At 67.8% G+C, this 55613-nt stretch carries 61 protein-coding genes and 1 pseudogene (1 of these 62 running past the window's edge); 28 read left to right on the forward strand and 34 right to left on the reverse strand.

Features of this window, described 5'->3' with window-relative positions; genetic code table 11:
- The 3 genes from F1721_RS32780 to F1721_RS32790 all read right to left on the reverse strand — a co-directional run.
- A partial coding sequence (locus tag F1721_RS32780) for a tyrosine-type recombinase/integrase (RefSeq protein ID WP_246155472.1) occupies window positions 1-547 on the reverse strand: 547 nt, incomplete at its 3' end.
- Between the two features lie 152 nt (window positions 548-699).
- Window positions 700-978, reverse strand: a complete 279-nt coding sequence (locus F1721_RS32785; protein ID WP_150070735.1) for a helix-turn-helix domain-containing protein — start codon at window positions 976-978, stop codon at window positions 700-702.
- An 81-nt stretch (window positions 979-1059) separates the two neighbouring features.
- On the reverse strand, window positions 1060-2064 hold the full coding sequence (locus F1721_RS32790) for a TRM11 family SAM-dependent methyltransferase (protein WP_150070736.1): 1005 nt from the start codon (window positions 2062-2064) through the stop codon (window positions 1060-1062).
- A 44-nt stretch (window positions 2065-2108) separates the two neighbouring features.
- Between F1721_RS32790 and F1721_RS34675 the strand changes: the two genes are divergently transcribed.
- The 13 genes from F1721_RS34675 to F1721_RS35470 all read left to right on the forward strand — a co-directional run bounded on the left by F1721_RS34675 (window position 2109) and on the right by F1721_RS35470 (window position 16846).
- Window positions 2109-2630 carry a hypothetical protein gene (locus F1721_RS34675; protein WP_170301688.1) on the forward strand — a complete coding sequence of 174 codons (522 nt, stop codon included), beginning with the start codon at window positions 2109-2111 and terminating at the stop codon, window positions 2628-2630.
- 762 nt (window positions 2631-3392) lie between these two features.
- Window positions 3393-4367: a hypothetical protein gene (locus F1721_RS32805; RefSeq protein WP_170301689.1), complete on the forward strand. Its 975-nt coding sequence runs from the start codon at window positions 3393-3395 to the stop codon at window positions 4365-4367.
- The gene (locus F1721_RS32810) at window positions 4358-4795 is read left to right on the forward strand and encodes a pilin (RefSeq protein WP_484336730.1); all 438 of its coding nucleotides are present in this window, start codon (window positions 4358-4360) and stop codon (window positions 4793-4795) included. Before F1721_RS32805 ends, F1721_RS32810 begins: the two co-directional genes overlap by 10 nt.
- A gap of 258 nt (window positions 4796-5053) precedes the next feature.
- On the forward strand, window positions 5054-5824 hold the full coding sequence (locus F1721_RS32815) for a TrbL/VirB6 family protein (protein ID WP_246155474.1): 771 nt from the start codon (window positions 5054-5056) through the stop codon (window positions 5822-5824).
- Window positions 5825-5845: 21 nt separating this feature from the next.
- Window positions 5846-6892 carry a hypothetical protein gene (locus F1721_RS32820; protein WP_150070740.1) on the forward strand — a complete coding sequence of 349 codons (1047 nt, stop codon included), beginning with the start codon at window positions 5846-5848 and terminating at the stop codon, window positions 6890-6892.
- The gene (locus F1721_RS32825) at window positions 6889-7938 is read left to right on the forward strand and encodes a PrgI family protein (protein ID WP_150070741.1); all 1050 of its coding nucleotides are present in this window, start codon (window positions 6889-6891) and stop codon (window positions 7936-7938) included. Before F1721_RS32820 ends, F1721_RS32825 begins: the two co-directional genes overlap by 4 nt.
- A complete protein-coding gene (locus tag F1721_RS32830; protein WP_150070742.1) occupies window positions 7935-9839 on the forward strand; it encodes a VirB4 family type IV secretion system protein in 1905 nt (634 codons plus the stop codon). Before F1721_RS32825 ends, F1721_RS32830 begins: the two co-directional genes overlap by 4 nt.
- Before the next feature lie 41 nt (window positions 9840-9880).
- Complete coding sequence (locus F1721_RS32835) at window positions 9881-12433, forward strand: DUF8128 domain-containing protein (protein ID WP_150070743.1); 2553 nt, start codon at window positions 9881-9883, stop codon at window positions 12431-12433.
- Between the two features lie 67 nt (window positions 12434-12500).
- Window positions 12501-13466 (forward strand): hypothetical protein, encoded by a 966-nt coding sequence (locus tag F1721_RS32840; protein ID WP_150070744.1) that lies wholly within the window; start codon window positions 12501-12503, stop codon window positions 13464-13466.
- A 252-nt stretch (window positions 13467-13718) separates the two neighbouring features.
- Window positions 13719-14768: a replication-relaxation family protein gene (locus tag F1721_RS32845; protein ID WP_150070745.1), complete on the forward strand. Its 1050-nt coding sequence runs from the start codon at window positions 13719-13721 to the stop codon at window positions 14766-14768.
- Window positions 14765-15721: a peptidoglycan DD-metalloendopeptidase family protein gene (locus tag F1721_RS32850; RefSeq protein ID WP_150070746.1), complete on the forward strand. Its 957-nt coding sequence runs from the start codon at window positions 14765-14767 to the stop codon at window positions 15719-15721. Before F1721_RS32845 ends, F1721_RS32850 begins: the two co-directional genes overlap by 4 nt.
- A gap of 200 nt (window positions 15722-15921) precedes the next feature.
- On the forward strand, window positions 15922-16632 hold the full coding sequence (locus F1721_RS32855; protein ID WP_150070747.1) for a helix-turn-helix domain-containing protein: 711 nt from the start codon (window positions 15922-15924) through the stop codon (window positions 16630-16632).
- Between the two features lie 79 nt (window positions 16633-16711).
- Entirely contained in the window at window positions 16712-16846 is a 135-nt protein-coding gene (locus tag F1721_RS35470; protein ID WP_281288837.1) for a hypothetical protein, read from the forward strand.
- A gap of 177 nt (window positions 16847-17023) precedes the next feature.
- Here the strand turns inward: F1721_RS35470 and F1721_RS32860 are convergent, their stop codons facing one another.
- The 21 genes from F1721_RS32860 to F1721_RS32955 all read right to left on the reverse strand — a co-directional run bounded on the left by F1721_RS32860 (window position 17024) and on the right by F1721_RS32955 (window position 35848).
- On the reverse strand, window positions 17024-17209 hold the full coding sequence (locus tag F1721_RS32860) for a hypothetical protein (RefSeq protein WP_150070748.1): 186 nt from the start codon (window positions 17207-17209) through the stop codon (window positions 17024-17026).
- Between the two features lie 950 nt (window positions 17210-18159).
- Window positions 18160-18498 carry a hypothetical protein gene (locus F1721_RS32865; RefSeq protein ID WP_150070749.1) on the reverse strand — a complete coding sequence of 113 codons (339 nt, stop codon included), beginning with the start codon at window positions 18496-18498 and terminating at the stop codon, window positions 18160-18162.
- 197 nt (window positions 18499-18695) lie between these two features.
- Complete coding sequence (locus F1721_RS32870) at window positions 18696-18968, reverse strand: hypothetical protein (RefSeq protein WP_150070750.1); 273 nt, start codon at window positions 18966-18968, stop codon at window positions 18696-18698.
- Window positions 18969-19061: 93 nt separating this feature from the next.
- Window positions 19062-19415 (reverse strand): hypothetical protein, encoded by a 354-nt coding sequence (locus tag F1721_RS32875; protein WP_150070751.1) that lies wholly within the window; start codon window positions 19413-19415, stop codon window positions 19062-19064.
- 91 nt (window positions 19416-19506) lie between these two features.
- Window positions 19507-21252, reverse strand: coding sequence for a VWA domain-containing protein (locus F1721_RS32880; RefSeq protein WP_150070752.1), 1746 nt, complete (start codon window positions 21250-21252; stop codon window positions 19507-19509).
- Window positions 21253-21284: 32 nt separating this feature from the next.
- Window positions 21285-22487: an AAA family ATPase gene (locus F1721_RS32885; protein WP_150070753.1), complete on the reverse strand. Its 1203-nt coding sequence runs from the start codon at window positions 22485-22487 to the stop codon at window positions 21285-21287.
- A 96-nt stretch (window positions 22488-22583) separates the two neighbouring features.
- On the reverse strand, window positions 22584-22748 hold the full coding sequence (locus F1721_RS34680) for a hypothetical protein (protein WP_170301687.1): 165 nt from the start codon (window positions 22746-22748) through the stop codon (window positions 22584-22586).
- A gap of 1381 nt (window positions 22749-24129) precedes the next feature.
- Window positions 24130-27012: an AfsR/SARP family transcriptional regulator gene (locus F1721_RS32890; RefSeq protein WP_150070754.1), complete on the reverse strand. Its 2883-nt coding sequence runs from the start codon at window positions 27010-27012 to the stop codon at window positions 24130-24132.
- On the reverse strand, window positions 27012-27413 hold the full coding sequence (locus tag F1721_RS32895) for a hypothetical protein (protein ID WP_150070755.1): 402 nt from the start codon (window positions 27411-27413) through the stop codon (window positions 27012-27014). Before F1721_RS32895 ends, F1721_RS32890 begins: the two co-directional genes overlap by 1 nt.
- Window positions 27410-27838: a TadE/TadG family type IV pilus assembly protein gene (locus F1721_RS32900; protein WP_150070756.1), complete on the reverse strand. Its 429-nt coding sequence runs from the start codon at window positions 27836-27838 to the stop codon at window positions 27410-27412. Before F1721_RS32900 ends, F1721_RS32895 begins: the two co-directional genes overlap by 4 nt.
- Window positions 27835-28197 (reverse strand): TadE/TadG family type IV pilus assembly protein, encoded by a 363-nt coding sequence (locus F1721_RS32905; protein WP_170301691.1) that lies wholly within the window; start codon window positions 28195-28197, stop codon window positions 27835-27837. The genes F1721_RS32900 and F1721_RS32905 overlap by 4 nt, the downstream gene beginning before the upstream one ends.
- Window positions 28198-28276: 79 nt before the next feature.
- Window positions 28277-28513 (reverse strand): hypothetical protein, encoded by a 237-nt coding sequence (locus F1721_RS32910; protein ID WP_150070821.1) that lies wholly within the window; start codon window positions 28511-28513, stop codon window positions 28277-28279.
- A gap of 30 nt (window positions 28514-28543) precedes the next feature.
- Window positions 28544-29437 carry a pilus assembly protein TadB gene (locus F1721_RS32915; protein ID WP_150070758.1) on the reverse strand — a complete coding sequence of 298 codons (894 nt, stop codon included), beginning with the start codon at window positions 29435-29437 and terminating at the stop codon, window positions 28544-28546.
- The gene (locus F1721_RS32920; protein WP_150070759.1) at window positions 29434-30288 is read right to left on the reverse strand and encodes a type II secretion system F family protein; all 855 of its coding nucleotides are present in this window, start codon (window positions 30286-30288) and stop codon (window positions 29434-29436) included. The genes F1721_RS32915 and F1721_RS32920 overlap by 4 nt, the downstream gene beginning before the upstream one ends.
- Window positions 30285-31655, reverse strand: coding sequence for a TadA family conjugal transfer-associated ATPase (locus tag F1721_RS32925; protein ID WP_150070760.1), 1371 nt, complete (start codon window positions 31653-31655; stop codon window positions 30285-30287). The genes F1721_RS32920 and F1721_RS32925 overlap by 4 nt, the downstream gene beginning before the upstream one ends.
- The gene (locus F1721_RS32930) at window positions 31652-32449 is read right to left on the reverse strand and encodes a CpaE/TadZ family protein (RefSeq protein WP_150070761.1); all 798 of its coding nucleotides are present in this window, start codon (window positions 32447-32449) and stop codon (window positions 31652-31654) included. The genes F1721_RS32925 and F1721_RS32930 overlap by 4 nt, the downstream gene beginning before the upstream one ends.
- Before the next feature lie 46 nt (window positions 32450-32495).
- Window positions 32496-33173, reverse strand: coding sequence for a CpaB family protein (locus tag F1721_RS32935; protein WP_150070762.1), 678 nt, complete (start codon window positions 33171-33173; stop codon window positions 32496-32498).
- A gap of 60 nt (window positions 33174-33233) precedes the next feature.
- Window positions 33234-33710 carry a hypothetical protein gene (locus F1721_RS32940; RefSeq protein ID WP_246155477.1) on the reverse strand — a complete coding sequence of 159 codons (477 nt, stop codon included), beginning with the start codon at window positions 33708-33710 and terminating at the stop codon, window positions 33234-33236.
- A gap of 446 nt (window positions 33711-34156) precedes the next feature.
- On the reverse strand, window positions 34157-34684 hold the full coding sequence (locus F1721_RS32945) for a hypothetical protein (RefSeq protein WP_150070763.1): 528 nt from the start codon (window positions 34682-34684) through the stop codon (window positions 34157-34159).
- 10 nt (window positions 34685-34694) lie between these two features.
- Window positions 34695-35324, reverse strand: coding sequence for a prepilin peptidase (locus F1721_RS32950; protein ID WP_170301692.1), 630 nt, complete (start codon window positions 35322-35324; stop codon window positions 34695-34697).
- Window positions 35325-35350: 26 nt separating this feature from the next.
- Window positions 35351-35848 (reverse strand): WhiB family transcriptional regulator, encoded by a 498-nt coding sequence (locus tag F1721_RS32955; RefSeq protein ID WP_246155480.1) that lies wholly within the window; start codon window positions 35846-35848, stop codon window positions 35351-35353.
- Between the two features lie 414 nt (window positions 35849-36262).
- Here F1721_RS32955 and F1721_RS32960 point away from each other — a divergent pair, with 414 nt between their 5' ends.
- The 3 genes from F1721_RS32960 (at window position 36263) to F1721_RS32970 (ending at window position 38208) form a co-directional block, all read left to right on the forward strand.
- Window positions 36263-36484 carry a hypothetical protein gene (locus tag F1721_RS32960; RefSeq protein ID WP_150070765.1) on the forward strand — a complete coding sequence of 74 codons (222 nt, stop codon included), beginning with the start codon at window positions 36263-36265 and terminating at the stop codon, window positions 36482-36484.
- Between the two features lie 7 nt (window positions 36485-36491).
- Window positions 36492-37499: a ketoacyl-ACP synthase III family protein gene (locus F1721_RS32965; protein WP_150070766.1), complete on the forward strand. Its 1008-nt coding sequence runs from the start codon at window positions 36492-36494 to the stop codon at window positions 37497-37499.
- Window positions 37500-37881: 382 nt separating this feature from the next.
- A complete protein-coding gene (locus F1721_RS32970; protein WP_150070767.1) occupies window positions 37882-38208 on the forward strand; it encodes a hypothetical protein in 327 nt (108 codons plus the stop codon).
- 111 nt (window positions 38209-38319) lie between these two features.
- On the opposite strand, the gene F1721_RS32975 is transcribed toward F1721_RS32970, so the two are convergent.
- The 4 genes from F1721_RS32975 to F1721_RS32990 form a co-directional block, all read right to left on the reverse strand.
- Entirely contained in the window at window positions 38320-39540 is a 1221-nt protein-coding gene (locus F1721_RS32975) for an amidohydrolase family protein (RefSeq protein WP_150070768.1), read from the reverse strand.
- Window positions 39541-39556: 16 nt separating this feature from the next.
- On the reverse strand, window positions 39557-40687 hold the full coding sequence (locus F1721_RS32980; protein WP_150070769.1) for an MAB_1171c family putative transporter: 1131 nt from the start codon (window positions 40685-40687) through the stop codon (window positions 39557-39559).
- Window positions 40684-41196 carry a M48 family metalloprotease gene (locus F1721_RS32985; RefSeq protein WP_150070770.1) on the reverse strand — a complete coding sequence of 171 codons (513 nt, stop codon included), beginning with the start codon at window positions 41194-41196 and terminating at the stop codon, window positions 40684-40686. Before F1721_RS32985 ends, F1721_RS32980 begins: the two co-directional genes overlap by 4 nt.
- A 278-nt stretch (window positions 41197-41474) precedes the next feature.
- Window positions 41475-41870: a helix-turn-helix domain-containing protein gene (locus F1721_RS32990; RefSeq protein WP_150070771.1), complete on the reverse strand. Its 396-nt coding sequence runs from the start codon at window positions 41868-41870 to the stop codon at window positions 41475-41477.
- Window positions 41871-42158: 288 nt separating this feature from the next.
- On the opposite strand from F1721_RS32990, the gene F1721_RS32995 reads away from it, so the two are divergent.
- A complete protein-coding gene (locus F1721_RS32995; RefSeq protein WP_150070772.1) occupies window positions 42159-42515 on the forward strand; it encodes a WhiB family transcriptional regulator in 357 nt (118 codons plus the stop codon).
- A 138-nt stretch (window positions 42516-42653) separates the two neighbouring features.
- Here F1721_RS32995 and F1721_RS33000 read toward each other — a convergent pair whose 3' ends face one another.
- Window positions 42654-43142 (reverse strand): hypothetical protein, encoded by a 489-nt coding sequence (locus tag F1721_RS33000; protein ID WP_150070773.1) that lies wholly within the window; start codon window positions 43140-43142, stop codon window positions 42654-42656.
- A gap of 1590 nt (window positions 43143-44732) precedes the next feature.
- Between F1721_RS33000 and F1721_RS33015 the strand changes: the two genes are divergently transcribed.
- Window positions 44733-45626, forward strand: a complete 894-nt coding sequence (locus tag F1721_RS33015) for a helix-turn-helix domain-containing protein (protein ID WP_150070776.1) — start codon at window positions 44733-44735, stop codon at window positions 45624-45626.
- Between the two features lie 5 nt (window positions 45627-45631).
- Window positions 45632-45853: a DUF397 domain-containing protein gene (locus tag F1721_RS33020; RefSeq protein ID WP_150070777.1), complete on the forward strand. Its 222-nt coding sequence runs from the start codon at window positions 45632-45634 to the stop codon at window positions 45851-45853.
- A 115-nt stretch (window positions 45854-45968) separates the two neighbouring features.
- Here F1721_RS33020 and F1721_RS33025 read toward each other — a convergent pair whose 3' ends face one another.
- Both F1721_RS33025 and F1721_RS33030 read right to left on the reverse strand, forming a co-directional pair.
- Window positions 45969-46343, reverse strand: a complete 375-nt coding sequence (locus F1721_RS33025) for a hypothetical protein (RefSeq protein ID WP_150070778.1) — start codon at window positions 46341-46343, stop codon at window positions 45969-45971.
- 11 nt (window positions 46344-46354) lie between these two features.
- Entirely contained in the window at window positions 46355-47734 is a 1380-nt protein-coding gene (locus F1721_RS33030) for a helix-turn-helix domain-containing protein (RefSeq protein ID WP_150070779.1), read from the reverse strand.
- A gap of 162 nt (window positions 47735-47896) precedes the next feature.
- Here F1721_RS33030 and F1721_RS33035 point away from each other — a divergent pair, with 162 nt between their 5' ends.
- Window positions 47897-48109, forward strand: a complete 213-nt coding sequence (locus F1721_RS33035; RefSeq protein ID WP_150070780.1) for a hypothetical protein — start codon at window positions 47897-47899, stop codon at window positions 48107-48109.
- Window positions 48090-48527, forward strand: a complete 438-nt coding sequence (locus F1721_RS33040; RefSeq protein WP_150070781.1) for a hypothetical protein — start codon at window positions 48090-48092, stop codon at window positions 48525-48527. Before F1721_RS33035 ends, F1721_RS33040 begins: the two co-directional genes overlap by 20 nt.
- Before the next feature lie 638 nt (window positions 48528-49165).
- Here F1721_RS33040 and F1721_RS35475 read toward each other — a convergent pair.
- Window positions 49166-50080, reverse strand: a complete 915-nt coding sequence (locus F1721_RS35475; RefSeq protein WP_281288839.1) for a hypothetical protein — start codon at window positions 50078-50080, stop codon at window positions 49166-49168.
- A 377-nt stretch (window positions 50081-50457) separates the two neighbouring features.
- On the opposite strand from F1721_RS35475, the pseudogene F1721_RS35725 reads away from it, so the two are divergent.
- The 4 genes and pseudogenes from F1721_RS35725 to F1721_RS33065 form a co-directional block, all read left to right on the forward strand.
- Window positions 50458-50811, forward strand: a pseudogene (locus F1721_RS35725) (V-type ATP synthase subunit B); the annotation flags it as partial.
- 106 nt (window positions 50812-50917) lie between these two features.
- The gene (locus F1721_RS35250; protein WP_246155483.1) at window positions 50918-51184 is read left to right on the forward strand and encodes an ATP synthase beta subunit C-terminal domain-containing protein; all 267 of its coding nucleotides are present in this window, start codon (window positions 50918-50920) and stop codon (window positions 51182-51184) included.
- A 5-nt stretch (window positions 51185-51189) separates the two neighbouring features.
- Window positions 51190-51468: a V-type ATP synthase subunit D gene (locus F1721_RS35730; protein WP_170301693.1), complete on the forward strand. Its 279-nt coding sequence runs from the start codon at window positions 51190-51192 to the stop codon at window positions 51466-51468.
- Window positions 51462-51803, forward strand: a complete 342-nt coding sequence (locus F1721_RS33065) for a V-type ATP synthase subunit D (protein WP_150070783.1) — start codon at window positions 51462-51464, stop codon at window positions 51801-51803. The genes F1721_RS35730 and F1721_RS33065 overlap by 7 nt, the downstream gene beginning before the upstream one ends.
- 89 nt (window positions 51804-51892) lie before the next feature.
- On the opposite strand, the gene F1721_RS33070 is transcribed toward F1721_RS33065, so the two are convergent.
- The gene (locus F1721_RS33070; RefSeq protein ID WP_150070784.1) at window positions 51893-52888 is read right to left on the reverse strand and encodes an Acg family FMN-binding oxidoreductase; all 996 of its coding nucleotides are present in this window, start codon (window positions 52886-52888) and stop codon (window positions 51893-51895) included.
- Window positions 52889-53048: 160 nt separating this feature from the next.
- On the opposite strand from F1721_RS33070, the gene F1721_RS33075 reads away from it, so the two are divergent.
- The 3 genes from F1721_RS33075 (at window position 53049) to F1721_RS33085 (ending at window position 54827) form a co-directional block, all read left to right on the forward strand.
- Window positions 53049-53936, forward strand: coding sequence for a universal stress protein (locus F1721_RS33075; protein WP_150070785.1), 888 nt, complete (start codon window positions 53049-53051; stop codon window positions 53934-53936).
- A 343-nt stretch (window positions 53937-54279) separates the two neighbouring features.
- Window positions 54280-54543, forward strand: coding sequence for a DUF3040 domain-containing protein (locus F1721_RS33080; RefSeq protein ID WP_170301694.1), 264 nt, complete (start codon window positions 54280-54282; stop codon window positions 54541-54543).
- Window positions 54544-54557: 14 nt separating this feature from the next.
- Window positions 54558-54827, forward strand: a complete 270-nt coding sequence (locus F1721_RS33085) for a DUF1876 domain-containing protein (protein WP_150070787.1) — start codon at window positions 54558-54560, stop codon at window positions 54825-54827.
- Window positions 54828-54846: 19 nt separating this feature from the next.
- On the opposite strand, the gene F1721_RS33090 is transcribed toward F1721_RS33085, so the two are convergent.
- On the reverse strand, window positions 54847-55613 hold the final stretch of the coding sequence (locus tag F1721_RS33090) for a glycoside hydrolase family 65 protein (RefSeq protein WP_150070788.1). Its footprint extends 1657 nt past the window's final position; only the last 767 of its 2424 coding nucleotides appear in the window; its start codon lies off the right edge, out of view — the gene reads right to left on this strand; the stop codon is at window positions 54847-54849.

Below are 55613 nucleotides of genomic sequence, written 5' to 3' on the forward strand. Positions count from 1 at the left end.
TCAGCCCGGCATCCGGAGGCATGCGCCCGGCGATGGCATCGACTTCGTCGGTGGTGGCGTGGGGGCGTTCGCGCGGGCCCTCGAAGTTGATGCGCAGCTTGAGGCACGGATTCTTCGCGATCAGTCCCTCGTCCGCGGCTTCACCGAGGATCATGGAGAACAGTACGAGGATGTCGCGCGCGCTCTTGTCGGCCATGTTCGGGCGTAGCTTCTTGTTCACCCACCCTTTGGCCGCGATACGTGTGATGTCGCCCAGTGCGGTGCCGGACCAGCGAGGCAGGATGTGGTTGCGGAGGTGTGACTGGTAGGTCGCCCAGGTGACGTCGGAGACGCTTTGAGCGTCCGACCAGGCGCGGATCCACTCGTCGATTGTGGTCTGTGCGAGCCGAGGGTCGGTGAATTGACGGCGTCGCTGGTCGGATTCCACATCGGCTGCGCGGTCCTCGGCTTGTTTCCGGGTTGTGAATCCGTTCTCGGTGAAAACGGATCCGTCGCTCAGTCGATACCGAACGCGGAATCCGTCATTGCGTTGCTCTACCCATGCCATCGATGGAGATCCTTTGTGAAGAGGGGATATGGCTGTGCCGGGATTCCGGCACAGCCATATCCACGCTCCGTATGGGCAAAAAAGCAAGCCAACTGTGGTCAGGGTGTGATGGGTGGGTGTTTACCGAGTCCTGGGAGTGGTTCGTTCATGTTCTAACGGCGATGAGTGGGGCCGGATGCGGGAATCCGGCTTTGGCGGATGATCTCGTGGAGGTCAGCATCGGAGAAGCGGAGGTGCTTGCCGAGGAAGGTGCAAGGAATGTCGCGTCGGCTGGCCTTTCGCCGAAGCCAGGACTCTTTGACAGCAAGCTGTCTCGCGGCTTCGGCGGGTGTGTGCAGCTGAACGATAAGAGAAGAAGATGTGGTGTCGCCATGATGGGTTTCCGCGTGTTTTTCGGAAGCTGGATTACGCGTCTTTTCTTGGTGAGACATCGGTTTCTCCTCGGATAGGAACCGACAGCACGGTGGTGTTGGTCCGGGAATCGCTCGCTAGCGCGTGGCTCGGACGCGTCGTCACGCCGCCACGCCCTCCAGGTCGTGCTTCGTGACCACCGGTCTCGCGTTGCCACCGAGACCGTTCACCGCGTGTGGCTGAGCGGCGCGGAGCCTTTGGCTCGTCAGCGGCACGGGTTTGGTGAGGATGAGGACGTCTTCGTGGGCGATGAGGTGCAGGGGTAGGCCGGCGTCGCGTTGTTTGCGGATGAAGTCGCGTTGGAAGAAGCTGCCGCGGGCGACGAGGTCGTGGTCGGCGATGCGGGCGAGGAGTGCGACGCAGCGTTCGGTGGGGGTGAGTCCGGCGCGGCGGCCGCAGTCGGCGATTTGGGTGGGCAGGTCGATGAGTTCGGAGTGTTCGCGCCAGGGGCGAAGGGTGATCACCACGTGGCCGCCGGGTTTGAGGTAGGTGGTGCAGGTGGTGAGGATGCGGGTGAAGCCGGACAGGAGCCGGTGGTGGCCGATGTTGGCGAGGTTGCCGCGGTCGAGGGTGTTGCCGTAGCGGTGGTGGTATTTGTGCACGCCGGTTGTGCCGGTGGTGACGCGGCCGTGGGTGGAGGGCCCGTAGGGCGGGCTGGTGACCACGAGCGCGACCTGGCCGCGGAGCGCGTCGGGCAGCAGGGTGGTGAGCTGGCGGGCGTCGCCGTGCACGACCTCGCCGCCGGTGTTGTGGGTGTGGTGGTGGGCGAGGGTGAGGTTGGTGCGGGCGATGTCGACCCAGTGGGATTCGTATTCGATGCCGAGGGCGCGGCGGTTGAGGTGGAGGGCTTCGACGAGGGTGGTGCCGATGCCGCACATGGGGTCGAGGACGAGGTCGCCGGGCTGGGTGTAGTGGGCGATGGCGTGGGCGGCGACGGCGGGCAGCATCTTGGCGGGGTGCGCGGAGGAGTCGGGGCTGTAGCGGCCCTTGCGCTGTGCGGCGGGGCTGGTTTGCGCCGTCGCCCACACCGACACAGCCGGTGAGCCAGGGGCGGCACTGCTGCAGGTCCGGTGGTCCGCGTGTTCGGCGGTGTGGTGGTGGTGCATGAGGGCGTCCTCCCCGGGGCGTGGCTGGTGGGTGTGGTGGGTCATTGGGCATCGCCGGCTGCGGGGGTGTGGTGGTTGTGGGGTTGGGCGAAGACGAGGAGATCGGCGTGCACACGCCGGTGCCGGAACCAGGCAGGCGAACGATCACCAACCGCGGCCGGATCGGCGGGGAGGGGCGTGAGGCCTCCGTCGCGGATGGGGGCGAGCAGGCACACGATGTGCTGGAGGTAGAGCAGGTCGGCGTTTTGCGCTGCGGCGACGATGTCTCCGGTGGGGTCGCGCAGCTCGCCGTGGGCGCTGTCGGTGTGGGTGAGGACCGCGAGGATCCCGCCGGTGCGCAACAGCCGCGCCGCGTGGTGGGCGAGCAGATCCACCGGCTCGTGGTCGCCGGGGGTGTGGCTGGCCACGAGAAGGTCGACCGGATCACCGCCGTCAAGCTGCTGCCGAGAGATCTGGTCCAGCGAGGTGTGGGAGGCGGCGCGATCGAGGTCGCGGACCGTGTTCAGTGCTGCGGTGAGGTCGTCGTCGCTAGTCGTCGTGCGGTTGCCGGTGAGGGTGGTGAGTAGGACTCGGTCGCCGGGGGTGCTGAAGGCGGTGACGACAGCACTCAGGATGGGCAGTGGCCACCGCGCGCCGGGGTCGACAGGGTGCGGTCCGCAGGCCCATACGGTCGCCGGCGTCGCCGACTTCGACCTGGTGCGTGCCGTGGTTCGGGACTGTCGGGGCGTGCGGCGTGGTGTGGGCAGGGGCCGTGTAGGGGCGCCGGGAAACGCCTCGCGCTGTGCCGCGCCGGGGCGAGGCGTGTTGTGGTGTGGGCTGGGTTCGGGAGATGCCGGTGGGCACATGAAATTCCCCAAGGTGCGTGTTTCGAGGTGGGGCAATTGCTGGCATCCCTGAACTCCCCAAACACCCCTGGCAGGGGACACGAGACAGCAGAAAAGCCCTGATCCGCTGCGACTCCGGGAAATACCGGATTCAGCCGCAGCGGAGAACAAATGCGTTTCCGGCGAGTGGTCGGTTCTTCTTGCCGTTCCCCGGTCGCCGAGCGAGGAGACACGGCGCCGGGTGGCGTCGCGATCGCTACTACCGCACTGCTACGAACCGCATATCTTCGCAGGTCAGCAGCTACTACCGCGGTGTGTGTCGGGCGGATGGGTAGGCGGCGTGCCGCGTTCGGGTGCACCGGGGCGGAGATCAACCCTGGGGTGTGCGTGGTGATGGTGTATTGGTTTTTGGTAGTAGGGCGGTAGGTGTGTGGTGGCGTTTCGGTAAGAGTGGTTCTGGCGTTCTTGCGGGGTCGTTGTTGACCCGTTGCAAGGAGGCCTGTGATGGCTGGGAAAACGACTGTTTCCGAGTCGGGTGGATCCTGGGATTCGATGCCGTTGGATACGGCCAGGACCGCGTTCGAGCTGCTGGCGGCGCCGCCGCATCCGTTGGCGGTGGACGGGCGGGGCTTGCGGGGGATGCCGGACCGGTGGGTGCCGCTGGATGCGCTGCGGGACCGGCTGCTGCGCCGCCACTGCCCACGGCACGTCCGCGATGAGGTGTGGGCGTATCTGGTGGAGCGCTCCCGGCAGGAGGGCGGTAGCTGGACGGTCGGCTGTGTCGGTGTCGCGCTTCCGGCGTTGACCCGGATCGCCTCAGAGCTTTCGCGGCGCTTCGCCGGCGACCCCAGTGACATCCACGCCGCGGTCCTGACCGGGTTCCTCACCGAGCTCGCCCACATCGATCTGCGGCGGCCGGGGATCATGACGCGGCTGCGGTGGGCCGCCTACCGCGCGGGACACACAGCGCTGCGGGAGTCCCTGGACGCCCCGGTGCCATCAGGCAGCGGGTTCCGCTCGACTGAGCCCGCCCCGCCGTGGGGGCACCCGGACTTCGTCCTAGCGAGAGCGGTGGCCGAGGGGGTGATCACCGCAGCAGAGGCGGAGCTGATCGGCGCCACGCGCTTGGAGGGGCTGCCACTGCAGACGGCGGCCGAGCAGCGCGGCGTGAGCTATGAGGCGATCAAGAAGACGCGCCGTCGCGCCGAGCTCCGGCTGGCCGCCTACCTCCGCACCGAGCTGGCCACCGATGCCAGCGAGGGGGATCTCGCGGGCCAGGCCGCCGACAGCATCACCCTCACCACCGCGCGTCCACGGCGGGTGAGGGGTGTGCGGGGTGAGGGGGCGAATGCGCGGGGTGGGGTGTCCCCGGGGACTGGTGATGGCGGAGTTCAGGGGTGCGGGGGAGGCGCAGCCCGTGCTCCCCAGCGCTCAGCCGATGAGCCCACCGCGGCCCCGGAGGTTCCCCGATGCGCCTGACCACCCCACCCCACACCAGCCAGCAGACATCTCCACTCGCCTCGGCCGGTCTTCGTCGCCCGCGGTCCAGTCGCCGGGCCACACCCGCGTCGAGGTCGTGGCGGCGCCCCGGGCTGCTGGCCGCGGAGATCGCGCTACTCGCCTTGTTGCTGACCGCGTCGAGTGCGCATGCGGAGACCACCGTGGTGCTGGCGCTGGTTCGCACCCTGGATGACGTTCTGAACAACATCCGGGGCTGGATCATGGGAATCCTGGCGTTGGTGGCCACGGTGTTCCTCACCGTCGGCGGCCTGCGCTACCTGGTGGCCGACGGCCCGGGCGAGGTGGAGAAGGCCAAGCAGTCGTTCAAGAGCGCCGGCATCGGCTACGGCCTCGCGGCGCTGGCCCCGATCGTGGTGGACATCCTCCGCGGGTTCGTCGGGGCGTGATCCCCCGTGCTGCCCACCGCAGGCCGTCACACCGTGCACGCCACCGCCGTGACGGCCAGCCTCCTCACCCACACCGCGCTCGGCAGGGGCGCCGGACGGGCGCATGCCCAGACCACCGAGCCCGCACCAGCACCCCTTGCGTCGACCGAACCGCCGCTCCCGGTGCCGTCGCCAGAGCCTGGTGTTCCACCACCGCCTCCGCCGCCGGTACCGCCGGTGGATCAGGCTCCGTGTACGGGGCCGAATTGCATTCCGGTGGTGCCCACGGCTCCGAATACCCCGGAGACCGCGGGAGGGGAGGATCACGGGAGCTGGCTGGGGCATCTGCTCACCGATTGGTTCTGGGATTTCTTTGCCGACCTGGCGACCTCAGCTCTCACCAGGGTCCTGGATTGGTTCGCGACCTCGCTGTTGGCGACGCCGCAATTGGACCAGGTGCCGGTGGTGGGTCAGGTGTGGGGCAGTTCGCAGCGGTTGGCGATTGCCTGTTCGGTACTGGTGGTGATGTGCGCGGGGTTGGTGGTGATGGCCTACCAGACCCTGCAGACCCGCTCGTCGGTGAAAGAGATTCTGCCGCGCCTGGTGGTGGGGTTCCTGGCGGCGAACTTGTCACTGTTTTTCGGCGGCAAGGCCATCGAGTTGGCCAACGCTCTGTCGCTGGCGATTCTTGGCGGTGACGAGGAAGGGACGAAACGTACCGCGCAGGCCTTTGTCGACACCCTGCGCGGAAACCTCCCAGGAGAGCAAGCCCAGTACAGCGAACTGTATGCGGTGTTCGCCGTTTTGGTGCTTGCGATGATGGGGATCGCGGTCATGCTCACCTATGTCGTCCGCGTCGCCTTGACCGTGCTTGTTCTCGTCGCCGCGCCGTTGGCGTTGTTGTGTCACGCGATGCCGCAAACCGAGCCGATCGCGTTGTGGTGGTGGAAGGCCTTCGCCGGGTTGCTGGCGGTGCAGGTGGGCCAGTCGCTGGTGTTCATCGCCACCATCAAAATCTTCTTCCTCCCCGGCGGCGTCACCCTTTTCTAACCCAATCATTGGGGACGTGCGATGACCACGATTCTGATCGCTCTGGCCATGTTCTACATCCTGATCAAACTCCCGTTCTGGGTGCTCGGTTCCATTCGCGGAGGAAAGCGTTCCTTCGTCGGATCCCTGGTGAAGGGCTTTCTCGCCTACAAGACCTACGGGCTGCTGCGCTCCGGTGTGTCGCCACGGCGTCCCGCGAAAGCCAAGCCCACGGCGGATCCGTATGCGAAAACGAGCATGGCCGCGGACGGCCAGTACATGCTGCCGCTGGCCGGACTGAAACGCGGCCGGATCCGCACACCCTCGCCGCCACTGGGGAAAACACCCCCCAAGCCGACGCCACCGAAAAGAAGGGTGGGGCGGCAAGGCGCGCTGTTCACCCCCGACGGCACACCGGCCTCCTCGGCGCTTCCTCCAGAGCTGGGGCCGGATGCGATGCGGGTGAACCCGAACCCGGGGGAGCAGCACATGCTGCCGATCTACGCCCGCCACGACCCCAGCGCCACACCACGCCCCCGCCTCCACGACGACACCACCCCGAGGCAGCCGAGACCGCAGCCGCGACAGCCGGGCTTGTTCACCCGCACCGGCCGAGCGGCCCCGCATGCCCGCCCACCGAAACCCGGCAACCCCGGAGCACTCCCGACTCACGTCGCTCCAGGGGAGCAGATGCGCCTGCCGCTGGTCGGCCCGTTCACCACCCAAGCCCGCCCCACCCCAGCCCCGCACCCCGTCAAGGCGGAGGCAGGTGAGGCGCCGCGCGTCACCGGGCAACGGCCCCTGCTACGCCCGAACGGGGAGATCAACCCGGCGGCACGCCCACCCCGCCCCCGCCGCAGCCCCGCTCGCCCGAGCGCCCCGGCCGCGTATAAGGGCATCCGGCCGGACCGGACGGGCCAGTACGCCCTGCCCCTGAACCTGCCCAAACCCTCCAGGCGACACAGGCCTTCAACCCCTACGCCCCCGAGCACCCCGGCACCGGCCCCGGTGCGTGACGGCAACCAGTTGGAACTCCCTTTGAACCTGCCTGGGGAGACCACGAGCAGCACAGGTGGTGATCGGTCGTGACGAATCCGGTGCGCATTCCTTCCGATGTGGACAGAGAGGACCGGTTGGTGGCCAACCTCACCGGCCGCCAGCTCGGGATCTTCACCGCGGCGGGGCTGCTGCTCTACGGCGTGTGGTCGCTGACCCACACCGTCCTGCCGATACCGGTGTTTGCTGTACTCGCGCTGCCGGTGGCAGCCGGTGCGGTGGTGCTGGCGCTCGGCCACCGCGACGGACTGTCCCTGGACAAGTTGCTGCTGGCCGCCCTGCGCCAACGCCTCACACCCCGACGCCAAACCGCGGCACTCCACCCCACCAAGGCCGTGCCGACGTGGCTGAGGGCCCACGCCACTGCCGACTCCACAGAAGAGATCGGTGGGCTGGAACTGCCGGTCGCCGGGGTGGAGCCCTCGGGGACCGCCGAGGCCGGGGTGGTGGATCTGGGGGAGGACGGACTTGCGGTCGTGGCGGTGGCCTCCACCGTCAACTTCGCCCTGCGCACCCCAGCGGAGCAGGAAAACCTCGTCACGGCCTTCGGCCGCTACCTGCATTCTCTGACCGCTTCGGCGCAGCTGCTGGTGCGCACCCAGCGCCTGGAGTTGTCCGGGCACATCGGTGAACTCCGCGACCACGCCCCACGCCTACCGCATCCCGCGCTGGAGCAGGCCGCGCTCGAACACGCCGACTACCTGACCCAACTCGGGCAGAGCACCGATCTCCTGCGCCGCCAGGTTCTGCTGGTCCTCCGCGAACCCTGGCACCCCGCGTCGCCGACGACATCTGTCCGCTGGTGGGCGCGACGGCGACCCACCCGCGCACCGGAGGCCACAGGGTCGGGGCGGCGGGCGGTGGAGTCCCGGCTGGTGCGCCGGCTCAGTGAGGCCGTGGAGCTGCTGGGGTCGGTGGGGATCACGCTGACCCCGCTGGATGCCGGTCAGGCCACCACGGTGCTGGCCACCGCCTGCAACCCGCACACCCCACCCCCGCCCGCCGACCTCGCCGGCCCGGACGAAGTCATCACCACACCAAGGAGTGGGGAGTTCGCCGAGGAAGGGAGCTGGGCATGAAACTCCGACACCACCACCGTCGTCAGCAGGAGCGCCGGAGCTGCGCGTCGTTCGCGCCGGAATCCCTGACCATCGGGGCCCGGCACGTCGACGTCGCCGGCGACTGGGTCGCGAGCCTGGCTATCACCGGCTATCCGCGCGAGGTGTTTCCGGGCTGGCTGCAGCCCTTGTTGACCTACCCGGGCCGGTTGGACGTGTCGCTGCACCTGGCCCCGATCGAGCCAGAGGCCGCGGCGAGTCGGCTGCGTAAACAGCTCGCCAAACTCGAATCCGACCGCATGCACACCGCCCAGCACGGGCGCCTAGCCGACCCAGCGGTGGACGCCGCGACCGAGGACGCCTACACGCTGTCGGACAACCTGGCCCGCGGTGAGGGGAAACTGTTCCGCCTCGGCCTGTATCTGACCGTCCACGCCACCAGCGAACACGCGCTCGCCGAAGAGGTCGCTGCCGTGCGGGCGTTGGCGTCCTCGCTGCTGCTGGACGCCAAACCCGCCACCTACCGCAGCCTGCAGGGGTGGGTGTCGACGTTGCCGCTGGGCCTGGACCTGCTGGAGATGCACCGCACCTTCGACACCCACGCCCTGGCCGCGGCGTTCCCGTTCACCAGCCCCGACCTGCCCGCCAGTGATCCGGCCGGGCTGACCTCACCGTCGGGGGTGCTCTACGGCGCCAACGTCCAGTCCCAGGGCCTGGTGCACTGGGACCGCTTCGGCCTGGACAACCACAACAGCGTCGTCCTCGGCAGATCCGGGTCCGGCAAGTCCTACCTGGTCAAACTAGAAGCGCTGCGCAGCCTCTACCGGGGCATCGAGATCTGCGTGATCGACCCGGAGGACGAGTACCGGCGGCTGTGCGAGGCGGTCGGCGGCACCTACGTCCACCTCGGCGCCCCCGGCGTGCGGCTCAACCCGTTCGACCTGCCGATCACGGTGGCACCGGATGGGCGGCGGACGGCGCCCAAGGACGCGGTCGCGCGCCGCAGCCTGTTCCTGCACACCGTCCTCGCCGTCCTGCTCGGCGGCGAACCCTCGGCGGCGGCGCGGGCGGTGCTGGATCGTGCGATCGCCGCCACCTACCACCAGGCCGGCATCACCACCGACCCGCGCACTTGGACGCGGCCCGCACCACTGCTGCGGGACCTTCGCGACACGCTTGCGTCCCTGCACCAGGGAGGGGATGTGGTGGCGGGGGAGTTGGCGGCCCAGCTGCATCCGTTCGTGGAGGGGGCGTTCCAGGAGTTCTTCAACGGCCCCACCACGACCCGCCCCGACGGGCACCTCGTGGTGTTCTCCCTGCGCGATCTGCCCGACGAGCTCAAGGCCCTGGGCACGTTGGTGACGCTGGATGCGGTGTGGCGGCGGGTGTCCAACCCTGCGGATCGGCGACCTCGGTTGGTCGTGGTCGACGAGGCCTGGCTGTTGATGCGCCAGCCTGCCGGGGCGGCGTACCTGTTCCGGATGGCCAAAGCCGCCCGCAAACACTGGGCTGGGCTGACCGTGGCCACCCAGGACACCGCCGACGTGCTCGGCAGCGAGCTGGGCAACGCCGTCATCGCCAACGCCGCCACCCAGATCCTGCTGCGCCAGGCTACCCAAGCCATCGACGAGATCACCCGCGCCTTCGACCTCTCCGCCGGCGAACGACAGTTTCTACTCGCCGCCGACCAAGGCCAAGGCCTGCTGGCAGCCGGCACCCAGCACGTCGCCTTCCACAGCCTCGCCTCACCCATCGAACACGCCCTGGTCACCAGCAACCCCGCCGAACTCACCCACACCACCACCGGGGAGAACACCCAACTGCTGCAGGACGAGTCCTTCCTCGATCTCACCACCAGCGTGGACGGCGACGAGTTCGGACCCCACGGCACGGCCGACGAGCCCTTCGACCTGGGCGCCTGACCGGTTCCCTCATCTACCGCGTATCGAGAGGTGCTTCAGCCATGCCAACACGCCTGCGAGCGCCCGTGCCAGCGCCGGTGATTCCGGACGTGGCATTGGAGCGGGACGGATGGCTCGGTGACCTGCTGCGTGACCCCGCCGCCGCGGTGCGGGATCTGCTGGCCAGCCTGGGCGAGCCGGAGCCCCGAACGTGGGGAGTCACGGTCGCCGCACTGGTGGCGGTGACCGGTGTGCTCGGGGCACGGGGGTGGTGTCGGCGACGCCGCCAGCGCTGGTGGCGGGAGGAGGCGAGGACGGTGACGATCGTGCCGCCTCCGCAGGTGGATCCGGCCGGTGGTGTCGCGTTGTGGTCCCACCTCATCGGCCTGCTGCGTCCGAAGTGGACCAGGTGGTGGTTCGGGCAGCCGCACCTGGCCTGCGAGTACGTCTTCACCAACACCGGCGTGAGCATCCAGGTGTGGGTTCCAGGCACGATCCCACCGGGGCTGGTGGAGCGCGCGGTGCAGTCGGCATGGCCCGGCGCCCACACCCGCACCCACCCCGCCCAACCCCCACTCCCCGAACCCGAGGAAGACCAGCGGCAGCTGGTGGCGGCGGGGCAGCTGCGTCTGGCCCGCCCCGATGGGCTCCCGCTGCGCACCGAGTTCACCGCCGACCCGGTGCGGGCGCTGCTCGGAGCCGCCGACGGACTCCGCCCCACCGAGCACGCCTGCGTCCAGATCCTTGCCCGCCCCCTGGCCAGCACCCCCCACGCCCACTCCACCACCCCTGCCGCGGCGGGCATCACCGGCGTGCTCCGGCAGGTGCTGGACCTGATCACCCCTAACACCACGAAACCAGCCCCTGGAGATCGTGCTGGCCGGGTGCGGGATCCGCGGGTCCGGCTGGAGAGCGCGGCCGCCGACCGCGCGAGCGTGGCCAAGCAGCGCGGCGCCGGGTACGAGACCCTCGTCCGCTACGCCGTCACCACCCACCTCCCCACTGACACCGACAAAGCCACGGTTCAGCAGGCCCGGGGGGCGGTGCGGGGCCGGGCGCACGCACTGGCGGCGACCTTCGCCTCCTACACCGAGCACAACCACTACACCCGCCGCCGGCTCCACCACCCCATCCGCGCCCTGGCGGAGCGGCGCCTGGGCCGCGGTGATGTGCTGTCGGTGCTCGAGCTGGCGGCACTGGCCCATCTACCGACCGATGACGCCGTCCCCGGGCTGCAGCGGGCCGGGGCGAAAGCCCTCGCCCCACCACCCGGCATCGCCGCCCCGGGCCCGCAGGTCAAACCCCTCGGCCTCACCGATGCCGGGCAGTCTCGTGCGGTGGGGTTGCGGGTGCCCGATGCCCGCCACCACCTGCACGTGCTCGGCGCGACCGGCTCAGGGAAGTCGACGCTGCTGGCCAGCATGATCCTCGCCGACGTCGACGCTCGCCGAGGGAACGTGGTCATTGACCCCAAAGGAGACCTCGTCACCGATATCCTCTCCCGCCTCCCCGAAGCCGTTGCGGACCGTGTCGTGCTGTTCGATGCAGACTCCACTGCCCGCCCACCGTGTCTGAACCCCCTGGATGGAGAGGACACCGATCGCACGGTCGACAACCTCGTCTCGGTGTTCCGCCGCGTCTACTCCGCCTCCTGGGGGCCGCGCACCGACGACGTCATGCGCGCCGCCTGCCTGACCCTCCGCGCCCAGCACGGCGTGGCGACCCTGGCCGACCTCCCGAAACTCCTCGCCGAACCCGCCTTCCGCGCCCGTGTGACCGCCGGTCTCAGCGATGGTGTGTTGCGGGGGTTCTGGGCGTGGTACGACGAACTCACCGACAGCTCCCGCAGCCAGGTCATCTCCCCGCTGATGAACAAACTCCGCGCGTTCCTGCTGCGGCCCTTCGTCCGCGACGCCATCGCCGCCGGCCCCTCCACCATCAACCTCTCGACCGTGCTTGACGGTGGCCTGTGTTTGGTGCGGATCCCGAAAGGCTCGCTGGGGGAGGAGACCACCCGGCTGATCGGGTCGCTGGTGGTGGCCCGCACCTGGCAGGCCACCACCGCCCGCGCCCGCATCCCCCAACGCCACCGCCGCGACGCCGCGCTGGTCATCGACGAATGCCACAACTTCCTCAACTTGCCGTACCCGATCGAGGACATGCTCGCCGAAGCACGCGGCTTCCGACTCTCGATGACCCTAGCCCACCAGCACCTCGGCCAACTCCCGCGTGAACTCCGCGAAGGCATCTCCACCAACGCCCGCAGCAAGATCTTCTTCAACGCCAGCCCCGAAGACGCCCGCGACCTCGCCCGCCACACCCACCCCCGCCTCACCGACCACGATCTGGCCCACCTCGGCGCCTACCACGCCGCCGCCCGACTCGTCGCCCACGGCGAACAAGCCGAACCCTTCACCCTGACCACCCAGCCCCTCCCGCCCGCCATCCCCGGCCGAGCCCGCCACATCCGCACCACATCGCGGCAGCAGAATTCGAGGCCCAACACCGAGTCCACCCAGGACATCATCCCGATCTGCGTCCGACCGACGGGACCCCAAAACATGCAGGCCACACCGAGACTGAGAGAAACGGACCCACGCCGACGAACCTGCTGAAAACCGAGCCGAGGGTGATCCTCAGTAAGGTATGTGCCTGAAGTTGGCGGCAAGAGAGAGGAACGCAATGGCCGAGTCGCCGGAACACAAGTTCCTGTCCGAGGCGGTTCTCGAGATTGCACAGGAAGTAGCAACGTCGCGACTCTACGGTTACCGGGAAGCCGACAGAAGAAAGTTCGACTTCTCGTGCGATCTAGCAACAAGTTGGAAGAAGTTGATCTCGGGGCAGACTGTCTGGAAACACGCCGAAGGAATTGACAAAGACATCAGGACTCTGCTGTCTGATGTTGAATCGGATGTTCTTGTTTACATTGCTCGGGATACGATCAAGAACAGATCAACTCTGCGTGAATCCGTGTCGGATTTTAAGAATACGGCGCTGGCGGAAAAGATTTCTCGACTCCGCGTGTTCTGGATACCGGAAGGATTTGATGCTGACCGGGAAGACCACCGAATCCTTGTGTACGGGGACCTGAAGGAGTCGATCTCGAAGGACCTGCTGCTATACACAGTCTTGGGGGGAATATCATCTGGAGATATTGCGTCGTTTACAAACTGGTGCAATGCGAGCGGGCGCGCCTTGGGGGCGCTCGTAGAGATTGGTCGCTCGGGTTTTCAGAATAATACGGCCCTCGCGAAGGCGTTGGAAATGCGGGCAGATAGGACGAAAGAATGGGTAATTCTGCTTTCGGCTACGGGATTTATTGAGCGGGAGCGAGAGACGGCTGGGGCAGTCTATCGTATCTCCCCAAAGGGGCAAGCGCTTCTGGATATCTGCGGTCGCCTGTACTGTGACCCAGATGCTTTGGAGGATGGTAACTCTGCCCTTCGCTATGTATGCGCGTTGCTCGGTATCAACGCGGACGAGCTGGAGCGCTGGATTCCGGCATATGGGCACCTACTGGATGCGAATGCTGAAGAATTCAAGCGTGCAAATCCTAGGTTTGACACCCCTGCGGTCAGATTGGCCTGTGAGATTCAGGCCGCAGTTAAGTATTTTGGCTGCGTTTTCTCCAGTCCTTCGTACTCTTGATTTATTTCGCCTTCTAGTGTTCTGGGGTAATCCGCGTTAGGTTTCTTGCTTTGGGGTTAGCTGCGCGAGGCTGTACCGGCGACAGATTTTCGGCGACCTGAATTTTCTTAGTGTTAGGCGAGAGTGGACGGTTTACGCTACCTTGAATTCGGTTTCGCGCGGGCGGATTATTTTAATATATGAAATTTAGGTATCTATCTAATTCTGTTGTGCTTGTAGATTCGGTTCGTTGACAGGAGGTGCATACACAGCATGATCACGAATCCGACCCGGCAGCGCGCACTGCACGGCATCACCGCTACGCGCCCGAGCGCTCGTGTCGCCAACTCCGTCGACCATCAAGCCGCCCTGGCCTGGCGGCTGACCGCCCGGGACAAGTGGATCATCCGCATGGTGCACGAGCACCGGGTGCTCACCGCCGCCCAGATCACCGCGTGCGCGTTCCCGTCCTTCCGCTCCGGTCGGCAGCGGCTGCGCGAGCTGTTCCAGTGGTCGGTCCTCGACCGCTTCCAGCCCGCCATCTCCCTCGGCGCCGCCCCCATGCACTACGTCCTCGGCCCCGCCGGTGCCAGCGTGCTGGCCGCCGAACACGGCCTGGACGTCAAAGACCTCGGCTACCGCCGCGACCGCACGATCGGCATCTCCCACCACCAACGCCTCGCCCACACCGTCGGCGTCAACGAATGGTTCACCACCCTCATCACCCGAGCCCGCCACCACACCAGCAACGCCCTCCGGGCGTGGTGGTCGGAAACCCGCTGCGCCCAGCACTTCGGTGACCTCGTCCGCCCCGACGCCTACGGCCGCTGGCACACCCACCACCGCGAGATCGAGTTCTTCCTGGAATTCGACCTCGGCACCGAAACCACCACCCGCGTGGCCCACAAACTCCACGGCTACCACCAGCTCGCCGCCGCCACGGGCATCATCACGCCCCTGCTGGTGTGGCTGCCCACCGCCCGCCGCGAAGCCACCACCCGCCGCGCACTCACCACCACCTGGCGCGAACTCGACGCCCCCCACCAGGTCCCGGTCCTCACCGCCGCAGCCGACCTGCTCAATCCCCACACCGAGCACCCCAGCCCCGCCGATACGGTCTGGCTCCCCCTCACCCCCGTCCCACAGTCGTCGACGCCGCGTGTTGGGTTGCACCAGATTTCCGGGCTCTGGCCGCACATCCCGCCACCCACGAGCACCGGAACCGACACCACCACGGCGGTGTCGACGACGCTGCCCGCCCCACCACCCATGCCACCCCCGCCTTCACTCAGGGCGGAGCCTCGGAGTGGGGTGGCAGGATGACCCGGGCCCTGGTCGTGCTCGGTGCCGTCGTGGTCCTGTTTCCCGTGCTGATCGTCTCGGCCGTGATGGGAGCCCTCTCCAGCCTCTTTGGGGGTGGGGCGAGCCAGCCCAGCGCGGCCGCACTCAGCGACATCCCCGCCGCCTACCTCGCGCTCTACCGCACTGCCGCCGGGGTGTGCCCGGGACTGGACTGGAGCGTGCTGGCCGCCATCGGCAAGATCGAAACCAACCACGGCCGCTCACCACTGCCCGGAGTCCACACCGGGGAGAACCACGCCGGCGCCGCCGGGCCGATGCAGTTCCTCGCCGCGACCTTCGCCGCCGTCACCGCCCAACACCCGATCCCACCCGGCGGCGCCACCCCACCCTCCCGCTACCACCCGCACGACGCGATCCACGCCGCCGCGTACTACCTCTGCGACAACGGCGCCCGCCACCACCGCGACCTCCACGGCGCGATCTACGCCTACAACCACGCCGACTGGTACGTCACCCAAGTCCTCGACCAAGCCGCCCACTACCGCACCACCATGACCACCGCGCCGCACGGTGGCGGGTGGGTGGTGCCCGTCCAGGGCCGCTGCACCTCAAGGTTCGGTCCCCGCGACGGGGAGTTCCACCGCGGCCTCGACATCTCCGCACCGATCGGCACACCCATCCGCGCCGCCGCCGAGGGCACCGTCCTCAACGCAGGCCCCGCCACCGGATACGGCCTATGGGTCCGCATCCAACACCCCGACGGCGTCATCACCACCTACGGGCACAACCACCGCAACCTCACCCGCCCCGGAGACCACGTGCAAGCAGGACAGGTCATCGCCGAGGTCGGCAACCGCGGCGAATCCACCGGACCACACCTGCACTTCCAGATCGACACCCACGGGCAGCCCACCGACCCCGCCGAGTACTACCGGCGCGAGGGAATCGATGTGTGCAACCACCACGACACCTAACCCCAGCAACGAAAGCATCGGTGCCCCGGGCACCAGAACTGTCCATACTGGACTATCACTATTTCGGGGACATCACTTGACTTCCCCGCCGTATGGAGCGTCCATGGTCGTGCAGCCAGCGCGGCCCGCCGGGCCACCGTGACGCTGGCACCGCCCCGGGAATGCCCGGGCGGAATTCCGCACGATCCACCTCAACGCGAATGGGGAACTTCAGCATGTCCCGAAAAAACGCCAACGCCCGCAAGCAGCCCACACCGCGACCGCTCACCAGCGTTCCGGGTGACGTGGTGGGCACAGCATCGGAAGCGAAAGTGTGGCACGCACTGGTCAACAACCCGAACACCACGACCACCGAACTCGCCGCACTAGCCGAGGTCGGTAAGTCAACAGCGGGCAAGATTCTGGCCGCATGGGACAAGAACGGCACCGTCACCCGCATCCCGGGCATCGCCGACCAGGGCGCACGCGCCGCCAACCGATGGCACATCACCCCCACCGCCACAATCCCGGCTACCAGCGGCAACGAACCCGCCGCCACGCGCGAGGCCACCAACGCAGCCGAATTGGACAGCGCGACCGGTGAGGAACCGCAGGATTCAGCACCGCAGGACCCCACCGGGGACGCCCATGCGGAAAGCGGTGACAACCCGGCGAGTCCGGACACCGCGCCTGAAGGCACCGCATCAGGGCCAACCAGCACACGCCGGTTGGCCAAGGGCGCACTGCGCGGCATGGTCGAGGACTTCCTCCGTGAACACCCGACCGAGCAGTTCAGCCCCAACGACATCGGCAAAGCACTGAACCGATCAGTCGGAGCCGTCCACAACGCCCTCGAACGCCTCGTCCAACACGGATACGCTGTCAGGACCAATGACAGCCCGAAACGTTTCTCCTTCGCGGAAAACCAGTAAGCGGAACCCGGCTCCAGCGGCGCAACCAAACAGCCGCACGCACACCCCAGGAATCCACGAACTGACAGGAGGCACCAGCATGACCGACGTCCACGACACGTCGGAAGTCGACGAAATCCCACTGGACGAGCAGCAGCGCCGCGACTGGCAGGACATGATCACCTCGCTCCCCAACATCGCCAGCGATGCAGGCGGCGAGGTCTACAACCAATAGCAACCCATGTGAGGCATGGTGGCTCAGCAGTCGCGACTGCTGAGCCACCATGCCTCACATGGGCACAGGCCCTCGGCACCGGAATCGCACCGATGCCAGCGTGACCTCTCGTCTACCGCCCACGTTTCGACGGCAGACGCGGTGGCGCATGGCTGCCGGTACTCGCCGACGGTTGGATCATGCGCCGTCCACGGTCTCGACCTCCACCGCTGGTGTTAGCGGCCCATATTCGGCTTCCACTTTCGCCTTCGTCTCCAACTCCAGGTCGCTGTACTCGGGCGGGAACCACACCCCAGCGTCGGCGTCCCACTCCCAGAGACGCCCATCCGCGTCATAGAACGACTCGGTTTCGCTGCTCGACATCCTTCACTCTCCCTTTGCCGTGCTTGTCGATCTCGGCCGCCCCATAGGTTGAGGACGATCGTGGCGAGAGTGCCGCCGCCGAGATAGTTGGTGGCGCACTAGTAATGTCATTTTTCACCAGCACTGATCATGGTTACGGCCGCGCCGCATCACTCAGCGCGATGAAGTGTACTCGGGGTCGTGCGTCATCGACGGCGGCCTCGTGCTGGCTGTTCACTGAGGTCGGCGGCGGCCGTCGACGGCGACGTCGGGGCATTTTGACGTTCTCGTCTAGGTCGTCGCGCACCTCGCGGAGGTCCGCACTGGTCGATGGAAAGGACAAGCACGAGGAAGGGCATTAGTCTGCTGTCTCCATCCTAGCGAGGTTGATCCAGTCGGTTTGGCCTTGACGGAGAGGCGAGACCGGCTCCCGGACTGTGTCAGCTTGGCAGGGAGGCTGCACGATCACGCCGCGGGCGTCGTCACGGTGTGACCGCGCGGTCGTCGGGCCGTGCGTGTTTCTCCTGGGCGCGATCAGGCCTCAGCTGGTCGAGTCCGTGGTGTCGTCGCGCCGGTTGCCTCCGGCGATCATTCGGTGGTAGGCGGCCAGGGCATCGGCGAGCGCGTGGTTGGCCTCCTGTTGTTGCCGATGGTCGGACTGCGTGGATAGGTGGCTGCCACGATCCTCAACCGAGCCTGCTCGTGTTTGTCCATGCGGCTATCCTGCCCCCATTCCACCGGACACGAACCGGTGACGGCCGGCGGTGAAGACGACCAAGCCCCCAGTCGGCCGGGGGCTTTGGAGAAAGTGGATTTGGGGCGTGATTCCGGGGCTCACGTGCCCGGAGCATCACCGGGTACTTCGTGCAGCGGGCGACGATTAAGCCGTTTCGCGAGAGGTGAGGCTGTTCACGTGTGGGCCGTGACCGCGTGGCTACGTCGTCCGCGTGGGCGGGGACGTGGCTATGTGGTCAGTGCGCATCGCTGTTCTGGTGGGGGAGTCGGTAGGCGTGGGCGGCGGCGTGGAGGGGTTCATGGAGGGCGTTCAGGCTTGCCACAGCGCCGTCGAAGTTTCGGGTGTCTGATTCGGAGGCGAGGGTGTGCATGGGGATGACGCCCCAGGTGAACTCGTGCAGTGTGCGGTCGATAGCCGTGGCATACGTTTGTGCTTGCTGCCAGTGGTGGTCCGTCGCGTCGGCGATCGCCTTCAGCGCGATGTCGGCGGGTTCGGTATCGCTGAGGCCGCTGCGTACGATTCCTACGGTCTTCTTGAGGATCTCGTCGGTTTCAGCATGGCGGTTTTCGCTCACGTCAGTTCTCCACCGACGCAGTCTATAGTGGACAAACGCGGGTGTTCAACGCGTTGATCAGCCGCTACGACCTGCCGACTGCGCCCGTGCGTTGAGGGCGTGGGGCGTCGTTCTAGTGGTCCCAGGGTATGGGGATACCGTGGGTGATTCATGCGGAACGGCGGCTGGTGTCCTGGCCCTGCCGGGCCTGCTGGCGGTCATGCGAGTGTGATCAGCTTGATGACCGCGTTGGGTTCGTTGGCTGTCTTGTAGATGTAGCCGTCAGCGGTGGCGACGCACCAGTGTTCTTGTCGGTCGATGTTGCAGGGGTAGTAGGAGCCGATCAGGGTGTTGTCGGCGCGTGTGGCGATTCCGTAGCGGGTTTGCTGGGCGCCGGTGGCGTTGGCCATGGTGACGGTGAACAGGATTCCTTCTTCGGTGAAGCGCCGGATCTCGTCGGCGAAGTTCTCGGCGGGTTTCGTCGTGATCACATTTCCTGCCGGTTCGGGTCGGGGGCGGTTGGGGTGGTGCGGTGGGCGTGTGGCTTCTGTCTGAATTGGATTGTTGTGGCGTGTCTTGCGGGGTTAGCACATCTCGTTGGTGGTGTCGGGGATTTGGCAGGTGGGGCCGCAGGGGAGGAGGATCTGTTCGGCGCGTTGGAGGAGCCGGTAGGCCGGGGCGGCGAGTTCGTATTCGGGCCGGAGCTTGGTGTCGCGGGGCGGGGCCGTGCCGGGGTGCCAGTCGTGCGGGTCTTCGTCGATGAGGTGTGTCCAGGTCATGTCGTCGGCGAGGACGTGGGCGCGTGCGAAGCTTTGCTGTTGGTAGAAGTCGCGGCGGACGCGTGCTCGGATGATGTAGCGGTCTAGGTGCGCGGTTTCGGTGAATTCGTAGTAGTTCGGGGTGCGGTAGGTCGCACTGTCGACGATGTGGATCGGCATGTGATTCTCCCTGGAAATAGCTATGAGTGGAGTGGGCGAGTCCACTGTGGTCGTTGGCGTGGGATGTGGACTCGCCCACGGCGCGGGGGTATTAGCGGGTGGTGCGGAGTGCGGTGGTGGCGGCGCGGCCGATGGCTTGGGCGGTGGTGGTGGGGTCGGTGAGGGGGTGGATGGTGGCGCCGGACATGGGGCGGGTGCAGGGGTGGTCGGGGGTGAGCCAGAGGATGGCGCAGCCGGTGGCGCGGAGCCGGTCGAGGCGGCGTTGGGCTTGTGCGCGTGGGTCGTCGCGGAAGTTGCCGTCGGAAACGATGACCAGCAAGCGTGCGGCGCCGGGCAGGTGGAGGCTGAGGGCGCCGTCGAGAGCGTCGATAGCGCGAGGGATGTCTTCGTAGTTGTCGCGAGCGTCGAATTCGGTGACGGCGGCGGGTGTGGTTCCGGGGTAGGTGATGGGCCGGACGCGGCGGCCGAAGATGACGGTGGCGGTGGTGGCGGGGATGGGGGTGTGGTGGGCGGCGTGGGCGAGGATCCAGGCGGCGGAGGCCACGGGGCCAGCGAAGGAGGACATGGACCCGGAAACGTCGCAGGCGATACCCAGGCGTAGTGGCGGCGCGGGGGCGATGCGACGGTGGGTGCGGGTGAAGGGTTCGGCGGTGGGCAGTGCGCCTGCGGCGCGTTGTGCGTCGGTGGCGAGCGCGCCGCGCATGCGCAGCCGCCCGGGTGGGGTGGGGGAGGTGGTTTTTGTGGTGGTGCGGTCGCGGAGTGCGGCGGTGGACAGGGCGCGGGCGAGTTGGCGGGCAGCGGCGCGTTCGGTGCTGCTGGGGGCGCGGGTGGCGCGGATCTCGGTGTGGCCGGTTTCGGGCCCGCTGGAGGCAAATACCCGGGCGGCGGTTTTCTCGGCGGATTTGCGTGCGGTGGTTTCGGCGGTGTGGGCCTCGGCGGCGGTGGTGGCGGGGTCGGTGGGGGCCGGTTCGGTGGCGGTGTTGGCCGCGACCGCTGCGGTCGCGGCGTTGATCGCCTCGGCCAGCGATGAGGGGGCACCGCTGGGGGCCGGGGTGCCGCCGCTGGTGGCGTCGGGGGGTGGGGCGGTGGGGTCGGTGCCGACGAGCTCGCACCATGCGCGGCCGAGCTCGAGCATCGTGTCGGCCTCGTCATCGGCCACCCGCTGCGCGGCCTGCCACAGCTTCCGCAGTTCGGCGAGGGTGTGGGCGCCGAGGGCGGTTTCGGCGGCGCGTTCGACAGCCTCGGTTTCAAACGGCAGGAGGATTCCGGCGTCGGCGCGGCCCATGAGCAGCCCGGCGGCGCGCGCGGCGTTGTAGGGGGTGAGCGCGGGCGCGGTCGTGGGGTCGTGGGCCAGGGTGTCGGCGAGGATGAGGTTGGTGGCCGAGGCACGTAGCCAGTGCCGGTCGTCGGGGCGGCGGCGGATCTGGGCGGCCTCGATCCGCGACTCCTCCAGCATCATGGCGGCATCGACCGCGCCGGGTGGGGCGCCTTCGGGTGGGTCCCATTGGCTGTGGCGGGCGTGGGCGCATTCGTGGGTGAGCAGGCCCCATGCGGTGGCGTAGCGGGCGCGGTCGCTGATCCGGTGTGGTGCGGCGCTGGCGGGATCAACCGTGCCGAGGTGGGTGCCGTCGATTTCGATGGTGGCGTGGTTGGGCAGGAAACACGCCGGGGCACCGTGGCCCGCGCCGGGGGCGATGGTCACCAGGAGGTCTTCGCGGTCGGCGATGGTGGGTGCCTCGTCGGTGATCGCGGCCGACAGGCTGATCCACCCGGTGGTGCCGGTGCCGTCGATGGTGGTTGCGGCGGTGGTGGGGTCGGCGATGATGTGGGTTGCCATAGTGAAACTCCTTACAGCTGTTGGGGTTTGTGTCAGATCCGGCCGCCGAGGGCCAGCGGTTCGACGGTCATGCCGAAGGCGTCCCGGACTACGGCGGCGACGGTGTCACGGTCCTCCTCTGGTGCGACCCCGACGAGGTTGGCGGCGGCGGCCTCGGTGCCGAGCACGTCGGCGATGGTGGAGAATGCGATCAGCTCGCGCAGTTGTGGGGCCCGGCCGATCTCGCCTTTGCGTTGGCGGGTGGTCAGGTTGCGCGCCGCCCGGACCGCGCGGCGGTCGATCTTGAGTTGCTTGGCGAGATCGAAATCGGTGGACACCTGGATTTGTGCGGAGAACCGTGACGAGAGGGCGTCGGTGAGAACCGCGCCGTGCACGCCGGGGTTGTGCCCGGCCACCACGTAGAAACCGGGGGCGGCGGTGACGGTTTCGCCGCCGTTGGCCTTGACGGTGATCTGACGGCGGCCGTCCATGGCGGGATAGACCACGGCGAGCACGGTCGGGGGGATCAGGGTGGCGTCGTCGATGAACAGGCACCGGCCCTCACACATGGCGGTCACCAGCGGTCCGTGCACGAACACGTAACGCCCGTCGGGGGTTTGGGTGTACTCGCCGACGAAATCGGCGACCGTGGTGTCACCGTCGCCCTGCACGGTGATCAGGTCGGGGTAGGCGGCCTCCACCACGGAGGTTTTCCCGGTGCCGGGCGGACCGTAGAGCAGAACGGGAACCCCGGCCGCGCGTAGCTTCCGCAACGCGGTGACATCGGGCAGCCCGGACAGTGTTCTCGGGTGGTAGGTCTGCCCATTCGGTCGCTTCACCGGGCCGGACACCTTTTCCGTCAACGGATCCACACCTGGTGTCTCATGTGGACTCGCCTTTGTTGAGGGCGTGGCGGGCGGCGGTGTGTAGTGCTTCCGCGCCATGGTGGGCACTGGGGCCGTGGCCTTTGCGGCGGCCGTGGTGGCGGTGTTTGCCTTGTACCGCAACGGGTTGGTCAGGGTTCGCTCGACTTCACCGCGCGCGGTGAGCACAGTCAGCGCGTTGCCGACCGCGCCGGATGAGCGCCCCAACGCCTTGGCGATCTGACGCGGCGAGCGCTCCCATGAAGGGTGCGCGGCGAGGTATTCGGCGACCTGCCGCCGTAGCTCACCGCTGGGCAGACGGCCGCCCGCTGGGGCGGTGGTCGTGCCGGGTGCGGCCAGGTCGGTCGTCGTCGGCGTGGCTGGCGTGGTCATCGCGCGCGTGTCCTTTCCGAGTCGTGTGCGTGGCGGATGGGGGGGGGGGCGGGGTTCCGGTAAGGTCGGCCGACTTCACCGGAACCCCCGGGGTTGTCAGGCGGTGGCGATGTCGGCGTCTTGGGCGTTCTGGTGGGCGTATGCGGCCTCATCGGCCGATTTTTGGGTGTGCCCCTTTTCGACCCATCCGCAGTAACAAAAGGCGGTGACCGTGCCGTCGGTTTCGGTGATGGTGTCGGCGTAACACATGATCGTCTCCATACGGTGGGGGGATAGTTCACGCCGGGGGTGGTAATCGCTGTGGCTTTTATTTTCCCGGCGGTGATTCAATGATGACTCGACCGCGCGCCGCGTGCAACCGAAAACACAGCCAATTCCGGTGCATTTCCGTGGATCACCCTATGGTGTCGCGGACGCCGGCGATTCAAATCAATTTCGTTAGTCTTTCTGATTTGCAATCCTAGGGCCGGTGGTAGATTTGTTGGAGTCCTTGAAATGCATTGATAAAGGAATGGTGAAAAATGGAATGGCCAGCAGGGTTGGAGCGCATTGAGGAGGAGCCGACGGCACGCCGGGGCGGCTGCTCCTGTTGCCCGGAGATGCCGCGGCTGCCTGCTGCGCTGAGATGGTATGGACGGCCTGCGGCCGTGTGAGTCGGGGATACCGCCGGATCCCGTGTTCCCGTGCGTGACCAGCGGCCCTGCGGGCAGACAGGGGTGGTGGCCAAGCCGGATCCTGCTGTGGATCCGCCTGGTGATCCCCCGTATGAACCCCCTGGGTTGGCGGTCTGGGCACGACTCGCACAGCGTGGGTTCCGTGATCGGGTGCAGGATCCTCTGATGCGTTCGGCGGCAGGAAGAAGGCTGGTCGAGGGTGTGGTGTCGTCTGCTGCCGAGTCGCATTCCTTCCATTTTCGGAGTTTGGAGTTGCTGGGATGCGCATTGGGGATATCTGTGGTGTGGGTGATCGTGTGGTGTGTGCATGGGTGGGGCGCCTTCGGTGTTGCCGAAGGCGCCCCGGTGATCGATTCGCTGCTGTCGTGGTTTTGTTCATTGGCGGGGTGTGGTGTGGGGTGTGTTGGGGGCGGGGTTCATGGCGGCGTGGATGAGTGGGGCGGCAAGAAAGCCCCAGTGGCGTCCGGTGTTTTTCCAGCCTGCGAGGCGGGTCCAGTGGTGGTTTCGGGCGATCCACAAGGTCACGTCGGCGTGGTCGGGATCGGTGGCGTCATCGGGGGGGAAGTACTTGCACGACCACGGTTCCGGGGCGGGTGGTCGTGAGGTCGACGTGGGGTTGCCAGGTGCCGCCGAAAGAGACCAGCCCGCCGTGTGGGTCGATGTCGAGGGTGGTGATGAGGATGCCGCCGGTGTTGCGGGGCATGCGCATCGGGATCGGCGGGCCGAGCGGGCACCTCATGCCCACGCGCGGGGCCGGCAGGCACCCGCCTGGTCGGTGCGGGCGGGTGGCGGGGGCGCGTCGGTGCGGGGCCGTCGCGTGGACTGGTGTGGGGTGGCGGAGCTGGGACATGTGGTCCTCCAGACGGTGTCGTGGCTGGCATCGTGCTGTATGGACGCTCTGCCTCGAGGGTGGTGTCAACCGCGGCGCGCGGTGATGTCCCGTGTCGGTGGACCCTGCCTTTTCCCTGTTAGGGACTGGAGAGTTGTGTGGTGAGCCGTTCGGTGTGGCGCTGTTGCAGGGCTTGGGCGATCGCCACGGTTTCCGGTGCGGGGGCCAGGTCGATCTCACGCAGCCGGGCCTGCAGGAGGGTCAGGGTGCGGGGGATGGCGTCATGGGCGCCGAGGCGGTCCTGCAGGCGCATGATGTCGCGGTAGAGGTGCTCGTTGTAGGGGTCGAACCGGGTAGCGGTCTCCAGCAGGTCGAGGGTGTGCTGGGGGTCGGTGGCCACGTGGCGGCGGGCGAGTTCGCTGACGGCGTTGATGGCGGTGCGCTGGGCCGCGTGCCGCACCGTGTGGACCCATTCGCCCTCGAGGTCCGCTCCGAGCTCACCGCGGTAGAGCTCCACGATCTCTTGTAAGGCCGCTCGCCGAGCAGTGTCGGTGGGGGCGGTGCGGGCCGTGTGCTCGGCGCGGGTGAAGCAGCTGAAGTCGGTGTCAACCAGGTCGGGTCGTAGCCGGAGCTGCCCGTGGCCGGTGGTGATGATCTCGGCGAGCTCGCCGTGGGTGGCGCGGGACAGCGCGGTGCGCAGCCGGGAGAGGGCGGTGTTGAGCGCGTTCGTCGGCCGGTCGGGAGGGCTGTGATGCCACAGGTCGCTGATCAGGGTGTCGCGGCTGATGCCGTCGGGGTGGGCGGCGAGATAGGCCAGCAGCTCCCGCTGACGCGGCGCGAACCTCCCAGTGATCTCCTTCGCTTTCCCATGCTCTGGCTGGTGGTGGAGGGTGATCGGGCCGAACACCCGCACCGACAACACCGCTCCAGCCCCCACCGGCTCACCCAGGTCCGCGGGCGTCCCGGTGTGCTCATGCTCCTGGGGCACGGTCTGCTCGGTGGCCGGCGGGTCCGCGCACGTCGGCGTTTCCACGTCGGGCATGTGGGGTTCGTCGGTGGCAGGTGGGGTGAGGAGCTGCTCGGCGGGGCTGGGTTCGGTGTCGGCGTGGTCGGTGCTGGGGGCGGTGTGGTCGGTGCCTGGTGTGCTGTGGCGGTCCAGGATGAGCAGGTCGTCGGTCGCAGTCGTGGTCGCGGTGAACACCCGCGTCCCGAGAAGGTGACTCCAGGCCTCGGGGGTCGCGGCGGTGACGGTGCCGTGCTCGTCCACGGCCAGGGTGAGGCCGCCGCCTTCACTGCAGGGCCCCAGCACAAGCGGAATGAGCCCGCCGTCGGTGACGGCAGCCTGCAGCGCCGCGACCACGTTCGGGGGCGGTGTGCTGAGCACGATCACCACAGGAGATCCCGAACTCGGGTGCTGCGCAGCCTTGGCAACGGCAACCGCGAGGTCATCGACGATCTCCACAGCGGGAGGGGCTGGCCTGTCCGGAAACAGGGTCTCGAGGACGGGCTGATGCACGACCACCCGCGGGAGGTGTGGGCGGTGCAGAAGAAGGAAAAGCAGGAGCGCCCGCATCGCCGGAACCACCCCGACGCCGGTGAACCCGAGGCCACCCGTTGCCGACAGATCCACCCTGACCGGGGTGCCCTCACGCACGCCGAGTTCGATCACCCACCCGCCGGACTCCCCGGACGCATCACCGGTTTCCCGCTCGGATGGCGCTGGTGCTGGCGGGAGTGTGGGGGTGTCGAGTGCGGGCTGGGTGGCGTGCAGGTGAGCAAGGGCAAGCCGGTAGACCGTGGGCGACACCGGATAATCCAGCCCCCGGGTGGCGTGCCGGTGCCGGCGATACCGCTTCCGTGCGACCGCCAGCCCCGCCGCCACGGCAGCAGCAAGTCCGAACGAGAGAAACACCCCATCCCCCACAACCACGCCACCCTCGTCGGTGTCCTCCCGGTGTTCGGAAGCAGCGGGATGGGGAGCTGCCGGCGGGGTTTCGACGCGCACCGGGTCGGTGCCGGCGTCCCGCGGTGGGGGAGCGTGGTGGGGCAACGCGAGGTGCCAGTCGGGGAACACCCTGTCCGGGTCCCGGAGCACGCGCCCGTCGGGTTGCGGGTGGTGGACGTTGAGCCGGTAGATCTCCTCCCACCGTGAGGCGTCGCCGAGGTGGTGTTCGGCGAGGCTGGACAGGGTGTCTCCGGGCTGGGTGGTGATCCACTGGGCGTTGTCGGGGATCGGGGCTGGGGTGGGGAGGTCGTGTGCGTCGGCGGGTAGCAGGAGGGTCCAGCCGGGGTGGAGGTGGCGGGGTGTGCCGAGCCGGTCGGCGTTGAGGGCTTGGATGTCTCGCCAGCGGTATCCGCTGGTGAGGTGTCTTTTGGCGATGTCCCAGAGGGTGTCGCCGCGGGCGACGTGGTAGCGCGGGAGCTCGGGGCGCACTGTGTCGGGGAGGTGGGTGGGGGTGCTGGGTTCGGGCGGCGGGGTGGGGTCGGGGTGGCCGCCCGAACCCAGCGGGAGGGTGCTGCTGCCGGGGGCAGGCAGCGCACCGGAGCCAGGCGTGGGGTCGAGGGGTGCGGTGGCGGCGATCTGCGCGGTCGCGGGTGCCGCGGAGGCGGTGGGGGTGTTGAGGGAGAGCACGGTGCTGGCCACGAGTGCGGTGATCCAGCCACGGGGGCCGGTGACGGTGAGGCGGTTGGCGAGGTTTCGGGCGCCGTAGCGTAGGAGGAGGACGGTGTCGCAGAGGGTCCACCAGAGCATGACGGCCCAGGCGATCCAGGCGGCGACGTAGATGGCGAGGATGAGGGCGCCGTCGAGGCGGAGTTCGATGCGCAGGGTCTGCCAGGTGTCCTCGGCCCAGACGAGGAGCTGCTCATGGACCGGGGTGGGTGCCCAGGGTGAGGTGTCGATCTCGGGCCAGGACAGGTCGGGCACGGTGACGACGGAGCTGGTGATGGTCAGGATGGTCGGCAGCCCCACCAGGTACACAAGCAGCCCGAGCCCGGCCGCAGCGAGCCGTATTCGGTTCATCACGCCCCACCTCCGGTGGTGAGGGTGGCGGTGGCGTGGCCGGTGACGGTGTGGGCGTCCCAGAGCAGCCCGATGCGGGCGGGTTCGGTGTGGGTGACGGTGACGCGCACGGTCGCATCGCCCTCGATCGTGACGGTGCCGGTGTGCCCGGTGGCGGCGAGGTAGCGCTGGGCGGTGGTGCCGGCTTGGGATGTGTCGAGGGTGAGGGTGGGGCCGCGGGTGTCGAGGGCGGTGAGTGCGGCGCGGGCGGTTTCGGCGGCGATGGCATCGGCCCTGGCGAGGGCGCGGAGCCGGTCGGCGCCATCCGCGACAAGAGCGCACACCAGCAGCAGGCACGGCACCAGCACCGCCACCAGCGCAGTGACCGATCCAGCGTCCGAGGAGGCGTTGGGGTGGGTCATGTCCGGCTCCGGTAGGCATCAACGGGGCTGGTGAACCCCGCCTGCAGTGCAATACTGGCGGGCAGGCCGGGAAGACCGGTGAGATCAGCCAGCGGCACGCTGCAGCGCAAGATGACGGTGACCGCCCCGGGCAGCCCGGCGGTGCCGAACCGGCTGGTGTCGGTATCCACCTCAATGCCGGTGCACGACAGGTCCTGCTCGGCCAACACCCGGGTACCGGTGCGCATGGCGGCGGTGCTGGCTGCGCTGGGAGTGCGGGCGAGGCTGGCGGCGCGGGTGGCGGCCGTGGCGGCGTGGTCGAGGGCGAGGCTCGCGGTCACGGTGCGGCCGAGCGCGACGCCGAGCAGGAGGATGAACAGCAGCATCGGCGTGAGCACCGCGAGCTCCACACAAGCCGACCCCGAATCAGACGGGCGCTGGGTCATGGCGAATCTCCAGGGACTGTGAAGCGTTCCTTGCTGGCGGCGGCTTCCTGCACGACCCGGCCGAGCCCGGGAATCGGCAGGACCTGCGGTGCAGTGGCCTCAACCCGCACCCGCACGTGGCGGGTGTCGACGACGGCGGTCACCTCGGGATCGCCGACCAGGCCGCCGCCCCGGGTGAGGAACCTCAAAGCGGCCTCGTGGGCGTCTGCGGGAGCTCCGGTGACGGTGCGGGCGACCTGCACGGCTTGCTGGGCGGCGGCGTGGCAGAGGGTGCGGGTGTGCCACCACAATCCGGCCTGCAGCACGGTGACGAGTAAGACCAGCGCGATGGGGGCGAGCACCGCCAGCTCCACCGCCACCGACCCCGCATCCCGCTTGCTGAGTACGGCTCGGCGAATCGAGTGCTTCGGAGCTGTCAGCATGGAACATCCCAGGGCTCTAGCGGATTTGGCCTTGGTACTTCTGCACCACAGCGGTGATCGCAGCACCGAGACCGAGGGCGGCGGCCAGGCTGATGGCGGTGATGACTGCCTTCTCGGTCGATTCCGATCCGGTGTCGTCGAACCGCGCCTGCTCCCACCGCTGCTGGACGACAGCGGTAGCGACCGTGAACCAGACTGTGAGCTGCAGCAGAAGGGCGTTGGTGTGCCGGTGGAGGTAGCGAAGAGCGGACATGACGATCACTTCCCTTTTGGTAACGCAGTGCTAGCCGAGGAGTCGGGTGACGGCTGGGTAGAGGACGAGCAGGAGCACGCCGAGCAGCAGCAGGGTGACCGGGAGGGTGAGGCGTTCGGTGCGGGTGTTGGCCTCGGCCTTGTCGGTGCTGATCGCCGCTGCCCGCAGGCTCGCGGCGTGGGTGGTCAGGCTCTGGTAGATCGCGGCACCGTCCGCCGCGGTCGCCGCGAGGTCCGCGACCGCGACGAGTTCGGTGAGTTTGGTGTGGGTGCCGAGAGTTCGGAGGGCATCCCAGGACGAATGTCCACTGTGTTCGGCGTGAGTGAGGGTGCGGTGCAGGCGGGTGAGCAGCCAGTGATCGCCGATGGCGGCGGCCTCGCGCAGGGCTGGGCCGGGTGCGTGGCCGGCGGTGCGTTGCTGGGCCACCAGATCCAGATAGACCGGCAACGCCCGCAGCGCATCCTCACGGGCTGCTGCGGCGCGGGCATGGAGCTGCCACACGGGCACGACCACACCCACCAGCCCACCGACCGCGGCCAGCCCGACCAGGAGCTCGAGCGGCAGACCTAGGGACGCGAGCACGATGGCCGCTGGCACCGTGGTGCCGAGGCTGCAGGTTATCCAGCGCAGCCGCTGTTCCACGTGGTCGCTGGGTGCGCGCTCGAGCAGTGCGAGGTCGTGCACCGGGATCCCGAGCCACGACGACCGAGCTCGCTGGGCCTGGCGGGTAGTCGAGTCCACCACCCGGGCACGCCACGCTCGCCAACCGCCAGCGGGAACCGAGCCGCTGGTGCGGGTTGTGAGGTGGTCGAGTGCGGCGGGCACGTCCATCGGAGCTGGTCCGACCGCCGCGCGGACGGCGAGGGTGAGGCCGAGCCCGAACACGCAGCCGATTCCAATGGCGAGGAGCTGGGCGGTGTTCATGACGACGGCCCTTCAGTGAGGTATCTGGGGCGTTCGGGGAGGGTGGCCAGGCGGTGCATGCGCCACAGCGAGACCGCGAATATGCCCGCCGCCACCACCAGAACGACCTGTCCGGTCCAGGAGTTGAAGGGGGCGAGGTAGTCGTGGGCGAAAACGAGAAGGCCGACGATCATGGTGGTGGTGATGGCCACGAGGGTGCGCACGGTGGTGCGGGGTTTAGCGCGGTCGGCCTCGACCTCCCGGGTAGCGGCGGCGCGGGCGCGCAGCGCGGCAGCCTGGCCGTGCAGGATCTCCACTAACCCCCGACCACCGGTCCGCAGCCGCAGCAGTAGCGCCAGCACGACCTCATCCGCGGTCGGGTCGTCGAGCTCGGTAGCGAAGGCACGCAGCGCCGTCTCCGGGGACTCGGTGTGCAGCCGCTCGGCCAGCCGCCGGACCGGCGCGGTGAGGGGCTCGGGGGCGGTGCCGGCTGACTGTGTGACCGCGTGGTGCAGGCCTCCGGCGCCGGAGGCGAGCAGGTCCCCGACCCGGCGCGTCCACACCGCGAGGGCGTCCTGCAGCTGGATCGTCTGCCGCGCCTGCCGGGAAGCCAGCACAACCGGCAACCCGATCACCGCAGCGGCCGCAGCGGCGCCGGCGACCGGCCACCCGGTCGCCCACGACACCACTCCAGTAGCCACGGCGGCCAGGAGCGCACGTCGCCACCACCGGCCAATCCACCCGACCACCCGGCCTCGGCGCTGGGACGTGGCCGTCTCACGGCGGACCGGCGGCGGTGTGAAGGCGAGGATGCCCAGCAGTGCGCCGATGCCGAAGACGGCTCCACACAGGACAGTGAGGAGGTCGATCACGATGCTTCACTCCCCTGCTCGAGGTTGTCCCAGCAGCCGTCGGGGTGGGAGAACACGGTGCGGTCGAGTCCGTGGGCCTGTAGCCGGGCCATGAGTGGGGGGCTGGGTGGGCAGACCGGCACCGCGCGGCCATCGGTGTTGCGGGGGCCGAAGAGCGCGGTCAGGTCGGGGACCATGGCGTCGCCGACCGGGCCGACTTCGACGATCTCGGTGACGAACCGCTCCCGGCCCCCAGCGTGGTCGCGGCGATCGAGGTGCACGATCAAATCGAGGGCCGCGGCGGTCCACCGGTGTGCGGCCTCTACGGCCAGTGGTGGTGTGGCGAGTTGGCCGAGGGCGGCGATGCGGTCGGGCACGGCGCGCGCGGAGAGCGCGTGCAGAGTACCCATACCGCCGGTGGCGCCGTTGCCCAAGGCTCTGAGTAGGGCGGTGATTTCGCCGCCGCGGACCTCGCCGACGATGACCCGCGACGGCGAGTGCCGCAGGGTCTGTTTGAGCAGGGTGTCGAGGGTGATCTCGCCGGCGCCTTCGGCGTTGGCGGTGCGCGCCTCCAACGGCGTCACCACCCGATCCGGGTCGAGGTGGAGGCCGAGTTCGTAGTCGTCTTCCACGGTGACGATGTGCTCACCGGCCGGGATACTGGTGCACAGGGCACGGAGCAAGGTGGTTTTCCCGGCGAACGGCCCGCCGGTGACCAGCAGGTTCACGCCCGCGCGCACCGCGACGGTGAGGAAGTGTTCCAGTCCGGTGTCGAGGGTGTGGTGGTGGCGCAGGTCGGTGAGGGTGGTGTGGGCGAGGCGGTGCCGGCGGATCGCGACCCGCGGCCGGTCGGTGACCTCCCGCACCGCCGCCAGCCGCGCCCCCAATGGTCCGCCGGCGGGCAACCGGAGGTTCGCGATGGGCTGCGCCGGCGAGAACTCGCGGCTCGTTTGCCCGAGGCGGGCGCACATCGCCTCCAGGTGTTCGAGGAGGTCGGTGTCGGAGTCGGCGACGGGGTAGGGCCAGCGCTGCAGGGTGCCGTCGGCCAGCTCCAGCCACACCCGGTCGTGGCCGTGGATGTGGATGTTCTCCACGTCCTCCAGCTCCAGCAGCGGCTGCAGCCCACCGAGTCCGAACACCGCCGCTAGCACGGCATCGGCGAGCCGCCGCTCCTCGTCAGCGGAGAGGGGTGGGTCGCCGCGGCTGGCGCGTTCATGCGTCCACGCGCTGATCTCGGAGGCCACCACACCCGCGCGTTCGTCCGGGCCGACATCGCGGAGGCGGTTGGCGACGCGTTCCCGCAGATCCTGCACAGTCGCGTTGTCCGGAACCCACCCACACGCATCAACGAGCTGTGGTCGGGGTGTGCCGTTGATTCGGGTGGTCATGCCACACCCACCTCCACCACACCGGGCGCCACCGCGGTGTCGGGTGGGGTGAGGCTGCGGTGCAGCCGGAGCGCGGCTGTGCGGCTGATCCGCAACAAGGCGCAGCGGTGCGACGGGTGACCGCCGATCCCGTCGGAGAAGAACCGTGCCGCCGACGGGTCGTCGGGAAGCTCCACACCGACCGGGACCCCGGTGGCCTGCGCGACCCGGTCCGCCTCACGGCTGGTCGTGACGGTGACCAGCACCCCCAGCCGGGTGATCGGGACCAGCTCCCGCACTACGCTGATCAACGGTCGTGCGGCCGTGAGGTGCCGTAGGTTCGGGCGCAGTCCGACCAAGACCAGGTCGGCTTCGCCGAGCAACGGCCACGGGGTGTCAGAGGCCCAGCGGCCAGCGTCGATGAGGACGTCGGGCCCTTCCCTGGAGAGGTCCCGGGTCGCGCTGGCCAGCCGTTGCCAGCCTGCGTCCCCGATCGCCGCGGCCTGAGCCCGGCTCGCCACCCCGGCCAACAGCCGCACGTGTTCCAGCCCGGGGATCTCCTGGACGTGTCCGGCGAGGCCTTCGGAGGGCACGGCCTGAAGGTGACGGGTCGAGGCGGCGAAGCTGACCACCCCACACCCCGTGTTCAAGCGCCCGTCGACCAGCCACGCCCCGCCCCACCCGGTCAGCAGATCCCCGCCCGTGGGGTCAGCGTCGACCACCAGCAGCCGGTGAGGCCACACGGTGGCCAGCGCAGCGACCGCCGTGGTCACACCAGGCGAGCACTTCGCCGACACCATCGCGATCACAGCCATCACACACTTCCTTTCACCACAAGAGAAATCCGAAAAGAACAACGGGTCAGCGAGCGGGGCCGAGCAGGGTGACCAGCGCCCCGCCCGCGGCGGCAGCGTGGGCCTGTTCGGCGGCGGCAGAATCGATGAGCAGGTCGACCACGACCGCGCCCTCGGCATCCGGCGGCGAGGACTGCACCACCCGAGCCTGAAACACCGCCTCACCCGGCACCGTCTCCGCCACACCGGAGCTGGACAGGCCCACAACCTCCACCGGATCATTCGGGACCAACCCGCGCGCTGGATACCGGCCCGGCAGCACCCGGACCCCGATCACCCGCTGCCCCCGGCCAGGAACCAGCTGCGTCGTGACATCACTGAGCGCCACAAGCTGCCCCGCCCGCAAGTTCGCCGCAGCGAGCTGCCCCACCACACGCCCCCGGAGCGCATCGGGCACCGCAAACTCCCGCGCCTCAGGCGGCAAATCCACAGTGGTCACATCAGTATCAGCGATGCGTCGGCCCCAAGGAACATCGCGTGATAGCTGCAGCATCGGCTCGCGCTCCCACGCCGACAAGGCGATCCAGAACACCCCCAGAACCGAGGCAAGGATCAACCCGAAGGACAGACTCAGCAGCCACCACCGCCGCTGCCGCGGCACCCGAGGCCCACGCCCTTCCCTCGTTCGATTTTTCGACGTGGCTGAATCCGGGGTGGTCACGGCGAAAATACCGGTTCTGGACATAGCTCTCCCCACAATCGAATACGCAATGAGAAAAGAAAAAGACTGAGACGTGGAGGTTCTTTAGCGGGTTCGGAGTGCTTGGGCTTCGGCGACGACGAACTGTGCCGGTGCCCGCGAGGTCATCGGCGCGAGCTCACCACCGACAGGCGTGCTACCGGTCCAGCCCTGCCACCGCACTCGCCACGTGATCGACCACTCCGCCACCACGAGCCGGCCCAGCGATGGCCGCTCATAGATCACCTCACACCCATCCGGCGACGGCGCATGCAGCCCGAAGGACCGGTCGTAGACCGTGCCCGGCCCCGCACACGACACCACCGGCTGGTCTAGGCCCGGTGTCATCGACAGCTGCACGGGTTCGGCGGTGACTTCGGCCCACACCTCGCCCGCCTGCACCCTTTCCTGCTGCGGGCGCCAGTCCTCGCGGGCGGTCCAGAACCAGGTGCGCTCACCGACCACGGTCGCCGAACGCCCATCCGACAACCGCAGGTCCGGAGAGTGCCGCGGCGCCGGGAGCGGCAACCGCAACCGCTGCACTGCCTCCCGGGCCAGCGCCGCGGGATCCGGCGGACTCGCAGCACCAGGACGCCCCGGCCCCGGCGGGGCGGATTCCGGGCGGGGGCAGTCCCCGGTATCGAGAGGACCGAAGCACCAGGTCGATGCCGGCTGGGACTGGAGCATGAACGCCGGATCCTGCACCTGCCCCGGCGCATCACACACCACCGTCGGACACAACGGCACCGGCTCCGGTGCCGAAGCAGCGCTGGGACGGGGAGTACCGCTTCCGGGCTTGGACGGCGCGGGGCGTCCTGGCTGTCCCGGCGAGGTCGCGGACAGACCGATGGAGGGCGACTCATACCAGCTGCCTACATCGCCTGGAGTGACGGAGACCTCCCCGTCCTGTGCCTGCGCTGCCGGCGCGACGAGACTCAGCACGAGGAGCAAACCGGACAAGACGCACGGGCCGCGGGCTCGGGGTCGCATCAGCACTCACCTCCAGGGAATTCGATTCGGTCGACACGCCAGCGCGAGTCCGTCCCTTTCGAAAGCGTTGCGCGGACGGGGTTGCGCTGAACGCCCACGTTCTTCGGCTCACCCGAGATGGCATCGGCTTGGCCTGCCCGGCTCGTGTCCTGGCAGTCCTGGACGCTGGCCCGGTTGCCGGTGATCTCGACTGCGGTCACGTGGGCCACGACAGCGCCGTACAGCCGAACCCCGCTAGCCAGCTGATCCCGAGCACGCGTCGTGATCTGGTCGGCCATCTCCTGGCTGGCGACCTGGCGCACCTCGGCATCCCACTCCGCGCTGCGGTCAGCCGTGGTGTTCCAGGTGATCCGCCAGAAATCGCGATAAGACCGCTCGACCTCTGCCCGTTCATCGGAGGACGGCATCGGGGGCGGGTCGATGCCCGGATCCGCAGGCGCCGTTGCCAGCGGTTCGCTCGCGCACCCCGCTAGCGCCACGGCGGTCAGACACAGCGATGCGGGAAGAGCAGCCGAAAACGGGGTCATGGGGTTCCTTTCACGAGGTGTGGGTGAGGATGCTGATCCATCCGCCGAGGATGAGGCTCGGGCCTGCGGCGAGGCGACTGCTGTGGTCACGGGTGCGGACCCAGACCTGGGCAGCTACGACGCCGAGCAATAGCGTCGAGGCGATGACGCCCAGTAGGACGGCTGGCCAACCGACCTGGCCCCAATACAGTGCGAGGACTGTGGCGGTGGTGAGGTCGCCGAAGCCCATCCACCCGGGAACCGCCAGGAAGAGCACGAGCCCGCCTGCGAACACGGCCAGTGCGGCAAGCAGCGAACGGACGAGACCTGTGCTGGCGGGTTCGGTTATGGCCCGGGACACGAAGACCGTGAGGCCGCCGGCGGCCATCGCGAGGACCCAGGTGTGTGGGAGGCGGTGGTAGGACACGTCGATCAGTGCCAGTCCGAGGCCGGTAACGGCCAGCCACCACCACGCTGGCAGCACGGGATCCTCGGCGAACCGATAGGCGATCAGCACCGACAGCACGCTGGTGAGCACGGCCAGGCCGATCACCGAGATAGGCGGCAACGAGGTCCAGGGGCGCAGCAGCCAGGCCAGCACCAGTCCCGCCACGACACCGAGGACACCGGCAAGGATCGGGTGACCGTGGTCGATCAGCATGCACATCACCTCTCGTAGCGCAGACATCACGCCGCGCGGGGCCGATCCGTCAGGACCACACGATCGAAGGACGAGGACCGGTCGGTGGTATGGCGCCGTTGGGTGGGGATGCTGCGGTCGGTGATCCAGCGCAGCCAGGCCATGAGCTCATCGAGGATGGCCGCGGGCTCGACCCCTTGGCGTCGAGCCCGCTTGAGCGCTCGCCGGCGGTCCCGTGCGGAGGTGCCTCCCCAGACGCCCCAGCAGAACCCGGCCTCGGCTTCGCTCAGCAGCGCCACCTCCAAGCACTCGGCGCGAACGCTGCAGCCGCCGCACAATGCCCTGGCATCGCCGCGCTGCACCAGCTCGGAGTCTCTGCCTGTGGACGCGGCCCGGAAATACACATCCGGATCAGATACCTCCGTGCACTGCCCGCGCCGGTAGATCTCGGCCATCAGCACGGTTCTCGAGTGGTCGCGACGGTCATCATGAGGCGGCGATTTACGCGGCGCCGGAATGTGCGGGGCGAATTCGTAACGAATCATGATCTCCTCCTCGCAGGCGAGACAGAAGAAGCGGCGAGGAACAGGAGGCTGACACAGAAGCGGTGTCGTTGTCAGATTTTAGGGACCCGAGAAGTGTCGTTGCGCCCATCCAGGTGACAACGACCGCCGGTTCCGCCCAAGCCCCGCTTGCTATCAAGGCTGCCACCTGCGCCGATGAGGCACTTCTCCGTGCAGATGGCAGTCTTGGCGGACCGGGCTTCGTGGGTGGTGTTCACCCGTCGCGGTGTATCTGGCCGGAGATTTCGGCCAAAATCTGACAGCGCCAATCAGCGTCTGCCACGGTGAGAACATTCACCGCGACAAGCTCTCCCGTAAAGCTCGGGACGCCCGCCGCATTCCTTTTCTTATTTCCCCTCTTTTTGTTTCGCGCTGTGCGTGGAACGGAGTGATCGTATGAACACCACCCAAACACAGCCGCTGTGGGTGCTGCGGTGGCTGGACGGCGAAGAATGGGGCCACCTCGCGGTGGTCGCCGCACCCGGGAACCGGCCGGAGTTCGTGGAGTTCGTCCACCGCGACCCCGCTTTCTTCACCACCCTCACCCCGACCAGCCCCCGAAGCCCCGATGGGTTCCGCGAAGCCTGGTTCACCACACCGGCGTTGGTGGGGGCGTGATTCAGCGATGCGGCACCACGGGATCACCCTCCATGGGATCGGCGCGGTCACCGGCGACCTGGTCACCGCGGTCGACGCCATCCGCGACGGGCGCTACAGCCTCGAGCAAGCCCGCCGCAACCGCCAGGACTCGGTCGCGGTCGCCACCGGTCGCACCGGACCCGAACTCGCAGCCCAAGCCGCCCGGCAGGCGATGCACGGCTCTGAGCGCGACGTGGACCTGCACCTGCACGCCACCATCCACGATCCCGGACTGGACTTCTGGTCCCCGGCCAGCTTCGTGGCCCACCAGGCAGGCATTACCCCGATGATGACTCTGTCGATCAACGCCATGTCCAACAGCATGGTCGCCGGGCTCCAACTCGCCGCCGGTGTCCTCCAGGGCCACGCCGGGCACTCCGCTCTGCTCACCGCCGGAGACGTCTTCCAACCCCCGCTGTTCGACCGCTGGCAAACCGACGCCGGCATCGTCTACGGCGACGCCGGAACCGCGTTCCTCCTGCACCGCGACGACACCACCCCTGCCATCGCGGACGTGCTCTCCACCGCCTCCGAATCCCACCCCAGCCTCGAAGCACTCCACCGCGGCACCACCGACTGGCACAGCGGTCACACCCACCGGCCCCCGATCCGACTCCGCACCCGCAAAGCCCAATACCTCGCCACCCACGGCGGCCCCACCGCAATCGACAGCACCAACACCACCGCCGTCAGCAACGTCCTCAAAACCGCCCTCTACGAAGCCGACCTCGAACTCGACGACCTCGCCCGGATCCTGTGCCCCCACTACGGCGAAGCGCTGACCCACCGGCACTGCCTCGCGCCACTCGGCATCCCCGAAGAACGCACCACAGCGTTCCTCGGCCGCTGGCTCGGACACATGGGCGCCTCCGACCAGATCGCCGACCTGCACTACCTCCTCACTCGAGGGCTCCTTCAGCCCGGAGAGCACATCGCGCTGCTCGGCATCGGCGTCGGCATGACCTGGACAGCCGCCATCCTGCACATCCGCTAGATCCCGGTCCGAAACCCCCGCGAATTCCCGCTGCAGGAGACGTGTGCCCAAAACCACGACACAGCGAAAACCCAGTTACAGGAGGAAGGACAATGAAAATCACATGTCGAGATCTTGTCGCCGCCTGTCTCGCGGCCATCGCCGCGGCAACACCTGGTGCGGCCAGCGCCCAGCCGCCCCCACCGCCGCCCCCGGACTGCATCGCCGGCAACTGCGGCCTGTCCAGCTTCGGCGAACCACCCGCACCACCACCCCTCCACCCCGAAAGCCGCTAGCCCCGAACCCGCCCAAGTTCCCCCTCTCACCGGCCGGGGCCGCTCACCGCTCCTGGAGCGGCCCCGGTCACCCCGAACAACACCCACCCTCGACATAGGAGGTCGTCGTGAAGCACGCCATCCGAACCGCCATCCTCACCACAGCAACCCTCGCCGCCACCGCACTCGGCGGCCTCAACCCCGCCCACGCCGAAGGCGCCTGCCCACCCGGATCCTGGCTCGAGATCGACAACGGCGCCCGCATCCACCGCAGCAGCGACCTGAACTCACCCGTCGACGGTCTCTACTACCGCACGCACGGCTTCGAACTCCACCAAGTCCTCGGCACCCCCGGCACCCAACCCGAGTGGGTCAACATCACCGACCTGACCACCAAAGTCACCGGCTGGGTCCACGGCAGCGCCGCCCCCTGCCTCGCACAGACCTCGCCGTGACCGAGCATCGGTAGAGACAGGGCCCCGGTATCGGCCGGGCCCTGTCATCGGAATGGCTTGTAGCTGGGAAGACGTCAAAGATGCCGTTCTTACACTGGAATCATTGCTGGGCTACGCGTCGAAACTCTTCGATGCGGTGCCCGAGCCCGCCATGTACTCGCCTTTGACCAGAACTAGTTCGATCTGCGACAGGGAACTCAGATTCAGGAGCGGGTCCCCCTCGACTACCACGATGTCGGCGCTGTAACCCGGCAGAAGTTGGCCGACGCTGTCGCCCACCCCCAGCGCCTCGGCACTCGTGACGGTTGCCATCTCGATGATCCGTCCGTTGGAAAACCCAACGTGGGCATACAGTTCGAGGGCATTGACGTAGTCATCAAACCTCGTGTCTCGCAAGCCTGCGTCGGTCCCAGGTATGAGCCGGATGCCGAGCTCATCCATCCAGAGGAACCTCTCGACGATCTTCTCGGCACGTTCTGGACCGAGGCGATCCATGAATCCCCGCCAGTCCGGGGGCCAGGCGATGCAGGCGTAGATGCCTTGGCTGGCCATGCGCTTGGCCACGTCGTCACGTTGGTCGTAACCACCGCCACCGTTCTGGAGCCACGTGCAGTGCTCGATGGTCGAGACGCCGGCATCGACTGCAGCAGCGATCGCATCGGAACCGTGGGCGTGCGCCGCGACCGGTAGCCCCACGTTGGCAGCTTCCTCGGCGATGATCCGCAGCTCATCCGCGGAGAACTGAGTTGCCCACATCGGAGGAGAGTCCGGGGTGATGTGGCCTCCACTAGCCATGACCTTGATGACGTCAGCTCCGCGCTCGGCCATGTCGTGGATGTGCTGGCGGATCTCGCGTTCGCCGGAGACTTCACCGCCGAAGAAGTGGCAGTGGCCACGTGGAATGGTCAGTGGGGAGCCGGCTGCCAGGATCCGAGGGCCTCTCAAGTCGCCGCGGGCAATGGCATCCCGTAGGCGGAACGCAAGGCCACGGCGGTCTCCGAGGTCCCTGAGAGTAGTTATCCCGCTGCGAGCGGCTTGTTGCGCGCGGCCAGTCATTCCGAGCAGAAGATCGTCGTCATCGGTAGCGAGGTAGTTCTCCAAGGGATCAGAGCCAGCGTCGAGCGCAAGGTGCACGTGGCAGTTGATCAAGCCCGGCAGGATGGTGTGGTTCGGAAAGTGGCTTCGCCGGACCCGCTCGCCTGCGTGCGCCTCGACATCGATACGAGGACCTACAGCGACGATCGTGTCCTCCTCGAGTAGGAGAGCTCCATCCTCGATCTGCTGGCCTGCCGGACCTGGCAAGAGTTGGGCTGCTGTGATCAGCTGTCGCATACTGCCGTCTTCCTGATCAATGCGGACGAGGCGCGGATGGTCTGCTGGGAAGTGCCTGAGCGAGGGCGACGAGCTCTTCGATGTCGGCATGGAGGTCGGGTCGGTCGGGCGCAGCGATGAGCACCGCCGATCGTCCGCTGGGGCGTACACCCTCGTGCTGGCGCCGCAACGCCTCTTCCAGGACGGCGGTTTGCTGGTGAGCGGGGCGCTCGGCGTCGTAGCCGGCATCTATCAGCTGCGGACCGAGCTGGACCAAACCGTCGCGGATCTCGATCAGCCTCCGCCAGAAGCGCCGATGCATACGCAAGGGGGAAAGCCGATCGAACCACAGGCTCGTGGGATTGCGCTCGAGTGCGTCGTCCGGGAACACGTCGTGCAGACGCGCCCACAACGGATACAGCTGGTGGTAGACGCGTCGGTGACGGGCCCAAACTCGGAACTCCGAGATCCGAGCCGTCAACCCTGCCCAGCAGACGCCAACGACGAAGATCAGCAACGCGACAGGAACCAAGCTGTCGACAGCGTGCGCGAAGGATGGAGGAACGCTGCCGCCGGTCCACCGGATGATGACGATGCTCGCGCGGACCGTGGTGGTCGTTGCTTCGCCGATCAGGCCGATAGCTGCGAGCTGCAGACCGACTCTCGTGCGACGTCCGGACTCAGTGGCGTAGCGCCACGCCCAGATTGCCGCTGAAGCGGTCGCGTAGGCGATGTAGGCCATACCCACGAGGTAGAAGGCAGCCACGCTCGGCGCGGGGAAGACCACCGGCAGCGCACCGCTCGTCGGGAACGCGCTGTCGGAATCTGGAGTGAGGAGGACAGCCAAGGCCATGCTGGCAGAAGCGCCAAGCATCAGCGCTGCCTCCCGCCACGCTCGCACAACGCTTCCTGCAGCAGCGAAGAGGAAGAAGAGAAGCAGGAAGAACCACGAAGCGTTCAGGGCAATGTTCATCACCAGCTTGCCCACGCTCGGAGGCAGGGCGCCTCCGGTGAGGTCGCGAAGCGCAGCGATGGTCGACGGTGCGGCGAACAGACGGCAGAACAGGCAGGCAACCACGGCACGCAGCGCAAGATCTCGCGGTGAGCGGGCAAGTCGGTAGCTGAACCACGCCAGCGCGACGATGATCGCCAGTTTCGTCAGGCTCACAGCCAGTCCTGTTGCTCGCCGAGTGCTTGTTGCGCGCGCCGTGCCCGAGACGTTCGAGGCGGAAGAACGATCTGCTCGAGCACCGCTGCACGTTCCAGCAGCAAGGTCGCTACCGTTTCGGCTTCGCGTTCTTGCTCGGTGTCGTAGTGGGTCCGACGCAGAGCACGGCGGACCTGATCAGGTGGAATATCCGGGAAAGACTCGTACCAACCGTCCTCGTCGCCATCGTCGGAGGAATGACCGCTGATGATGTGCCCGAGCTCGTGAGCGATGATGTGCTGTTGGTGGGCGTTCGTGGTCTGCTGCTGGTAGAGGATGAAGTCGACGACCGGAGTGGCGATCCACAGGCCGAATGGCCCGGGGACGTCCAGCGGGTAGGGCAACAGCTTGAGGGTTTTCCCGCGGCGCGCACCAAGGTGTCTGCAAACCTCGGCCATGTCGGTCGGTCCCACGATGCCGAGCTCGTCGAGTTCGTCTCGGATCGTTCGCCGAAGACGAGGCTCGTTCACGCCTTGGTCGTTACCTAGACCGAGCAGCTGACGCAGGGATGTACGCGCTGTTGTCCTCACTCGGGGGCGTTCCACAGCGCATCACCTCAAATCGCCGCCGGGTTTCGCTCTCCACCGTGCGTACACGGCGGAAGGTTCGGCTCCGCCGGCAAGTAGCGAAACTGCCGGGCTCCTGCCTTACCTACGGCCCGAAGCCCCTGCAGAGACGCCAGCTTGCGCGGCGTGGAGATCCAGTCTCTCTACGTGGTGCTGGTTCTGACAGCGACAAGACAGCCTTGTCACCGAGAAGGATGATCCCTGCTTGCTTGGAACTCGATGTACTCGATCACGTGCGCCAACTGTTCAGGCGACAACTTCTCGGCGCCCCGCGCGAGAGCACGCAGCTTGCCTTCACCGAACTTCGCCAGCAAGGAGTATTGCCGGGCTAGCTCGCGCCCACGCTCGCTGTCCGCGAAATAATCCAGCTCCACGCCGAAGAACTCCGCCAGGGCCTTGACCACCGCATGGCTGGGCTCGCGTTCACCCTTGATCAGGCTGTACACGTGCGTCTTCGACAACCCGACGGCCTCAGCGACTTCGCGCTTCGAGTACTGCGAGCCATCCTCGCGCCGGACGGCGTCGAACAACAGCTCGAGCTGCTCCCCGAACGTCTTGTCCGACTTTGCCTCCGGCATCGGACACCTCCTTCCCAGAACCACAAGGATGTCCCCTTTAGGGGACAAGCGCAAGGTGTTGGTCCCTTCGAGTTGCCCCTCCGGTCACGTCAGCGTACTTTCGACCATCCAAGTCCTCTATAGCGGACAGGTAGGGCTACCGCCTTATCTGAGGTTGGCCGGTCTCTTAGCTCATGCCACGGCGCGGCACACGACGCTGGGCCGCCCAGCTCACTTCAGCACTTCAGGACCGAGCTGCCGCCTCCGGCGATCCGGCCAACCTCGATCTTCGCCACCTCGGGGGGTCACGTGTTCCACGAAGAAGAATGGAGAGTACGTCGTTTCGGGCGGTGCACCACGTCCTCATCGCAGGATGCATGGTTCCCCGACCCAGCCAGAGGCACGGAGGGACTAGCGCACCAACGCCGCCAGGCCGCCGAAGCCTGCGCGCGCTGCCCTGTCCAGTACGAATGCCTGATACTCGCTCTCGACCACGAGATCAACGAGGGTGTCAGCTGGGGAATCTGGGGAGGCGTATGTGCACGTGATCGCAGGCAAGCGATCGAGCACGCGACCGAGCGCCATCACGGCACGCCGGACGCCCGGGACGTTGCGCAGGATCTCCTCGTGAACCTGTCCCCACAGGCCGTGGATCGAATCGCTTGAAGCGAGGAGCCGACCGGGAGCGCGAATCCGTAAGGTGGGGAGCCGCCCCGGGAGAGGAGTGAACGGGGCGGCTCAACCCTGGCGGGACGCGTGCTGCGTGGGGTGGCTTGGCGCGCTCGCGTCGGGTGTCTTGATCGGTCAGCGGAGCTGTTGAACGGATCGGTTCGTCGCGGTGATCACGGCTTTCCATGGCGGGAGGGGTGTTCCGGCGTTCGGAGGACGGCGCCAGTGGCGAGTGTCGTGCGGGTGCGGCAGAACCACCTGTCCGCCATGGGGGACGACATGGACGCGGCAGCTGCGCAGCTCCGGAGATATGTCGGCGTGCGAACCCCCGCACGGGGCGCTCAGAATCGTCCACCAGGTGCGTGTGGTGTCGATAGATATGGGTCCTGCGAGCAGGCCCTGCTCGAGATGCAGGGCGACTGAAGATGCAAGCCAGTCGGGCATGGTTATGGCGTCAACGGTTTCGCCGGTGCGCATGACCAAGCGGCAGTGGGATGCATCGAAGGCCACCGGCCAGCCCAACTGGAGTCGGTACCATTCCGCCGCAGCGATCAGCTCAAGCCGCTTGCCGTTGGCGGCTTCGCTCGGCGAGGTTTCCTGGGCTCTCCGACGCTCCAGGTTCATGGATGTTTCCCTGTTCGTTGTCGAGGGTCGTTTGGTCTCCGGTGTTCCCGGCGCCGTTCATGCTGGTCGGCTCGAATTCGAAGAACGCTCCGTAGACCGGGTTTGCGGTGTCGTGCTGGCGGACTCGGGTTCCTGGAGTGGCCAACCGAGCGCGGATGTAGACGGCCTCGCGCACAGCAGCGCGCAGGCGACCGGCTTGCAACGGAGTCAGTGTGATCGGACCGTGGGTGCTGGTTGCCAGAGCCACGCCGTCAGGAACCAAGCCCACCGTCAGCTGGGCCCTTCTGCCCCGCGCATCGCGGCAGGGAACTGTCCAGATGTAGCTGTGGTGTTGAAAGCCGAGGCGAGAGAGGAGTGAGAGCACTGAAAGTCTTCGATTTCGGCGCAGTATCATCGCCGTTCCTCCTCAGGTTGGAACCTGGCGGACCGCAGGTGTCGGGGAAGGCCGTGGTCCGCCAAGAGTCTCGTTTTTGCCGTAGCGGGTCGGTGCGGCTTCTTGCCGGCGTACATGGGCTGCTGCGGGTGACAAGCCCGCGGTGAGGCGGGTGTGCTTTCTGTGTTCGGGAAGGTCCGGTGGCGACGCATCGTCGAGGTCATGGCTGTTCGGGGGTGCAGCCCGACGATGCGTCGCCGACCGGTCGCTCGGTTCCCAGGCCGGGGGAGTTCTGGGAACCGAGCGAGCATTCGCATGTCAGCGAAGTGCGTGGCGAGGTTCGTGGTCTTCGTCGAACAAGGACCGCCTTGCGGAGAGGTAGACCTTGCATGGCGATGTCGGACGGCGCCATGGTTTCCGCCACCGCTGGAGCACTCGGGAACAGGCAGGGCACTCGCCGAGTTCGTTCGGTTCGTGGCCTGCCATCAGGGTCCGCACCGCTTCAATGAGGTGCGGTACCTCGGACCGGGCGAGCGCAATCACCGCTCGGTCATCACCTGTGCTGACGATCCGCGCCATGTCGTCCAGGCGCTGTCGAACCGACCCGTAAAGCTCGTTCAGGAACACGGGCCACCCACCACTCTCGTTCGCGGGGTGGGGTCGTAGTTCGGGTGTGACTCCCGGATCGCCTCGCGAGCTGCTACGAGCAGGTCTCGCAGCTGCTCGGCGCTAAGATCGAACTGCTCGCCGGACGGCGTTCGAATGCCCACTCGGCTGCCCGTGAGCGGGAAGACCTTGATCACCCCGGCGTGGCCTGCAGCGTTGGTGCACCCGACCTCCCGGGATCGTGCCTGCCTGGTTGACTGCTCCTCTGTGGACATTCGTTGGCTCCGTTCCAATGGCCGACTGGCGGCGCGTCGTCCGATGCGATGCGGCTACCGGGACCGCGGTGGAGCGGTCCGTGAAGTTGGAGGTGCGCGGTGAGCGTCATCGCCCCTGGGAGGGGTCGGCGATGGCGCTCACCGGCGATCGGCGCAGTGGGCCCCTCGGTGTAGCTCGATCGAGTGCAGAAGCCTCAAGATAAGTTGGATGTACATCTTGTGCTCCTGTGGGCTTCGCGCCGACACTAACGACAATAAAACTGTAAGTACAAGTTGTAAATCCAACTTTCTGGTGACGTCGTATGCTGCTCAGCGGCGACAGGGGAGAGGAGCGGGATGTCGACACCATCCGCGACGATCACAATGCAGCAGCGCCAGCTCGGCAACGAGCTCCGGAAGCTGCGCGAGGCCGCTGGCCTGAAGCAGGAGGAGGCGGCTGAACACCTGGGCAAGGCGCACAACAAGATCAGCAGGGTCGAAAACGGCAAAGTCGGCATCGCCAAGGCCGAGCTGGAAGCGCTGCTCACGCTGTACCGCGCGTCGGAGAAGGACAAGGTGTGGTGCCGGGAGCTGGCCAAGGGTGCCCGTCGGCGTCGCGGTCGGCCCCGCGATGAGGCGGCGCTGTATCTGGGGCCGAAGTGGTTCCGTGCGTTCCAGGACTTCGAACGGAGCGCGACTCAGGTGATGATGGTCGCCTCCGAGGTCATCCCCGGGATCCTGCAGACCGAAGACTACATCCGCGCGATGTTCGCCGGCCGCGGGAACGACCCCAACGGCAAGGCGGTCGAGGATACGGTGCGCGTCCGCCAGGACCGCCGGTCGATCCTGGCTCGGGAGAACGCACCGCACTTCTCTTTCGTGCTCAGCGAGTCGACCCTGCGGCGCCAGATCGGCGATCCCAATGTCATGCGCGAGCAGCTGGAATACCTGGCCGAGGTGGCGCTGCTGCCCAACGTCACGCTCCAGGTCATCCCGTTCAACACCCGTTCCTACGTCGACGTCGGCTACGACTTCGTGATCTTCCGCTTCGACCAGGACACCAGCACCGACATCGTCTACGTCGAGATCTACGGTGACGCGCTCTACATCGACAAGCCGCCTGAAGCCGTACGTCGCTACACCGACCTGCTCAGCCAGCTCTACGGCATTGCCTTGGGCCCAGTCGAGTCGCGTAACTTCGTCCTCGAAGCAGCAGACCAGCTCGCTGGGAGCAAACCGAGGAAGGACTGAGCCGCATGGCCAGCACAAACATCGATTGGACCCAGGTCCAGTTCACCAAGTCGTCCTACAGCGGCACTGACCAGGGCAACTGTGTTGAGCTGGCGGCTTTACCCGGGATCGTCGGTCTCCGGGACTCGAAGCTGGGGAGCGACAGCCCGGTCCTGGAGTTCACCGAGCGTGGGTTCCAGGCGTTTCTGCTGGCTGTGAAGGCCGAGTCGTTCGACCGTCGCCGGTAGAACGCGAACTTGGCTTTGTGGAAGCTGTGATCGCCCTGGAGTTGGGCGGAGGTCGTATGCGACAGCGGCGCCGCCCGGTGAGTCAGAGCGGCGCCGCTGTCATCGGTGCGTGGTGTCAGGGCGTACGGGTCGTGACCTCCTGCTCGATGCGTTCGAAGATGTCGGAGTCGGTCTCGCGCTGCCATGACGGCATGGCGTCCCAGTCGGCGACGTAGGCGGGTTTGGGGGCTTCGAAGTGTTTGAAGATCTGCCCGATCCAGCACAGTGCGACGAAGCGGCCCTTCTGCTCGCGGGTGAGCTTGGTCGTGCTGCCGTCGGTCGCGACGATGAAGTCGTGCACCTGCTGGTACACGGCCGCGGCGCTGGCACGCTCCCAGTCCGGCGTTTCGTCCCACGGGGCGATGTAGCCGGGCTTGGGCTCGCCGGGGTAGTACTTGCTCACCCCTGCGATCCACGCCTCGCGGAAAACGCGCCCGTTCTCGTCTGACACTGAACCTCTCCTCACTGCGTTGAGCCGGATGCGGTCACAACATCCGTGATCTGCGATTCCAGGTACCGCACGTGCCGATCGGCGTAGAAGGGCACCATGTGTTTCTGCAGGTCTGTGAGCTTGCGGCCGAGGTAACCGACCGACGCCGTCTGCCGGGCGCTGTCCACCGCCGCGGCGCCCCGCATGACGAGCTGGTCGACATCGCCTCGCTGGGCACCGACGGTGGCGAGGTCAACGAGTACGCTTCCGCGTCGCCGTGCTGAGGTAGCCTGCGCCAGCGCCCTGGTGAGTGCGGGTTCTGCCAGGTCGGGTCGGCGCAGCGTCACGAAACACGCTCCGCGTTCCTCGTCCAGCCGCGAACCCTCGAAGCGGAGCCAGCCGGTCGCGGGTGCCTTGGTGTCGAGGGTGGCGACCTGCTCAGCTTTGTCCAATGCGCGCTGGCAGGCAGGCAGGTTCCCGAGTCCGGCGTAGGTCTGGGCCTGGACGGCAGCGACCCAGTACCGGGTGGTCCTGGTCGGGTTACCCCTTGCCGCGAGCTGCGCGGCCCCGTCGAGCAGTGGGGTGGCGTGGCGGTACTGGCGCTCGTAGATGTTGATGAAAGCGTGCCGGGTCATCGCGCACGCCCAGAGGTCGAACTCGCGAGCTTCTTTGCTGGCGTGGGCGGCTTCGGAGTAGCAGTGGGCGGCGTCGGCGTAGTGATCGCTGTCGAAGAAGATCTCGCCGCAGAGCTGGAACAGGTCACCGGCGAGCGTGCACAACCTGCGCTGCACGTCGGAGCTCTGTGGTTCGTTCAGGCTGGCGTTGAGGGCGGCGAGCTGGTGCCGTGCTGCCGGGAGGACATCGCGCTTGGACCGCGACTCGGCGAACTTCCTCCAGAGCTCGGCGTTCAGTCGCTCGTAGGTGTCCACGGTCGCGGGGTCGAGGTGACGGGGGTGGTCGGCGGCATGCCGGACCCGGTCGACGTCGATCGAGGGGATGGCTAGCAGGCTTCCCGTGGCCGTCACCAGGCGGAGTAGTTCACGGCGATTCACGTCGTCACGTTGCCAATCGTCGTCGTGCGGTGAGCCGGGAAACCGCGGTGGTCGTGTTGCGTCACTCCTTAGTACCGGTGCGCCTTGCAGCTCGGCAATCCTGATGCGTTTCTCCTCCGCCACGGTGCGGTCGAAGTGGGCGAGCAGTTCGCCGCCTGCTTGGAGTAGCTGATCAGCGGTTTTCCAGAAGTTGCGGCCGGGGAACTGGCGGCCGGCCTCGATGTGTGAGATCGACGTGCGCGAGTAGGCGGTGCGCCTGCCGATGGCGGACTGGTCGAACGGTGACGCTTCTCGGAAGCCCCGGAGCGCGGCCCCCAGCGCGCGCCGCAGTTCGATGATCGCCTCAGGCGTCCGGGCCATGAAGGTCTCCAGTCGAGTGCGCAGCACGTGTCCGATACGCGCCTCAGCGTAGCTACCTGCGTGAACAGGATGACGCAGCCAGGTGTGGGAGTTTCGCCCACATCATCGCCCACGCCCATTCCACACGGTTACATGCCGAGCACAGATGGTGATGTCGCTGCGGTGACCAGGACTTCGGGAAGGGCGAAGGTGGTCAGTTTTCCAACAGCACTGGTCGTGATGGCTGTCGTCGTTGTCGGTTCGGCGATGGCCTGCGGGTTAGCCATCGCCGTCACTGAAGTGCGGATACGCCGAGCCCAGGTACGGCGCAACGCCGAACCGGACGCCGAGGACGACTGGCAGGAGGTGGTGCGCGGTGTCGTCGTCCGAGATTGACCTCCTGCTGACCGAGCTGAACTCCGAGGCGTGGGCTGTATGGGTCTACGGTCCGAAGCGCGGCCCCAGCATCCTGGCGGCGGTGCGCAGATGGCGGACCTGCGCGGACGTGGTCATCCTCCGCGGCGAGGACGGCGAAAATGACGCAACCGCTTTCCGCACGCCGACCATGCCCGGTTCGGACCCGTTCGTACCGTTCTTGGTGTCCTGGCAGTACCACTCATCGGCGGTGTGGACCCTGCGCGCTGTCCTCGCGCTTCCCGCGCCGGGACATCCCGAGGCGCCGCTTGCGGTGCTTCGGCCGGACCCGCTGTGCTTCCTGCCTTCTGACGTGGGGCGGCCTGTCAGTTACCGGCCGGCTGCGATTACGGGCGTTCTCTCGCAATCGACGGTCGGACGGGCTTCCTTCGGCGGCTGAGAAGCGAAGGCGGAAGGAATGCGTCGGTGTGCGAGCACCTTGGGGCTCACGCGCTGGTATTCCTGGTTTGAATGGGGGAATCTCCATGTCGGATGGTCAACCTGCAGAAGCAGCGCCGACCGGGTACTGGGCTGCGTTCGGTTACCACAACCAGGTCCTACCGATCCAGGTCGTGCCGCGCGACGACGGCAGACTGACCGCACTGTGCGGTGCACTCACCTGGCCCGATCAAGTGTCCGAAAAGGATGATCGTCCTGAGTGTCCGTGGTGTCCAGAACAGGTCCGTGCTGGGCTGGTTCGCATCGTGCCGTTGCCCGGCATCTCTTGAAAGGTGCTTGCCGCGGAGTCCACAAGGGGGATTGAGGACTCCGCCGCCAGCAGTATCGAGAAGAGGTAGTGAGGGCTAGTGTTAGCGCTTTTCCGGAGGGCGATGGGGGAGGCCCTCCTGGTTCTGGGCGGCCCAGTCGCCGAACACCGGCGGCGCGGTCTTGGGCAGGCCGAGGTCTTCGAACAGCTCGGAGTTCTCCGCGACGTACTTGTCCTCCTTGCCCTCGCCGCGGCCGCGCCCGGCCGCCCCGGCTACGCCGCCGGACCCACTCGGACCGCCGCGTGCCGTGGGGCCACCGGCAGTCGTGGCGCTACCAGTGGTGCCGGGCACACCGGTGCCGGACCGTCCGCCACCGCCGAGCACGCCAGCCCCGGTGCCGCCGCCGCGAACGCCCGCACCCGGCCCGGGGGGGGCACCCCGTCCCGTACCGGTTCCAACGCCGGAGCCAGTTCGACCACCGGTGCCCGGTGCTGGCGTGCCGGTGCCCGAACCGTTGGGCGGGATCACGGCTCCACCGACCGGTCCCCCCGCCACCAGGTGCTGGGGTCGGAGCCGCGGTGCCCGGCACCGTAGTGCCACTGGCAGCTGGCGGGGTCGTCCAAGACGAACTGGATCCGGCCGGGGCCTGCGGCGACGGACTCGTCGAGGAGTGGCCCGACGGTGTCGGTGCCGACGGCGACGGGGTGCTCGAGGTATGCGGGACCGACGACGACTGGCTGCTGCTCGTGGTGTTGCCGCTGGGTGTGCTCGACGTGGTGCTGGTCGAGGTGTAGCTGGTGCTGGGGTCGACCTTGTTCACCGGCGTGGTCGACGCCGTGGTCACGTCTCCGGTGAAGGTGGGAGGCGGCGGGAACTGCTGGATCCCGTTGACCCGCTCGTTGGTGGCCTGGGTGTAGGACTCGTACTGCTGCCGCGCCTGCTCCTCGACCTGGTCGTGCTTCTCCTCGTGCGCGGCGCGCACACCTGACTTGAACCCGTAGGAGACGGGGTTGACGTAGTCGGCCCAGCCGATGTTGTCCGGCGGCACCTGGTACGGCGGCGGGAACGCGTTCTTGAAGTCCGCCGAGCCCTGCGCCTGCTGCTGCACCGCCGCACCGGCCTGCGCCGCGACCTCGATCGCGCCCTGGGGCGCCTGCGACAGCGGCGTCACCGCTTCCCGAGCCTGGTCACCCGCGCCGCCCACTCCGAAGGACACCAGGAACAGCTCGGTGTCCGAGGTGCCCACGTAGGTGCCACACGAATCCGTAGCGACCCCGTAGTGGACCGCTGGATACCCCGCGACCTCAGCAGTCGGCTCACCATCGGCCACGATCTTCGCCGTGTACCGCAGGCCTGGCTTTGAACGGTGTCCGGCGAGACCTGCAGGGTCAACTGGTCGTTGTCCCGAGCACAGTTTTCTTGCCCCCATTGAGATTTGTCCGGCCGCCCAGCGGTCATCGCACCAAGATCCTGCAGCTGCTGCGGGGCCAAGAGCTGACAAGGGTCGCTGATGGCTTTCAGGTTCTTCGGCCGCTCGATGTGGAGCGGATCATTCGCGGGCATGGGGCTGACGTCGCGCACGTCCGCGACTCCCTGGCCCGCCGGTCGACCGCCGGTGAGCTCGTGCTGCTGGTCAACACCGCCGACGAGCCAGTGATCGAGCGGATACTCACCCCGAGGCTGGCGCTGACCATCGCCGAGAACCTGGCCTTCGACGCGGGCCAGCACGTGCTGGTCGTGCTCAGCGACATGACCAGCTACGCCGAGGCCCTCCGCGAGATCTCCGCTGCGCGAGGGGAGATCCCGGGGCGCCGTGCTTACCCCGGAAATCTCTACAGCGACCTGGCGTCGGTGTACGCGCGGTGCGGCCGGATCCGCGGTCGTTCCGGATCGGTGACGGTGCTGCCCGTGCTCACCATGCCGGGCGGGGACATCACCGACCCGGTTCCGGATCTCACCGGCTACATCACTGAAGGGCAGGTCGTGCTGTCGCGGGAACGGGGTGGCTACCCGCCGATCGATCCGCTGTCCTCGTTGCCCCGCCTCATGCGCGCCGGGCCGGACCCGCGCGGATCATCTGCCGGTGGCCGCGCAGCTCGTCGCGGCGCTGGCACGGGCCCGTCAGGTGCGGGAACTCTTCGACCTGATCGGAGCTGCGGCGTTGAGCCAGACCCGGGCCTACCTGGAGTTCGAGGAAGCGTTCCGAAGCGATCTGGTCGATCAGCGTCCGGACGAGTCCCGCAGCTTCGACGACACGCTTGACCGCGCTTGGCGGGCGCTCCTGCATCTACCGGCCCGCGAACTGACCATGCTGCCGGGCGAACTCGTCGACCTCCACCGAACCGGGTGATCACCGTGGCCGAGATCAGGGTTCCTCCGGGACGCGCGAACCGGCTGAGGCTGCGTCGGCGGCTGGAAGTCGTCGAACGCGGCGCCGTCCTGCTGGAGCAGAAGATGAGGGCCCTCCGGCAGGAGGAGTACCGGTTGGCGGCCCGTGCTGAAGCCAGCGGGAGGGAATGGGGGCGGTCAGCGGCCACGGCCGAAGAATGGTCGCTCCGTGCGGTCCTGCTGGCTGGGCAAGGTTGGCTGCGCATGGCAGATCCCGGTTCGACGGTTGAGGTGTCCGTGTGCTGACAGCGTCGATGGGAGTGCGCTACCCGGTCAGCATCAATCGTGCCCCGCAGCCCCACGAGCACGCCTCGTTCGCGGTCCCGTGCAGCGCGGCGTTGATCGAGGCTGCCGAAGCGCATGTCGCCGCGCTCGAGTTCGCATTGCAGCATGCGGCCGACTGCACGGTGCTGCGGCTCGTCCGCGCCGAGATCGCCGCGACCCGGCAGCGCGTGCGGGTGTTGCGGCGTTACTGGGTCCCGAAGCTGCAAACGGCGCTGATCACCACGGAGTTCGCGCTCGAAGAGCAGGAACGCTCCGAAGCCCTGCGGCGGCGGTGGGCGGAACGCAGCAGCAGTTGATCAACAAGGTGTTGATCAACTAGTAAGTGCTCTAAATGTCGTCGTGGTCAACGACCGGGTTGTCACGCACGACTCGCGCTGCGCGGAGGTCAGCCCTGCGCAGGCCCGTTGATGAGCAGCTCGGCGGGTTCGCGGCGCGGCGCGGCGGTGGTGGTGGTCCCGTGGCCGATCCGCAGCAGCGCCTGCGGTGCAGCGTGCCCGCCGAGGAGATCGTGGACTTCCTGACGGGTTTCCGGCAGTTCGAGGACTTGGGAGATCACCGAGGCGGCCAGCCCTCGCGCAGTAGCGGTCAGCCACAGCCGCTGCAGAGCCTGTCCGGACTGCAGTTCGGCCTCCTGGTCGTCGGTGCGGCTGCACAGCAGGGCCAGCAGCGGATGGGATTCGAACTTCGTTCCCGGTGCACGTTCGGTCTGGCCGACGGTGAAGTCGCGGTTCACCCACTGGTCCTGGAGCCCGGGCTTGGGGCCGGCGGCCGACAACGGCACGCCTTCGGAGCTGTCGTCGCCGCGGCCGACCCAGGCCGCCAGCTCGGCTCGGTACCGTTCGTCGGACATCTGCACGCGGTGTGCACGGTGCACCAACCCTTCGAGCGTGCCCAGTTGACCCGGCGGTACCACGTGCAACCAGGTGTGCTCCTCCTGCACGGCGCGAACGAGCTCGTGGCGGTCCTCGGTTGAGACCGGGGTGTTCTGGAACGGCTGCCGGTGGCTGTGCCGACGGGGGATCGCTTCGCACAGCTGGACGTCACCGGGGCGCGGATGTTCGTGCCCGCCGCTGCGGATCTCGGCCAGCGCGGTGGCGGAACCCAGGGACGGCAGCAGCGTCACCAGCGGGTGGACTCCCGCCTGCGTCAAGGCGAGTCGGAGGTTGAACAGAGCGGCTCCGCACGCCAGCCGCAGTTCGCGGTCTTCCGGGTCCGCTACGGGCAGTCTGCGCTTCGGGTCCGCGTGCAGTTCGATCAGGTGCGGCATGATCCGGAAGCGCCAGGGCTGGCTGTTGTGCAACGACGGGGCCATCCCGGCGAGCCGGATGACCTGTTCGACCTGGCAGGAGGTCAGGCCGAGTGCTGCGGGGAACGTCGGCATCTTCGCCTCCGCGGGCTCGATGTGCTCACGATGCCAGTTGCGCTGGCTTGCGGGGGAGGGGCCAACGGCCTCGGTGGGGACAGCACTGGTGACGAAGTGCTCTGATCCCGCAGCGGTCGTCTGCCGCAGCCTGGACCCGGCGCGTGAGGGGGCGTTCCGGATGGTGAAGAGTGTTCGCAAACCGGTGGTGGTGGGGTACGACCTGGCCGCGCAGTCCCGCCGAGCGGTGTGGTGGGCGGCGCGCGAGGCGTCCGGTCGCCGTTTGCCGTTGCAGCTGGTTCACGTGTTGACCTGGCCGTTCGAGAAGAGCATCCCGATGGTCGTGCCGGGTGAGGGCGACGTGCTGGAGCCACTGCAGGACCTGCTGCGTCGGGAACTCGGCGAGCTGGTCGCGGGCTGCCGGGAGATCGACGCGGAGCTCGAGGTGCGCGACGAGTTGCGGTTCGGGGATCCGGTCGAGACCTTGTCGGAGTTGTCGGGCGATGCCGAGCTGCTGGTGCTGGGCGGGCCCCGCATCGAGGTCGAGATGGGGGTGCTGGGATCGACCTCGGCGGAGCTGCTGACCCGCCGCGCCGGGGCTCCGGTGGTGGTGGTCCGAGGCACGGGCGAGCAGCCCGATCCGCGACCCGTCGTGGTGGGCGTGGACGGGTCGGCGGCGAGCCGCAAGGCCATCGGGTTCGCCTACGACTTCGCTTCGCGCCACGGCAACGCACTGGTCGCTGTGCACGCGTGGAGCGACCTGCCGTTTGATCCTTTCACGTGGGTGCAGCACTGGGAGCTGCCGTGGGAGGAGGTGCGCGAGGAAGCGTTGGAAGTGCTCGCTTCCTGCCTGGCCGGTTGGGGCGAGCACTACCCGGACGTCAAGGTCCGGCGCGCGATCAGCCCGGAGAAACCCGCCGACGCGCTGCTCCGGGAAGCGAAGGACGCGGCACTGGTCGTGGTGGGAAGCCACGGCAGGGGTCTGTTCCGTCGCGCGCTGCTGGGCTCGGTGAGCCACGCCGTCGTGAACAGGGCTCGGTGCCCGGTCGCGGTCATGCGAATTGGGTGAACTTGTCACGACTCCGCCACCACGTCGCGGACGATGGCCACCGGGCACGGAGCGTGGTGCAGCACTCTCGCCATGCCGAAGCGGGTGCGCACGGTCGCGCAGTGGATCGAGGTGCGGAGTCATCGCGATCGCGGTGCTGGCACTGCTCGGCGTCGCCGGGCCCGTGAGGTGGGAGCGATGTCGCTGCTACTCGCGGGCGTGCTGATCGCAGGAGTCTTGATCGCCGCGTGCACGTGCTGAGCGACCTGGACGCAGGGCCCATCGGCTCTGTTCGACGTGCTCGTCGTCCGGGGATGCTTTTGGCGCAATGTTCTCGTGTTCGTCGGCTTGGAGGTTTCCCGTGTTGCGGCGCCACGAGCGGCGACTCTTCGACGCGATCGAGCAGCGGTTGCGCTCCGAGGACCCGGGGTTGGCGCGCAGGATGGCCCGAGCCCACGCGTTGGTGCGTACCCTGGCGTGGTTCACGCTGGCTCGAGCGCTCGGCTCGGTGGCGGCATTCCTCGCGCTGGTCTCCCTCGTCTTGGCCGAAGGCGCGGCGTTCCTGATCGTCGGGAGCCTCGCTGCAGCACTGTTCGCGTGCTCCGGTCGGCGAGTTCAATCGGAGTGATGAAGAGGTGCGCGATGCTCAAGACAGAACACTGGTCAGTCGACATCGATCTCACGGAAGAGGACGACCGTACGTTCGCGAAAGCACGGCTGCGCACGCGAGACGCGACCGATCTCCAGGGCGCGGGTGTGGCCAAGCGAAACCCTGACGACATCAATGTGCCGGAGATCGGGGCTGAGCTGGCTGCGGCGCGCGCGTTGTTCGAGCTTGCCCACCAGCTGCTGCGAGCGGCGACGACCGATGTGGAACAGCTGACCGGTGAACCGGCCCACCTGCACAGCTGAGGCAGCCTCCAGCGCTTGATCAGGTGGAGTCGTCCTGCCACGGCCGGTGCTCGAGCGAGAAGCGCGCGGTCTCGCCGGCGCCGAGCAGGACGGTCCGGTCGCCGCAGGCGCAGGTGATGGGTGGCCGGGCGTGTCCGGGTGCGGTGCGCACGGTGGCCGTGCGGCCGGTGACGGTGATGGCGAGAGGCTGGCCTCGGTAGCGGAGGGTCAGCTCCAGGTCGCCGAGCTCGGTCGGCCACTGCGGGTTGAGGCGCAGCGCGCCGTCGCGGACTTCGATGCCGGCGAAGCAGCGTTGGAGGAGATCGATGCTGCCGGACATGGCGGCGAGGTGGATGCCTTCGCTGGTGGTGCCGCGCTGGGTGTCGTGGACGTCGGCGGCGAGGGCGTGGTCGAAGAACTCCAGCGCGCGGTGCCGGTGGCTTCGGGCGAGGACCCAGGCGTGCACGACCGCGCTGAGGGTGGAGCCGTGGCTGGTGCGCTGGAGGTAGTACTCGATGTTGGCCGGGATCGTGCCGGTGGGCATCGGGTAGCCGAGGCCGTCGAGAAGCCCGGCCAGTTCCTCGGCCGAGAGAAGGTAGAACAGCATCAGCACGTCGGCCTGCTTGGAGGCCTGGTAGCGGTTCGGGTCGTCGCCCTCGGCCTCGAGGATGCGGTCCAGCCGGTGGATGTCGCCGTAGCGCTGCCGGTAGCCGTCCCAGTCGAGTTCGTCGAGCTGGTTGTAGCCCTCGAACTGGCTGATGATGCCGTCGCCGTGGAAGGGGACGTACATCCGTTGCGCGATTCGTT

Source organism: Saccharopolyspora hirsuta (assembly GCF_008630535.1).
GTDB classification, from domain to species: domain Bacteria; phylum Actinomycetota; class Actinomycetes; order Mycobacteriales; family Pseudonocardiaceae; genus Saccharopolyspora; species Saccharopolyspora hirsuta.

Excerpts from the sequence above, each read along its gene's own strand:
- F1721_RS33020 (WP_150070777.1), top strand. The coding sequence starts at position 45,632 with ATGGCCAGCACAAACATCGATTGGACCCAGGTCCAGTTCACCAAGTCG.
- F1721_RS32885 (WP_150070753.1), bottom strand. The coding sequence starts at position 22,487 with ATGACCACGCCAGCCACGCCGACGACGACCGACCTGGCCGCACCCGGC.
- F1721_RS32805 (WP_170301689.1), top strand. The coding sequence starts at position 3,393 with ATGGCTGGGAAAACGACTGTTTCCGAGTCGGGTGGATCCTGGGATTCG.
- F1721_RS32960 (WP_150070765.1), top strand. The coding sequence starts at position 36,263 with ATGAACACCACCCAAACACAGCCGCTGTGGGTGCTGCGGTGGCTGGAC.
- F1721_RS32875 (WP_150070751.1), bottom strand. The coding sequence starts at position 19,415 with ATGCCGATCCACATCGTCGACAGTGCGACCTACCGCACCCCGAACTAC.
- F1721_RS32830 (WP_150070742.1), top strand. The coding sequence starts at position 7,935 with ATGAAACTCCGACACCACCACCGTCGTCAGCAGGAGCGCCGGAGCTGC.
- F1721_RS32930 (WP_150070761.1), bottom strand. The coding sequence starts at position 32,449 with ATGGCTGTGATCGCGATGGTGTCGGCGAAGTGCTCGCCTGGTGTGACC.
- F1721_RS33030 (WP_150070779.1), bottom strand. The coding sequence starts at position 47,734 with ATGGCCCGGACGCCTGAGGCGATCATCGAACTGCGGCGCGCGCTGGGG.
- F1721_RS35470 (WP_281288837.1), top strand. The coding sequence starts at position 16,712 with ATGACCGACGTCCACGACACGTCGGAAGTCGACGAAATCCCACTGGAC.
- F1721_RS32910 (WP_150070821.1), bottom strand. The coding sequence starts at position 28,513 with ATGTCCGCTCTTCGCTACCTCCACCGGCACACCAACGCCCTTCTGCTG.
- F1721_RS32900 (WP_150070756.1), bottom strand. The coding sequence starts at position 27,838 with ATGACCCAGCGCCCGTCTGATTCGGGGTCGGCTTGTGTGGAGCTCGCG.
- F1721_RS32850 (WP_150070746.1), top strand. The coding sequence starts at position 14,765 with ATGACCCGGGCCCTGGTCGTGCTCGGTGCCGTCGTGGTCCTGTTTCCC.
- F1721_RS32890 (WP_150070754.1), bottom strand. The coding sequence starts at position 27,012 with ATGAACCGAATACGGCTCGCTGCGGCCGGGCTCGGGCTGCTTGTGTAC.
- F1721_RS32945 (WP_150070763.1), bottom strand. The coding sequence starts at position 34,684 with ATGACCCCGTTTTCGGCTGCTCTTCCCGCATCGCTGTGTCTGACCGCC.
- F1721_RS33085 (WP_150070787.1), top strand. The coding sequence starts at position 54,558 with ATGCTCAAGACAGAACACTGGTCAGTCGACATCGATCTCACGGAAGAG.
- F1721_RS32975 (WP_150070768.1), bottom strand. The coding sequence starts at position 39,540 with ATGCGACAGCTGATCACAGCAGCCCAACTCTTGCCAGGTCCGGCAGGC.
- F1721_RS32955 (WP_246155480.1), bottom strand. The coding sequence starts at position 35,848 with ATGATTCGTTACGAATTCGCCCCGCACATTCCGGCGCCGCGTAAATCG.
- F1721_RS32895 (WP_150070755.1), bottom strand. The coding sequence starts at position 27,413 with ATGACCCACCCCAACGCCTCCTCGGACGCTGGATCGGTCACTGCGCTG.
- F1721_RS32785 (WP_150070735.1), bottom strand. The coding sequence starts at position 978 with ATGTCTCACCAAGAAAAGACGCGTAATCCAGCTTCCGAAAAACACGCG.
- F1721_RS32810 (WP_484336730.1), top strand. The coding sequence starts at position 4,358 with ATGCGCCTGACCACCCCACCCCACACCAGCCAGCAGACATCTCCACTC.
- F1721_RS32935 (WP_150070762.1), bottom strand. The coding sequence starts at position 33,173 with ATGTCCAGAACCGGTATTTTCGCCGTGACCACCCCGGATTCAGCCACG.
- F1721_RS32965 (WP_150070766.1), top strand. The coding sequence starts at position 36,492 with ATGCGGCACCACGGGATCACCCTCCATGGGATCGGCGCGGTCACCGGC.
- F1721_RS32880 (WP_150070752.1), bottom strand. The coding sequence starts at position 21,252 with ATGGCAACCCACATCATCGCCGACCCCACCACCGCCGCAACCACCATC.
- F1721_RS32990 (WP_150070771.1), bottom strand. The coding sequence starts at position 41,870 with ATGCCGGAGGCAAAGTCGGACAAGACGTTCGGGGAGCAGCTCGAGCTG.
- F1721_RS33015 (WP_150070776.1), top strand. The coding sequence starts at position 44,733 with ATGTCGACACCATCCGCGACGATCACAATGCAGCAGCGCCAGCTCGGC.
- F1721_RS32855 (WP_150070747.1), top strand. The coding sequence starts at position 15,922 with ATGGGGAACTTCAGCATGTCCCGAAAAAACGCCAACGCCCGCAAGCAG.
- F1721_RS32820 (WP_150070740.1), top strand. The coding sequence starts at position 5,846 with ATGACCACGATTCTGATCGCTCTGGCCATGTTCTACATCCTGATCAAA.
- F1721_RS32925 (WP_150070760.1), bottom strand. The coding sequence starts at position 31,655 with ATGACCACCCGAATCAACGGCACACCCCGACCACAGCTCGTTGATGCG.
- F1721_RS32860 (WP_150070748.1), bottom strand. The coding sequence starts at position 17,209 with ATGTCGAGCAGCGAAACCGAGTCGTTCTATGACGCGGATGGGCGTCTC.
- F1721_RS32950 (WP_170301692.1), bottom strand. The coding sequence starts at position 35,324 with ATGCTGATCGACCACGGTCACCCGATCCTTGCCGGTGTCCTCGGTGTC.
- F1721_RS32915 (WP_150070758.1), bottom strand. The coding sequence starts at position 29,437 with ATGAACACCGCCCAGCTCCTCGCCATTGGAATCGGCTGCGTGTTCGGG.
- F1721_RS32835 (WP_150070743.1), top strand. The coding sequence starts at position 9,881 with ATGCCAACACGCCTGCGAGCGCCCGTGCCAGCGCCGGTGATTCCGGAC.
- F1721_RS32840 (WP_150070744.1), top strand. The coding sequence starts at position 12,501 with ATGGCCGAGTCGCCGGAACACAAGTTCCTGTCCGAGGCGGTTCTCGAG.
- F1721_RS32790 (WP_150070736.1), bottom strand. The coding sequence starts at position 2,064 with ATGCACCACCACCACACCGCCGAACACGCGGACCACCGGACCTGCAGC.
- F1721_RS32845 (WP_150070745.1), top strand. The coding sequence starts at position 13,719 with ATGATCACGAATCCGACCCGGCAGCGCGCACTGCACGGCATCACCGCT.
- F1721_RS33075 (WP_150070785.1), top strand. The coding sequence starts at position 53,049 with ATGGTGAAGAGTGTTCGCAAACCGGTGGTGGTGGGGTACGACCTGGCC.
- F1721_RS34680 (WP_170301687.1), bottom strand. The coding sequence starts at position 22,748 with ATGGAGACGATCATGTGTTACGCCGACACCATCACCGAAACCGACGGC.
- F1721_RS33070 (WP_150070784.1), bottom strand. The coding sequence starts at position 52,888 with ATGCCGACGTTCCCCGCAGCACTCGGCCTGACCTCCTGCCAGGTCGAA.
- F1721_RS33000 (WP_150070773.1), bottom strand. The coding sequence starts at position 43,142 with ATGAACCTGGAGCGTCGGAGAGCCCAGGAAACCTCGCCGAGCGAAGCC.